General features: G+C 72.2%; 51 protein-coding genes (1 of these 51 cut by a window edge). 15 read left to right on the top strand and 36 right to left on the bottom strand.

Going from position 1 to position 56,562, the window contains the following annotated elements; translation table 11 throughout:
- The 3 genes from AQI88_RS45730 to AQI88_RS02945 form a co-directional block, all read right to left on the bottom strand.
- Window positions 1–806: hypothetical protein (locus tag AQI88_RS45730; protein ID WP_425264544.1), on the bottom strand; the 806-nt coding region annotated here is incomplete at its 3' end.
- Between the two features lie 17 nt (window positions 807–823).
- Window positions 824–2,413 carry a serine/threonine protein kinase gene (locus AQI88_RS02940; protein ID WP_066991179.1) on the bottom strand — a complete coding sequence of 530 codons (1,590 nt, stop codon included), beginning with the start codon at window positions 2,411–2,413 and terminating at the stop codon, window positions 824–826.
- Window positions 2,410–4,170, bottom strand: coding sequence for an FHA domain-containing protein (locus AQI88_RS02945; RefSeq protein WP_066991183.1), 1,761 nt, complete (start codon window positions 4,168–4,170; stop codon window positions 2,410–2,412). Before AQI88_RS02945 ends, AQI88_RS02940 begins: the two co-directional genes overlap by 4 nt.
- A gap of 83 nt (window positions 4,171–4,253) precedes the next feature.
- Here AQI88_RS02945 and AQI88_RS48425 point away from each other — a divergent pair, with 83 nt between their 5' ends.
- A complete protein-coding gene (locus tag AQI88_RS48425; protein ID WP_066991185.1) occupies window positions 4,254–5,915 on the top strand; it encodes a hypothetical protein in 1,662 nt (553 codons plus the stop codon).
- A 113-nt stretch (window positions 5,916–6,028) separates the two neighbouring features.
- On the opposite strand, the gene AQI88_RS02955 is transcribed toward AQI88_RS48425, so the two are convergent.
- From AQI88_RS02955 to AQI88_RS02965, 3 genes are all read right to left on the bottom strand, one after another.
- Window positions 6,029–6,463, bottom strand: coding sequence for a DUF7144 family membrane protein (locus AQI88_RS02955; RefSeq protein WP_066991188.1), 435 nt, complete (start codon window positions 6,461–6,463; stop codon window positions 6,029–6,031).
- Between the two features lie 33 nt (window positions 6,464–6,496).
- Window positions 6,497–6,946, bottom strand: a complete 450-nt coding sequence (locus AQI88_RS02960; RefSeq protein WP_066991191.1) for an SHOCT domain-containing protein — start codon at window positions 6,944–6,946, stop codon at window positions 6,497–6,499.
- A 77-nt stretch (window positions 6,947–7,023) separates the two neighbouring features.
- Window positions 7,024–7,665, bottom strand: coding sequence for an HdeD family acid-resistance protein (locus AQI88_RS02965; protein ID WP_066991193.1), 642 nt, complete (start codon window positions 7,663–7,665; stop codon window positions 7,024–7,026).
- A gap of 281 nt (window positions 7,666–7,946) precedes the next feature.
- On the opposite strand from AQI88_RS02965, the gene AQI88_RS02970 reads away from it, so the two are divergent.
- Together AQI88_RS02970 and AQI88_RS02975 are read left to right on the top strand one after the other, a co-directional pair.
- Entirely contained in the window at window positions 7,947–8,603 is a 657-nt protein-coding gene (locus AQI88_RS02970) for a potassium channel family protein (RefSeq protein ID WP_066991196.1), read from the top strand.
- On the top strand, window positions 8,600–10,009 hold the full coding sequence (locus AQI88_RS02975; RefSeq protein WP_066991199.1) for a DUF2252 domain-containing protein: 1,410 nt from the start codon (window positions 8,600–8,602) through the stop codon (window positions 10,007–10,009). Before AQI88_RS02970 ends, AQI88_RS02975 begins: the two co-directional genes overlap by 4 nt.
- 32 nt (window positions 10,010–10,041) lie before the next feature.
- On the opposite strand, the gene AQI88_RS02980 is transcribed toward AQI88_RS02975, so the two are convergent.
- From AQI88_RS02980 to AQI88_RS03020, 9 genes are all read right to left on the bottom strand, one after another.
- Window positions 10,042–10,242 (bottom strand): hypothetical protein, encoded by a 201-nt coding sequence (locus tag AQI88_RS02980; protein ID WP_066991202.1) that lies wholly within the window; start codon window positions 10,240–10,242, stop codon window positions 10,042–10,044.
- A gap of 140 nt (window positions 10,243–10,382) precedes the next feature.
- Entirely contained in the window at window positions 10,383–11,999 is a 1,617-nt protein-coding gene (locus AQI88_RS02985) for an MFS transporter (RefSeq protein ID WP_066991645.1), read from the bottom strand.
- A 176-nt stretch (window positions 12,000–12,175) separates the two neighbouring features.
- Window positions 12,176–14,854, bottom strand: a complete 2,679-nt coding sequence (locus AQI88_RS02990; protein ID WP_066991205.1) for a winged helix-turn-helix domain-containing protein — start codon at window positions 14,852–14,854, stop codon at window positions 12,176–12,178.
- 336 nt (window positions 14,855–15,190) lie between these two features.
- A complete protein-coding gene (locus AQI88_RS02995) occupies window positions 15,191–16,549 on the bottom strand; it encodes a hypothetical protein (RefSeq protein ID WP_244184014.1) in 1,359 nt (452 codons plus the stop codon).
- A 100-nt stretch (window positions 16,550–16,649) separates the two neighbouring features.
- Window positions 16,650–17,459, bottom strand: a complete 810-nt coding sequence (locus AQI88_RS03000) for a methylenetetrahydrofolate reductase (RefSeq protein ID WP_066991651.1) — start codon at window positions 17,457–17,459, stop codon at window positions 16,650–16,652.
- A gap of 232 nt (window positions 17,460–17,691) precedes the next feature.
- Window positions 17,692–18,111 carry a CBS domain-containing protein gene (locus AQI88_RS03005; RefSeq protein ID WP_066991208.1) on the bottom strand — a complete coding sequence of 140 codons (420 nt, stop codon included), beginning with the start codon at window positions 18,109–18,111 and terminating at the stop codon, window positions 17,692–17,694.
- 118 nt (window positions 18,112–18,229) lie between these two features.
- Complete coding sequence (locus AQI88_RS03010) at window positions 18,230–18,967, bottom strand: flavodoxin family protein (RefSeq protein WP_066991211.1); 738 nt, start codon at window positions 18,965–18,967, stop codon at window positions 18,230–18,232.
- Between the two features lie 287 nt (window positions 18,968–19,254).
- The gene (locus AQI88_RS03015) at window positions 19,255–20,388 is read right to left on the bottom strand and encodes an MFS transporter (RefSeq protein WP_066991654.1); all 1,134 of its coding nucleotides are present in this window, start codon (window positions 20,386–20,388) and stop codon (window positions 19,255–19,257) included.
- A gap of 41 nt (window positions 20,389–20,429) precedes the next feature.
- Entirely contained in the window at window positions 20,430–20,993 is a 564-nt protein-coding gene (locus AQI88_RS03020) for a Chromate resistance protein ChrB (RefSeq protein ID WP_066991214.1), read from the bottom strand.
- Between the two features lie 159 nt (window positions 20,994–21,152).
- On the opposite strand from AQI88_RS03020, the gene AQI88_RS03025 reads away from it, so the two are divergent.
- Together AQI88_RS03025 and AQI88_RS03030 are read left to right on the top strand one after the other, a co-directional pair.
- A complete protein-coding gene (locus tag AQI88_RS03025) occupies window positions 21,153–21,596 on the top strand; it encodes a hypothetical protein (protein ID WP_066991217.1) in 444 nt (147 codons plus the stop codon).
- A gap of 106 nt (window positions 21,597–21,702) precedes the next feature.
- Entirely contained in the window at window positions 21,703–22,623 is a 921-nt protein-coding gene (locus AQI88_RS03030) for a hypothetical protein (RefSeq protein ID WP_066991220.1), read from the top strand.
- Window positions 22,624–22,714: 91 nt separating this feature from the next.
- Here the strand turns inward: AQI88_RS03030 and AQI88_RS03035 are convergent, their stop codons facing one another.
- The 4 genes from AQI88_RS03035 to AQI88_RS03050 all read right to left on the bottom strand — a co-directional run bounded on the left by AQI88_RS03035 (window position 22,715) and on the right by AQI88_RS03050 (window position 27,569).
- Window positions 22,715–23,224, bottom strand: a complete 510-nt coding sequence (locus tag AQI88_RS03035) for an O-acetyl-ADP-ribose deacetylase (protein ID WP_066991223.1) — start codon at window positions 23,222–23,224, stop codon at window positions 22,715–22,717.
- On the bottom strand, window positions 23,221–24,630 hold the full coding sequence (locus tag AQI88_RS03040) for a phytoene desaturase family protein (protein ID WP_066991226.1): 1,410 nt from the start codon (window positions 24,628–24,630) through the stop codon (window positions 23,221–23,223). The genes AQI88_RS03035 and AQI88_RS03040 overlap by 4 nt, the downstream gene beginning before the upstream one ends.
- Before the next feature lie 87 nt (window positions 24,631–24,717).
- On the bottom strand, window positions 24,718–25,563 hold the full coding sequence (locus tag AQI88_RS03045; protein ID WP_066991657.1) for an inositol monophosphatase family protein: 846 nt from the start codon (window positions 25,561–25,563) through the stop codon (window positions 24,718–24,720).
- A 188-nt stretch (window positions 25,564–25,751) separates the two neighbouring features.
- Window positions 25,752–27,569 (bottom strand): gamma-glutamyltransferase family protein, encoded by a 1,818-nt coding sequence (locus AQI88_RS03050; protein ID WP_066991229.1) that lies wholly within the window; start codon window positions 27,567–27,569, stop codon window positions 25,752–25,754.
- Between the two features lie 482 nt (window positions 27,570–28,051).
- On the opposite strand from AQI88_RS03050, the gene AQI88_RS47400 reads away from it, so the two are divergent.
- From AQI88_RS47400 to AQI88_RS03075, 5 genes are all read left to right on the top strand, one after another.
- Entirely contained in the window at window positions 28,052–28,552 is a 501-nt protein-coding gene (locus AQI88_RS47400) for an SAV_915 family protein (protein WP_244184015.1), read from the top strand.
- Window positions 28,549–28,848, top strand: coding sequence for a DUF6317 family protein (locus tag AQI88_RS03060; RefSeq protein WP_244184016.1), 300 nt, complete (start codon window positions 28,549–28,551; stop codon window positions 28,846–28,848). The genes AQI88_RS47400 and AQI88_RS03060 overlap by 4 nt, the downstream gene beginning before the upstream one ends.
- Complete coding sequence (locus AQI88_RS03065) at window positions 28,848–30,131, top strand: WXG100 family type VII secretion target (protein WP_066991232.1); 1,284 nt, start codon at window positions 28,848–28,850, stop codon at window positions 30,129–30,131. Before AQI88_RS03060 ends, AQI88_RS03065 begins: the two co-directional genes overlap by 1 nt.
- A 124-nt stretch (window positions 30,132–30,255) precedes the next feature.
- Window positions 30,256–30,645, top strand: a complete 390-nt coding sequence (locus AQI88_RS03070; protein ID WP_244184017.1) for a hypothetical protein — start codon at window positions 30,256–30,258, stop codon at window positions 30,643–30,645.
- A 246-nt stretch (window positions 30,646–30,891) separates the two neighbouring features.
- Complete coding sequence (locus AQI88_RS03075; protein ID WP_066991238.1) at window positions 30,892–31,557, top strand: hypothetical protein; 666 nt, start codon at window positions 30,892–30,894, stop codon at window positions 31,555–31,557.
- Between the two features lie 7 nt (window positions 31,558–31,564).
- Here AQI88_RS03075 and AQI88_RS03080 read toward each other — a convergent pair whose 3' ends face one another.
- Window positions 31,565–32,107 carry a TlpA family protein disulfide reductase gene (locus AQI88_RS03080; RefSeq protein WP_066991241.1) on the bottom strand — a complete coding sequence of 181 codons (543 nt, stop codon included), beginning with the start codon at window positions 32,105–32,107 and terminating at the stop codon, window positions 31,565–31,567.
- Window positions 32,108–32,284: 177 nt separating this feature from the next.
- Here AQI88_RS03080 and AQI88_RS48980 point away from each other — a divergent pair, with 177 nt between their 5' ends.
- Window positions 32,285–32,737, top strand: a complete 453-nt coding sequence (locus tag AQI88_RS48980) for a DUF3515 family protein (RefSeq protein WP_425264546.1) — start codon at window positions 32,285–32,287, stop codon at window positions 32,735–32,737.
- Here the strand turns inward: AQI88_RS48980 and AQI88_RS03090 are convergent.
- The 9 genes from AQI88_RS03090 to AQI88_RS03130 form a co-directional block, all read right to left on the bottom strand.
- Entirely contained in the window at window positions 32,638–34,176 is a 1,539-nt protein-coding gene (locus AQI88_RS03090; protein ID WP_066991246.1) for an NCS1 family nucleobase:cation symporter-1, read from the bottom strand. The two genes, AQI88_RS48980 and AQI88_RS03090, sit on opposite strands and share 100 nt — an antisense overlap.
- A 132-nt stretch (window positions 34,177–34,308) precedes the next feature.
- Entirely contained in the window at window positions 34,309–35,328 is a 1,020-nt protein-coding gene (locus AQI88_RS03095) for a TIGR03842 family LLM class F420-dependent oxidoreductase (protein WP_066991249.1), read from the bottom strand.
- An 11-nt stretch (window positions 35,329–35,339) separates the two neighbouring features.
- Window positions 35,340–36,743 (bottom strand): dihydropyrimidinase, encoded by a 1,404-nt coding sequence (gene hydA, locus AQI88_RS03100; protein ID WP_066991252.1) that lies wholly within the window; start codon window positions 36,741–36,743, stop codon window positions 35,340–35,342.
- Between the two features lie 31 nt (window positions 36,744–36,774).
- Window positions 36,775–37,617, bottom strand: coding sequence for a nitrilase-related carbon-nitrogen hydrolase (locus tag AQI88_RS03105; protein ID WP_066991255.1), 843 nt, complete (start codon window positions 37,615–37,617; stop codon window positions 36,775–36,777).
- Window positions 37,618–37,772: 155 nt separating this feature from the next.
- Window positions 37,773–39,359 carry a PucR family transcriptional regulator gene (locus tag AQI88_RS03110; protein WP_066991258.1) on the bottom strand — a complete coding sequence of 529 codons (1,587 nt, stop codon included), beginning with the start codon at window positions 39,357–39,359 and terminating at the stop codon, window positions 37,773–37,775.
- A 17-nt stretch (window positions 39,360–39,376) separates the two neighbouring features.
- The gene (locus AQI88_RS03115; RefSeq protein WP_066991260.1) at window positions 39,377–40,660 is read right to left on the bottom strand and encodes an aspartate aminotransferase family protein; all 1,284 of its coding nucleotides are present in this window, start codon (window positions 40,658–40,660) and stop codon (window positions 39,377–39,379) included.
- Window positions 40,657–41,499: a nitrilase-related carbon-nitrogen hydrolase gene (locus AQI88_RS03120; RefSeq protein WP_066991263.1), complete on the bottom strand. Its 843-nt coding sequence runs from the start codon at window positions 41,497–41,499 to the stop codon at window positions 40,657–40,659. The genes AQI88_RS03115 and AQI88_RS03120 overlap by 4 nt, the downstream gene beginning before the upstream one ends.
- A 157-nt stretch (window positions 41,500–41,656) precedes the next feature.
- Window positions 41,657–43,792: a hypothetical protein gene (locus AQI88_RS03125; protein WP_079057365.1), complete on the bottom strand. Its 2,136-nt coding sequence runs from the start codon at window positions 43,790–43,792 to the stop codon at window positions 41,657–41,659.
- 147 nt (window positions 43,793–43,939) lie between these two features.
- Window positions 43,940–44,191, bottom strand: coding sequence for a helix-turn-helix domain-containing protein (locus tag AQI88_RS03130; RefSeq protein WP_066991266.1), 252 nt, complete (start codon window positions 44,189–44,191; stop codon window positions 43,940–43,942).
- A gap of 62 nt (window positions 44,192–44,253) precedes the next feature.
- Between AQI88_RS03130 and map the strand changes: the two genes are divergently transcribed.
- Together map and AQI88_RS03140 are read left to right on the top strand one after the other, a co-directional pair.
- Window positions 44,254–45,030 carry a type I methionyl aminopeptidase gene (gene map / locus AQI88_RS03135; protein WP_066991269.1) on the top strand — a complete coding sequence of 259 codons (777 nt, stop codon included), beginning with the start codon at window positions 44,254–44,256 and terminating at the stop codon, window positions 45,028–45,030.
- A gap of 149 nt (window positions 45,031–45,179) precedes the next feature.
- Window positions 45,180–47,717 carry an ATP-dependent Clp protease ATP-binding subunit gene (locus AQI88_RS03140; RefSeq protein ID WP_066991271.1) on the top strand — a complete coding sequence of 846 codons (2,538 nt, stop codon included), beginning with the start codon at window positions 45,180–45,182 and terminating at the stop codon, window positions 47,715–47,717.
- Between the two features lie 3 nt (window positions 47,718–47,720).
- Here AQI88_RS03140 and ggt read toward each other — a convergent pair whose 3' ends face one another.
- Window positions 47,721–49,523 (bottom strand): gamma-glutamyltransferase, encoded by a 1,803-nt coding sequence (ggt, locus tag AQI88_RS03145; RefSeq protein WP_208615700.1) that lies wholly within the window; start codon window positions 49,521–49,523, stop codon window positions 47,721–47,723.
- A 142-nt stretch (window positions 49,524–49,665) separates the two neighbouring features.
- On the opposite strand from ggt, the gene AQI88_RS03150 reads away from it, so the two are divergent.
- Together AQI88_RS03150 and AQI88_RS03155 are read left to right on the top strand one after the other, a co-directional pair.
- Window positions 49,666–50,412: a hypothetical protein gene (locus tag AQI88_RS03150; protein ID WP_066991274.1), complete on the top strand. Its 747-nt coding sequence runs from the start codon at window positions 49,666–49,668 to the stop codon at window positions 50,410–50,412.
- Window positions 50,413–50,518: 106 nt separating this feature from the next.
- Window positions 50,519–52,084, top strand: coding sequence for an alpha/beta fold hydrolase (locus AQI88_RS03155; RefSeq protein WP_066991277.1), 1,566 nt, complete (start codon window positions 50,519–50,521; stop codon window positions 52,082–52,084).
- A gap of 49 nt (window positions 52,085–52,133) precedes the next feature.
- On the opposite strand, the gene AQI88_RS03160 is transcribed toward AQI88_RS03155, so the two are convergent.
- The 6 genes from AQI88_RS03160 to AQI88_RS03185 all read right to left on the bottom strand — a co-directional run.
- Window positions 52,134–53,012: an amino acid ABC transporter permease gene (locus tag AQI88_RS03160; RefSeq protein ID WP_066991280.1), complete on the bottom strand. Its 879-nt coding sequence runs from the start codon at window positions 53,010–53,012 to the stop codon at window positions 52,134–52,136.
- Window positions 53,009–53,653, bottom strand: coding sequence for an amino acid ABC transporter permease (locus AQI88_RS03165; protein WP_066991284.1), 645 nt, complete (start codon window positions 53,651–53,653; stop codon window positions 53,009–53,011). Before AQI88_RS03165 ends, AQI88_RS03160 begins: the two co-directional genes overlap by 4 nt.
- An 11-nt stretch (window positions 53,654–53,664) precedes the next feature.
- The gene (locus AQI88_RS03170) at window positions 53,665–54,585 is read right to left on the bottom strand and encodes a glutamate ABC transporter substrate-binding protein (protein WP_066991288.1); all 921 of its coding nucleotides are present in this window, start codon (window positions 54,583–54,585) and stop codon (window positions 53,665–53,667) included.
- 17 nt (window positions 54,586–54,602) lie between these two features.
- A complete protein-coding gene (locus AQI88_RS03175) occupies window positions 54,603–55,346 on the bottom strand; it encodes an amino acid ABC transporter ATP-binding protein (RefSeq protein WP_066991291.1) in 744 nt (247 codons plus the stop codon).
- Between the two features lie 125 nt (window positions 55,347–55,471).
- A complete protein-coding gene (locus AQI88_RS03180) occupies window positions 55,472–55,891 on the bottom strand; it encodes a DUF6278 family protein (protein WP_066991294.1) in 420 nt (139 codons plus the stop codon).
- 15 nt (window positions 55,892–55,906) lie between these two features.
- A protein-coding gene (locus AQI88_RS03185) for an exodeoxyribonuclease III (RefSeq protein WP_066991296.1) crosses the window boundary here: on the bottom strand, window positions 55,907–56,562 show its 3' portion. Its footprint extends 124 nt past the window's final position; only the last 656 of its 780 coding nucleotides appear in the window; the start codon falls outside the window, past its right edge; it ends in the stop codon at window positions 55,907–55,909.

Consider the following 56,562-nt stretch of genomic DNA (forward strand, 5'->3'; position numbering starts at 1 on the left):
GGCGACGCCTCTGTGAACTGCGGGCTCGGCGACGCCTCTGTGAGCTCCCGGCTCTCCGACGTCCCTGTGACCTCCGGCATCACCGCAGCCACCGCCGCCCGCAGCGCCGTGCGGTGCAGGAAGTCCGCCGGCAGGGCCCCGCGGCCGGACACCAGTGCGGCTCGGGCCGCCGCCAGGCCGTCGGACTCGGCCGTGGCCGCGCAGTGGGCGAACAGCTCCGCCGCAGGGGTCCGGGAGCCGGCCCAGGCGGCGCCCAGGGCGCGGGCCAGGCCGGCCCAGGCACGCACATCGTGCGCCTGCAGGTCGGTGTCCGCGCTGTCGCCCAGCACCGAGCCCAGTGCCGCCTCGGCCAGCAGGGCGACGCCGTCGGGAGCGAGGGTCACCGTGTCCGGGCCGGGCGAACCGTGCGCGAGGCCCGCCGCGTGCAGGGCGAGCAGGGTCTGCGCGGTCTCGTTGAGCACGCTCGCCGCGCTGCCCGCGTCCGGACGGGAGTCCTCGGCGGCCAGGAGTCCGGCCACCGTCGGGACCGGCGGCCGGGCGGTGATCAGCCACGCCTCCCCCGCCTGAGCGACCAGGTCGACCGTGCCGAGCAACCCGGGCAGCCGGAGCTTCGCGGCGGCGAGCACCGCACCGGCCAGGCGCTCCCGCGTGCCCTCCGGCGCGAGCAGGGCGCGGTCGATGTGCAGTGCGCCGAGGACCGGTTCGCCCGGCCGCCCCGGGAGCAGTGCGTGCCAGGTGCCGAAGCGCGCGTCCCGTGACCAGCCGGACAGGGGCCGGCCGGCCACCGTGGTGGCTGTCGTGGTCATGTCGCTCCGTTCGGAGTTCAGCACGGCGGTGCGTCCAGGGAGGCCGTCTGTGCGCCGTTCGCGGCCGCCGGGTCACTGCTGAGCGTGACCTCCCAGGCGCCGCGGCAGGGGTGGTTGGAGAAGTCCGCCTCGAAGGTCAGGTCGTAGCGGGTGCTGCCGGACAGGGGCTGGGTCCGGGCGCCGTACGGGTCGGCGGGTGTGTCGACGTAGTACTGCGCGGTGACGCTCAGCGGCCCGGTGCCCGTGGTCTGGACCGTCACAGCGGCGACGAGCGTGCCGGGCTTCTGCCCGCGCTGCCAGGAGCCGATGGTGATGGTGACCGTGCCGGCGGTTGCCGCGCTGGGAGACGCGGTGGTCGGAGTCGGCGCGGGCACACTCTCACTCACGCTCGTACTCGGGGTCGGCGCCGGCGAGGACGACGGGCTGTCCGAGGGCGTGACGGACGGCGAGCCGTCGGCCGTGGGCGGTGCGGTGCTCGGCGCGACGGAAGGTGAAGTACCGGGCGTGGTAGGTGAGTTGACGGCCGAAGGCACCGAACTCGCCGCCGTCGTGGACGTCTCGTGCGGGCGCTGCGTCGCATAGGTCGCGCCGCCCGCCACGAGCACCAGTGCGGCCGCCGCGCCGGTCGCGGCCTTCCAGCCGCCGCGCTTCAGCCGGCCCAGCAGAGTCAGGGCACGGGCCGCTCCGTCGACCGTCGCGGTCGTGGTGAACGGGAACAACAGGGCCAGCAGCGCGGCGAGTTCGGCGAGCCGACGCCGTCCCCGCTGCTCCCAGCCGGCGCCGTACCCCTCGGTGGCGGACCGCTCCAGGTGGGCGAGGAACTCCTCGACGCCGGGCCGGTGAGCCGGGTCCTTCGCCAGGCCGGTGCGCAGCAGTCCGCGCACCGGCTCGGGTACGTCGTCCAGCGGGACGGGTGCGCGCAGGTGCTGGAGGCGCAGCGCGCTCACGTCGGCGGCGGCGAACGGCCGCCGTCCGGTCAGGCACTCGAAGAACACCACCGACGCCGCGTAGACGTCGGCGGCCGGGCCGGCCGGTTCGCCGTGCCACTGTTCGGGCGCCATGTAGGCGGGCGTGCCCGCGGCCTCCGTCTCGCGTCCGCTGCGGACGGCGATGCCGAAGTCGGCGAGCGCGCTGGTGCCGTCGGCGCGCACGAGCACGTTCTCCGGCTTGTAGTCGCGGTGCACCACGCCGGCCGCGTGGGCCGCGCCGAGCCCGAGCAGGGAGCCCTTGAGCAGGACGAGCGCGGCCTCGGGTCCGGTCGCCCCGTGCCGGCGCAGGAGCCGGCGGAGGCTGACGCCGTCCACGGCCTCCATCACGATGGCGGCGCCGGCGCGTGCCTCGACGTACTCGTACAGCCGCACCACGCACGGGTGCCGCAGGTCGCCGAGCAGCCGTGCCTCGGCGCGGAAGCGGGCGAGGAACTCCCGGTCGCCGCACAGGCTCCGGCTCAGGTACTTGATGGCCACGGGCACGCCGGTCGCGGTGTGCCGGGCCAGTACGACCCGGCCGCCGGCGCCCTCGCCGAGCGTGCGTACGGCCTCGTAGCCGGGGACGGACCAGTCGCCGCCGTCGGGGACGGCCGCACCGTGCGCGTCGTCGCGTGTCATGCCGCCTCCTCCACAGCCGTGCCGACGCTCGTGCCCGCCGACGGGAGGCGCCTCGCCTCCCGGCTGCGCCGGACCCGGCGTGCCAGCAGGCGCACGGGCGCGGCCCACACCGGGAACGCCACGAGCGCGACCACGGCCGCCTCGACGACGGTGGTCCACGGCTCGGCCAGCCGGCCGTGCAGCAGGTCGCCGATCCGGGAGCGCCAGGCCAGCAGGGCGAGGCCCAGGAAGCCGTAGGTGCCGACGACGACGGCCAGGCCGTAGGCGGCCATGCCCGCCTGGCGCGGGCCGGGCCGCCGGCCGGCGCGCAGATCGCGCCACAGGCCCGTGCGGAAGTAGGCACCGGCCTCCTCGCGCAGCCTGGGCACGCGCAGCGCGTCGGTCAGCGCCTGGTAACCGTCCAGCGGCATCAGGGGGTTGAAGTTGTAGAGGGTGTTCAGGTAGAGGCCGAAGGCCAGGTGGTAGAGGACGGCGGAGGCCGGTCCGGCGGGCAGCAGGGCCGTGCCGGTCGCGCACCAGCCGGCCAGGGCCGCCGTGGACAGCGGCCCGGACAGGGCCACCACGACACGGGACCAGCGCGTGCCGAACCACATGTCGCTGGTGTCCACGAACGCGAACGGCATGCCCATCATCAGCAGGAACCCGCCGCGCCGGACCGTGCGGCCGTACGACTTCACGGCCAGCGCGTGGGTCAGCTCGTGGACGAGCAGCGCGGTGACGTACCCGGCGGCCAGCAGCACCGGGCCCCACACGCCTGCTCCGCCGAAGTCCAGCAGGTGGTGGCGGCCCTGTGCGGCGAAGAACGCGACGAGGCCGCCGGCGACCGACAGCCAGGCCAGCAGCACCCCGGTCCGGGTGAACAGGCGCCAGCCGAAGGCCTGGTAGAGCCGGGTGACCAGCCGGTCGAGGCCGGGGACGGAGATCTCCAGTTTCAGCAGCGCCCGGTACAGCGCACGCGCCGCCCGGCGCCAGCCGGGCGGCCGCTCCTCTTCCGTCCGGCCGGGCAGGCCGCGCAGCAGCCCGGCGTCGGCGAACGCGGACAGTGCGGACTCGATGCGGGGCAGGGCGAGTTCGCCGTAGCGGTCGGCGTAGGCGAACAGCAGGTCCCGTACGGTGTTCTCGCCGTCGACGGCGTGCCAGAGGAAGACCTGGCGCTCGTCCAGCTCCAGATAGCGGCCGGTGCGGGTGCTGCTGAGCACCCAGCGGGGTGTGCCGCGTTCGGTGGGGATCTGCTTGAGGGCCCAGCCGGAACGGCGGCGGGGGCGCGCGGTGAGCGGGCCGTTCGCCTCCGGTGCCTCCTCCTGCCCGGCGACGGGCAGCTGGGTCAGCTGGGTGCCGACGAGCATCGTGCGGGAGCCGATCCGGGCGTCGCGGGGCTGCTCGAAGACCAGGCGTACGTCGCCGACGGACAGCTCGGTGCCGTCGGCGAGCGGGGCGGCGCCGCCGTGCAGGTCGACGCCGCCGACCGCCGTGCCGTTGAAGGAGTCCAGGTCCTCGACCCGGAAGCCCTCACCGGTGCGGACGATACGGGCGTGGCGGCGCGAGACGCTGGCGTCGGGCAGGACGACGTCGTTGTCCGCGCCCCGGCCCAGCGTGGTGACCGGGCCGGTCAGCGCAACGAGCAGCGCCGGGTCGTCGAGGCCTCGCAGCTGCGGCGCGGCGTACGACGTCGGTGCGGCACCGCGGCGCAGGGTGCCGCAGTGCAGGCAGTACGGGAAGTCGCGCCGCACGTGGACGCGGCAGACGTGGCAGAGCATGGAGTGGCTCAGCCTCCGCCGGAACCGCTGAGGAAGGTGCCGCCGTTGAAGCCGCCGTCCGCCTCGGGCGCGGAGGGCGACAGGTGGGTGGCGATGTCGCCGGTGCCGGGCAGATCGATGCCGCCGCGCACGGTCGTCCCGGCGCGGCCGAGGGTGCCTTCGCGGCCACCGCCGCCACTGGGACGGTTACCGTTCTCCGGGTCGCCGCCCCCATCACCGCCACCACCACCGTGGCCGCCACCGCCACTGGGGCGATTGCTGTTCTCCGAATCGCCGCCCCCATCACCGCCACCACCACCGTGGCCACCGCCCCCACTGGGGCGATTGCTGTTCTCCGGGTCACCGCCCCCATCACCGCCACCACCACCGTGGCCGCCACCGCCACTGGGGCGATTGCTGTTCTCCGGATCGCCGCCCCCATCACCGCCACCACCCTCGCCACCACCACCGTGGCCACCACCGCCACTGGGGCGATTGCTGTTCTCCGGATCGCCGCCCCCATCACCGCCACCACCCTCGCCACCACCACCGTGGCCACCGCCCCCACTGGGGCGATTGCTGTTCTCCGAGTCACCGCCGCCCTCGCCGCCGCCCGAGGAGCCACCGTGCCCGGAGCCGCCGTCACCGGCTCCGCCACCGGCCTCACCGCCGCCACCGCCCTCACCGCCGCCTTCGCCGCCACCGCCGCCTTCTCCACCGTCACGGTCGTAGATACCGCCGTGGCCGAAGTGGCCGGCATCCCCGCCGCCCTCGCCACCGGCACCACCGAACCCGCCGTGTCCCCCGAGATCGCCGAACCCGCCGGAACCGAGACCGCCCTCACCGAAGCCGCCGGAACCCGCACCGCCGTCACCGAAGCCACCCGCACCGCCGTCGCCGAAGCCACCCTCGGCCCCGCCGAAGCCACCGTCCGCGCCGCCAAAGCCACCCTCGGCCCCGCCGAAGCCACCCTCCGCGCCGCCGAAGCCACCCTCCGCGCCGCCGAAGCCACCCTCCGCGCCGCCGAAGCCGCCCTCCGCGCCGCCGAAGCCGCCGAAGCCTCCTTCGGAGCCGTCTCCGGCATGCATGCCGAAGTCCGCGCCGCCGCTCTGGTGCCCGAAGTCACCGAACCCGCCGAAGTCCCCGAATGTGCCGAACTCGCCGGCCCCCGCCTCCGCCGGGGACACCCCCGCCAGCCCGCCGCCGAGCAGGCTGTGGGTGCCGGCCGAGGACACGTCGATGCCGTCGGTGGGACGGGTCAGGTCGGTCGCGTGGTCGGCGGAGTCCGGGCCACCGGAATCGTGGCCGTCGGACCCATGGTCGTACGAGAGGCCCTGTTCGGACGAGACGGCGTGGTCCGCCGGTATGTCGTGGTGTGCCGGAACGTCGTGATGCGTGAGCGCATGCGCCGCGCTGCCGAAGAACAGGGACGACTTGGACAGTCGCGGGTCGAGTGCGGCCGGTCCCCCGTCCGCGCCGGACTCGACCCGGAGGGAGCGAAGTTCGGCCACCTGCGCGGGTGTCAGGCCGAGTCTTCGGGCCACCTCGGTGTCGTCGCCGTCGAGTTCGGCTCTGAAGGCCGGGTCGAGGGCCAGGCGGGTCATGGCAGCGCGGAATGCGTCGTCGGTCATGGTTCGGTCTCCGTCGAGGGGGCACTGGGATGCCGATCGCGGCGGAGCCGAGGATCCCCCCTGGTCGGCGGCAACCTGCCCTTTCCGGCCATCCCCGCCGATACCTGCGGGGACGTTATAGAGCGGATGGCATGACCTGCGCAAGAGCGGACGCAACGCGCCCTGTGTCGCCGCCGTACGACGGACAGGCAGAATGCGGGGCGCGGCGCCGCAGAGCAGGAGCACCGCGCCCCGGGGCCGTCAGGCGGTCAGGCGGCCTGTGACCCTGGTGGAGAGTCCTCGCGCCGGACCACGCACAGGGCCCAGATGATGAAGCCGGAGATCGCGATCATCACAACCGACCAGACCGGGGAGTACGGCAGGGAGAGGAAGTTGGCGATGATGATCAGCCCGGCGATGGTCACACCGGCGGCCCGTGCCCACAGCGACGGCTGGAGCAGTCCGACGCCGACGATCATGGCGAGCACACCCAGGGCCAGGTGGATCCAGCCCCAGCCGGTGAGATTGAACTTGAAGACGTAGTTCGCCGTGCTGACGAAGACGTCGTCCTGGGCGATCCCCATGATGCCCCGGAAGAGGTCGAGCACTCCGGTGATCATGAGCATCACGGCCGCGAAGGTCGTCAGCCCGCCGGCCCACATCTGCCGGGTCGTTTGCGTGTGTGTACGGTGTGTCGCGGTCATCCCGTTTCCTCGTTTCGATCTCGTCGGATGTGCTCAGCGAGGGACGGAGCCCGTTCCGCCGGCAGAACCGTGGCCGCTCAGGACCAGTTCCTTCGCCCTGCGGAACTCCTCCTCGGAGATGTCGCCGCGGGCCTTGATCTCGGACAGCTTGGCCAGCTCGTCGACACTGCTGGTCCCGCCCTTGGCGGTTTCCCGGACGTAGCTGTCGAACGCCTTCTGCTGTGCCCGGGCCTGCTCCACCTCGCGGCGGCCCATGTCCTTGCCGCGGGCGATCACGTAGACGAGGACACCGAGGAACGGCACCACGAGGACGAACAGCAGCCATCCCGCCTTGGCCCAGCCGCTCATGCCGTCGTCACGGAAGATGTCGACGATGATCCGGAACAGCAGGACGAACCACATGATCCACAGGAAGAAGACCAGCATGGTCCAGAAGGCGCTCAGCAGCGGATAGTCGTACGCGAGGTACGTCTGGGCGGTCATGTCACTCCTCCGTTCCGGGCTGGGCCCGGCAGACGATCTCTGCCGTTTCAGCGTGGGCACGGCAAGAAGCGCGCGCCTCACCCGGGAGGGGTGAGCGTCCGGCGGACCGCGTGCCGCCAGGCGAGGGCGACCGCCAGCTCGCCCAGCCCCAGCAGGACGAGCCACAGGCCGAGCAGCCGGGTCAGCGCAACCGCCGACTCGGCCGGCAGGGCCAGGACCACGATGCCGGCGACGATGCCCAGCACCGCCAGTCCGAGCACGACGCCGCGGTGCGGCAGGTCCTTGGCGCCGAGGGCCGAGTAGAGCGTGAGGATGCCGGACACCAGCCAGACGATCCCCACGATCAGCGACAGCGCCGTGATGGTCTGCAAGGGATGGCGCAGGCAGAGCACGCCCGCCAGGACGCAGACGACCGCGAGCAGCAGTACGGAAAGCCGGTCCCCGGCCTCCCGGCGGCCGAAGGCCGTGACGAACCGGAAGGCGCCGGTCACGAGCAGGTACAGGCCGATGAGGACGGCCAGGACGTGCAGCGTCTCGTCCGGCCACACCAGCACCAGGATGCCCGGCACCAGGGTGGCGATCGCCGTCCCCAGGATCCAGGTCCAGGAGCGCCCGAGCAGGGCCAGCGCCTCGGTGGGGTCCCCGGCCCCGCCGAGAGCCCTCCCACTGCCGAAGGGGTCCGTTCCGGTCGGGGATGCCGGATCGCGAGGCACGCTCATGATTCCTCCTCAGGTGGCCGGACGCGCCGCCGCCCGATGGCCGGTCCCGCCCCCGACGGTCGACCGTCGACCGCAGACGGAGCAGCGCGCTGCGACCTGACCGCCAGCCTCCCGCGCCCGTCCGGGCACCGGATCACCCACGACGGGTGATCCCCGCGCGGCACCGGGGCGATGGGCTGAGGTGGTCGGCAGGCGCCGGACCGGATGTAGCGACACGTAGCGACAGGTAGCGACCCGTAGCGACGTGGCTCCGAGAGCCGACAGGAGCGAAGAGAGCCGAGATGAGCGATCCCGTGACTGCCCGCCCGGAGCACCCCCGCAGCGGCCGGGCGAACCGGCCGCGCCCCCCGGCCCCCCGGCCGACCGTGAGGGCTACGGCGCAGGCCGTGATCCGGCCGCTGCTCATCACGGCCGGGCTGGTCAGCGCCTACTACCTGGTGCCCCTCAACAACCGGGGCGCGGGCGCCACCTCGGCGCTGCTGGTGTGCGGACTGCTCGGAGTGGGGCTGGTGTTCGCCTGGGAGGTCTGGGCCATCATGCGCTCGCCCTATCCCCGGCTGCGGGCCGTCGAGGCGCTGGCCGCCACGCTGGTGCTGTTCCTGATGCTCTTCGCCGGCACCTACTACGTCCTGGACAGCACCACCCCGGGCTCCTTCAGCGAACCGCTGACCAGGACCGACGCCCTGTACTTCACCCTCACTACATTCAGCACCGTCGGCTACGGCGACATCACCGCCCGCTCGCAGGCGGCCCGCCTGGTGACCATGCTCCAGATGAGCACCGGTCTGCTCCTGGCCGGATTCGCGCTGCGGGTGCTCACCGGCGCGATCGAGACGGGGCTGCAACGGAAGCGGTCGGCGCAGCCGGGGCCGCCGGACGGAACGGACGACGCCGGATCCGGCAGATCCAGCGGATCGGAGCAGGAGGTCCAACCGTGACCGCACCCCTTGCTGTGACCGTCTCCTCGTCACCGGCCGAGCGGGCGGCGTACGGGAGAGAAGCCCGCTCGCGCGTCCCGCGTGCGCGCCACGGCTGGTTCGAGGCACCGCCGGACCGGCAGGACCCGGTCGACGTGATAGAGCGTCAGTCCGCCACCCGGGTGCCCGAACTGGTGCCCATCCGCTACGGCCGGATGCTCGAATCGGCGTTCCGGTTCTACCGGGGGGCCGCGGCCATCATGGCGGCGGACCTGGGAGCCCTGCCCCACAGCGGCTTGCAGGTGCAGCTGTGCGGAGACGCCCACCTGCTGAACTTCCGGCTGCTGGCGTCTCCGGAACGGCATCTGGTCTTCGACATCAACGACTTCGACGAGACCCTGCCGGGCCCGTTCGAGTGGGACGTCAAGCGGTTGGCCGCCAGCTTCGCCATCGCCGGCCGGGCGAACGGCTTCCCCGTCGAGGTGCAGGACGGCGTGGTGCGCACGTGTGTCGGGGCGTACCGGCAACGGATACGGGAGTTCGCCGGCATGCGCGCCCTGGACGTCTGGTACGCCCAGGACGACATCGAGCAGTTGCAGGCGCTGCTGGCCTCGTCCATGGACCGGCAGGCCCGGCGCCGTACGGCACATGCGGCGGCGCAGGCCCGTACCCGCACCCATCTCCAGGCCTTCGCCAGGCTCACGCACGTCACGGCCGACGGCCGACGGATCGCCCCGGACCCGCCGCTGATCACCCCGCTCGCCGACCTGCGGACGGACCCCTCCGAGCAAGGGCGGGACAGGGAACTCTCGGCGCTGCTCGAGGAGTACGCCCGCAGTCTGTCGTCCGAGCGCCGGCACCTGCTGCGCCACTACCGCCTGGTGGACATCGCACGCAAGGTGGTGGGCGTGGGCAGCGTCGGCACCCGGTGCTGGATCCTGCTCCTGCTCGGCCGGGACGACGACGATCCCCTGCTGCTCCAGGCCAAGGAGGCCGAGGAGTCGGTGCTCGCCGCGCACACGGAGGGCGCCTCCTTCGCCAACCACGGCCACAGGGTGGTGGCCGGGCAGCGGCTCATCCAGACGACCAGCGACATCTTCCTGGGCTGGACGCACGTCACGGGCCTCGACGGGCAGGGCCGGGACTTCTACGTACGGCAGCTGCGGGACTGGAAGGGCATCGCCCGGCCGGACACCATGGACCCGGCCCTTCTCGACCTGTTCGCCCGGATCTGCGGGGCCTCGCTGGCCCGGGCCCACGCCCGCTCGGGCGATCCCGTGGCCATCGCCGCATACCTGGGCGGCAGCGACCGCTTCGAGCGGGCCCTGACCGGTTTCGCCCAGGCGTACGCCGACCAGAACGAGCGGGACTTCGCGGCGCTCGGCGCGGCGGTCCGCTCCGGCCGGGTCACCGCCACCTCGCTGTGACACCCGCCCGTCCCTCAGGTCTCGGGCGTCCCTCAGGTCTCGGGCAGCTGGCGCATCTCCACGACCCGCAGCCCGAGGGACCGGAACCGGGCCAGCAGCCCGTACAGCTGCGCCTCGTCCACGACGGGTCCGAACAGGAGCGTCTGCCCGGACATCAGGACGTGGTCCAGCTCGGGAAAGGCCTTGGCCAGCGTCTCCGACATGCGGCCGTCGACGCGGATCTCGTAGCGCATGGGCTGTTCTCCCGCCACGGGCGTGCTGGCGCCTTGGTGGCGATCCTCCGCCTCCCCGGGGCCCCGGACCTCACCCGGTGCAGGTGATACCAGGCGAACGAGCGGGCCGCGCACGCCCCGCCACCGGGACTCCCGCGCGCTCACCCCGTCCTCCCGGGGACACCGTCCGGTACCGGTCGCGAGCGGGGGCTCGACCGGGTCGGCAGATCGCGGGTGACCAGCAGGCTGGCCAGGGTGATCCCTCCGGTGGCGAGGATCGCTGCCCTGAGGCCGGCGAGCTGGGCCGAGGCGTAGGAGTCCGTCACGGCGTCGACCTCCCGGCGCCGCAGCCCCGCCTGCTCGGCCGCGGTGCGGACCTGGTCGGTGGGCACGAACGTGATGCCGGCCTCCAGGGCGATGCCGGTCTGCTTCCGTGTCGCCTCCGACAGCCGGGCGTTGTTCTCCACCTCGGTGGCGAAGGCGTGGGCCAGGGCACCGATGAGCAGCGACCCGATGAGCGCGGTACCCAGGGCGGAGCCGAGGTTCTGGGCCGTGAACTGGAGTCCGCCGGCCTCGCTGCGGTCCTTCTCCTGGACGCTGGACTGCACGACGTTGCCCAGCTGGGAGGCGAGCAGGCCCATGCCGATGCCGAGCAGGGCCATGGCCGCGGCGAACTGCGCGTCGTCGATCTTCGGGTCGATGGCGGCGAGCAGCCACACGATGGCCACCGCCAGGATCACCAGGCCCAGCCGGACCACCCGGCGCGGCCCGGCGCGCTGCCCGAGCCGGGCGGCGCCCAGGGAGGTCACGAGCATGGTGACGGACACCGGAAGCAGCCTGAGCCCGGTCTGGAAGGCGTCGAGCCCCTGCACCACCTGGAGGTAGAGCGGGATGGCGAAGAAGAGTCCCAGCAGGATCAGGTTCTGGCTCACCAGGGTGAGCAGCCCGGATCTCAGGGGCGGTATGCCGAACAGGGACAGGTGCGTCAGCGGGTCGGCCCGGTGCTCCTCGCGCCGGTGCTCCCAGCGCACGAAGGCGTACAGGACGGCCACCCCGGCGCCGACGACGAACAGCGTCGGCGCGAAGCCGAGGACGGTGAAGGGCGGGTTCCGCGGCTGTACCCACCCCCAGGTGCTGCTCTGCAGCACACCCAGCACGCCCAGCCCCAGTCCGGCCGCCGACAGCACGGCGCCCATCCCGTCCAGCCGGGGCCGTTCTCCGGTGGCCGGGGGCTCGGCGATCACCCGGCGGCAGAGCAGGATCGCGACGACCACCACGACCTCGCCGGCGAAGACCAGCCGCCAGGTCAGGTACGTCGTCACCCACCCGCCGAGCAGGGGGCCGACGGCGATGCCGGCTCCGGCCAGCCCGCCGATGACGCCGTAGGCGACGGCCCGCTCCCGGCCCCGGTACGACTCGGCGACCAGGGCCGCCATGGACGGCAGCACCATGGCGGCGCCGAGTCCCTCGATCACCGACCAGCCCACGGCGAGGACCCACAGCACCGGAGCGAGGGCGGTCAGGGCCGAGCCCACGGCGTAGACGGCCAGGCCCAGCAGGAACAGCCGGCGGCGTCCGTAGATGTCGCCGAGCCGGCCACCGATGATCATGAAGGCGGCCATGACCAGCGCGTACAGCGTGATGACGGCCTGGATGGCGGTGACCTCGGTGTCGAAGTCCTCGACCAGCCGGCTGATGGAGACATTCATGACGGAGGTGTCCAGGACCATGAGGAACTGGGCCGTCCCGAGGACGATCAGAGCCCGCCAGTGCTTCACGGCCGTCACCTCGCCGGGTCGCCGGATGCCGGCGCGGTGCGCCGGACAGCGGCCGGAGGTGCCCGCCGCCTCCCCCATCCCACACGCGGCGGCCGCCGGGCGCCTCACCCATCACGGGCGAGACAGCCGGGACAGCCGTATCGGACCGGACAGCCGTTTCGGACCGGACGGCCGTATCAGAGCAGGTGCAGCTCGCGGGCCCGGCGCACCGCGTCGCTGCGGCGGTTGACGGCCAGCTTCCGGTAGACGCTCTTGAGGTGCGTCTTGACCGTGTTCACGGACAGGATCAGGTCGGCGGCGATCTCCTCCGTGGACATCATCCGGGACAGCCGCAGCAGCACGTCCCGCTCGCGTCCGCTCAGCTCCTCCACGACCAGCGGCGGCACCTGCTGCGACACGTCACCGGGCGTGCCCTGCCCGCCGGGCGGGAGGATCAGCCAGCCCGCGGCCAGCTCGTCCAGCGGGGGTGTCTCCAGCAGCCGCCGCACCTGTGGTCCGGCGTCCAGGAAGGGGCGCCGCAACTGGTCCCGCCGGGCCTGTAGCAGGGCCCGGGCGAGCAGTCGGCGGGCGGTGTCGGTGTCGCCCGCCTCGTGCGCGGCCCGGGCGCGCACCAGTGCCGTGCGGACGGCGATCGCCGGGCCCGTCCCGTTGTGGCCGTGCAGGGCCTCCAGGACGTGCAGGGCCGCGTCGCGGTGTCCGGCGGCCAGATGCGCCCACGCCAGCTCGGCCGCGTACGGCTGCCCGTCGCAGGGGATGTCGTCCAGCACCTTCGAGGCGCTGTCCGGCCTGCCCTCGGCGAGATGGGCGGCCGAGGCGGTGAGGGCCGTGTACGCCTGAGCCCAGGGGCAGGCCACCTCGGCCGCCACCGAGAGCTCGGCGGCCGTGGCGGCGGCCTGCGGCTCGCCCCGGGCCAGCAGCAGGCGCGCGCTCGCGAGGGCCCGGCCCGCCGTGGCCACCGGGTCGCGTCCGGCCGGGCAGGTCTCGGCGGCCTCGTCCAGGAGCGCCTGCGCCTGTGCCAGTTCGTCCCGGTCCACCGCTACGGCGGCCAGGACCGTGTGGCCGAGACCGGAGCCGCAGGGCCGGGGCAGCAGCCCGCGCTCCCCGTCGCCGAGCGCCGCCCGCGCCTTGCGTTCCGCCCGGCCCGGCCAGCCGTTGAGGTAGTCGATGAGCGCCAGATGCGCCAGGGACTCCTCCCGGAGCAGAACGGTCGAAGGGGCGCCCGGGCCGTCAACCACGGCGGACAGCACGGCGCGCGCCTCGTCCAGGCGTCCGGCCCACAGGCGGGTCGAGCCCAGGTGGGTGAGCAGCAGGGCTATGAGTTCGGGGTGTTTGCGCAGCACGTGCTCGGGGACCTCGCCGCGTAGTTCCTCCGCCGTCCGTGCGGCCTGTTCCGCTCCGCCGGGCGAGCCGGACAGGCGGGCCGCCAGGACGTCGAGCAGCGCACAGCTCAGCCGGCCCGCCGCATCCATGCGGCCGTCCCGCGCCGCGTCGGCCAGCGTCTGCTCGGCGCGGCGCAGGTGGGCGAGGCCGTGGTCGAGTTCGCAGCGGCACAGGTCGCGCGCGGCCCGCACCAGGTCCGCCGCCGCGCTGGTGGCCTCGGGTCCCATCGAGCGGAAGAGTTCGTCCAGGTCGTCGCGGCGCAGCCCGGTGAAGAGCTGCCCGATCGCCAGGTCGTCGACGAGCGCGCCGGCGGTCAGGTCCCAGTCCCCGGCCGCGGCACCGTGGGCCAGCGTCTCGGGCAGGGCGCCCGAGACGCGCAGCCACCGGGCGGCGCGCCGGTGCAATTCCGGTTCCAGTTCGGGGGAGCGCTCGCGCAGATGGGCGCGGAGGATCTCCGCGAACAGCGGGTGCAGCCGGTACCACGGGTGTCCCAGGTCCTCGACAAAGGCGTTCTGGCGGTGGAGCCCGGCGAGGACGGGCTCGCTTCCGCTCCGGCCGGTGAGTGCGTCGGCCAGCTCGGGACGGAACCGTTCCAGGACACTGACGCGCAGCAGCAGGTCCTGGGTCGGGGCGGGCTGTCGTTTGAGCACCTCGGCCAGGAGGTAGTCGGCGACCGTGCTGCGGGCCGCCTCGAACTCCTTCAGGTACGTCTGCGGGTCCGCGGTCTCCTGCGCGGCCAGGGCGCACAGCCGCAGTCCGGCGGCCCAGCCCCGGGTGCGGGTCACCAGGGCTCGGGTGGCCTCGGCCGGCAGGTGCAGGCCGTGCAGGTCCAGGAGGGCTGCCGCCTCCTTGGGGGTGAAGGCCAGTTCGGCGTCGCGGATCTCGGTGACGGCGCCCGCCACCCGGTAGCGGTGCAGCGGCAGCAGCGGCTCGGTACGGGTGACCAGCACCAGCCGCATGCCGTCATCGGCGTGGTGCAGGACGAACTCCAGTTCCTCCGCGATCTGCGGGGCGGTGACGCGGTCGAACTCGTCCAGCACGACCAGCAGGGGCCGGGTGCCTTCGCTCAGTGCCGCGGCCAGGCGCGCCAGCAGCCCGTGGTCCACCCGGTCGGCGTCCGCCGGGCAGCCGATGGCGTCGGGCAGCGGTGCGCCGGTGACGTGCAGCGCCTGGAGCAGATGGGCCCAGAACACGCCGGAGCTGTCGTCCTCGGCCTCGGTGGTCATCCAGGCGACCGGGCGGCGCAGCCCGGCGGCCCAGTCGGCGACCAGCAGGGTCTTGCCGGCCCCGGCCGAGCCGTTGACCATCGTGAGCGGCGTTTGCAGTGCCTGGTCCAGGTGCTCCACCAGACGGTCGCGGCGCAGGAAGGTGGCCGGCCTGGCCGGCGGGGCGAAGCGGGTGTGGAGGAACGGCTCCCCCAGCGGATCTGCGTACGCGGCCTGCGTTCCCCGCCGGTTGTCTCCCGTCGCAGCCATGGCTCTCACCGCCTGTCCGTCGGATCACGGGCAGCGCTTCCTGTCACCAGGATCCCAGCCTTCCGCCTTCGGCACAGATCGAGCAGGGCACACCGGCCCAGCCGAAGGGCACGGGCGGGATCGGCCGCCGGACTCGGCCGTCGCCATCCGCCGGTCTCAGCTGTCACCGACGGGCGGACTCGGCCACCACCCGAGGACACACCCGGCCGCCGTCGGCAGGCGGACCCGGCCACCACCCACGGACACACCCGGCCACCGACGGCACACGAACCCCAGCCACCACCCACGAACACACCCAGCCACCGACGGCACACGAACCCCGGCCACCGTAGGCCGTCAGGCTCGGCTGTCGTCGGCCGACGGGCCGGAACCGGGTGGGGACGGGGGCGTGGGCGTGGCCGCCCGTCCGCTTGCCGCCATGAGCGCCAGCGCCGCGAGGACGGCGAGGAGTACGAGGACCAGCAGGAGGATCGTGAGGACCGTCGGGTGGTTCCACAGGGCGAAGACGAGGACCACGACGAGCAGCGCGGCAAGGGTGAGCGAGCGCCGGTAGGTGTGTGCCCAGGTGCCCGCCCGGCCGGTGGTGATGTGGCGCGCGGCCGCCCACCGGGCCGCCGAGTCGGCGGTGTGGTCGGAGGCGCCGCGCACGGCGACGGGCAGCCGTCCCGGCCCGACGAGGTAGGCGCCGAGGGCGACGACGACGCCGAGGACGACGGCCGTGCGCAGGCTGACCTTCAGGAAGCGCAGCAGGGTGTCGAAGACGGCCGCGGCGGCCGCCCGGGACTGCACCTGGGGTGGCAGGTGGTCCAGGTAGTAACGGCGAGCAACGACGAGGCCGATGGCCACGACCAGGCAGGCGAAGGCGGCACCGAGTGCGGTGCGCGCCAGGGCCCGCCGCCGGTGCCGGGCGAGCAGTACTCCGGCGGCGCCGAGGACGACGACGAGGACGGGGAACCAGTTGCCGACCACGTCGAGCAGGTGTGCACCCTTGCGGGCCTTGGCGAGCTGGTCGGACTGGAAGAGCACCATCTGCTTGTCGACGTCCGGGATCTTCGCGGCCGGGCTGATACCGGCGTCGACCAGCTCCTTCTTGACCCGCTCCACGGCGGTGCCGACGTCGAGGGTGACGGTGCCGTCCTGCACCTCGAAGGCTCCGCGGCCCTCGCCGGTCAGGGCGTGCACCACGGCCTGGTGGGCGGCGCGGTTGGCGGTGGTCCACACCGTCTCGAAGACGTTGCTGCGCACGACCCGGGTGGCGGCCCTGGTGACGGCCTGGTCCACGGCGGAGTCGATCTGCGGCCCCAGTGCCTTGACGGCGCCCGCGGCGCGCGGCGGAAGTCCCTGGGACTGAAGCCAGTCGGCGATGTCGGCGGCCGCCTGGGGGCCGTTCACCTTGGCGCCGACCGCCTCGGTGATCCGGTGGACGGCCGCGTCCTGGATCGCGGGATCGCTCGCCAGCGGGGAGACCGTGGACACGTACCGGTCGGTGTCGAGCGCGATGTCGTGCACCCAGGTGGCGAGCAGGGCGACGGGCACGAGGATGCAGGTCAGCACGATGAGTACGGCCGAGCCCGTGACGCGTGCCGCCCGCCCTGCGGCGCCGGCGGCCCGTCCCCCGCCGTGCCGGGCCTCGCTCGGGGAAGGCGGCTCCGCACCGCCAGGTCCGCCGGGCGTCGCGGCTGGCGGCTCGGTCATGGGGCCTCCGGGGCGGTGAACTCCTGGACACCCCCATTGCCTCAGCCTGCGCGCCGTCCGGCATCTCCTGCGACCCGTCCGGGCGACGCAGGGCCTGGGCCTACCGCTGGTGGTCCCCCTGCCGGAACCGGGCGATCCACTCCGAGGTCGCCCGCAGACCGCCGAAGGTGTAGAAGTGCACCTTCACCGCGCCGTGCCGCGCGGGGTCGTACTCCTTGGCCAGCGCGTGCAGGAAGCGGTCCGGGCCGGTCGTCCCCATGAGGTTGGTCAGCGAGAAGCCGTACTTGCGGGCGACGGAGGCGCTGGTGGCGACGCCGAACCGGGCGGCGTAGCCCAGCAGTCGGCGCACGCCCGCGGGGCCGGGGACGCCGATGCGGACCGGCAGGTGCACTCCGCGGGCGCGGGCGGCCTCCAGCCAGCCGAGGACCGGGGCGACGTCGAAGCCGAACTGGGTGATGACGTCGCCCCTGAGCCGCTCGGTCCCGAGGGCCGCCGTCTTGTCGGTGAGCGCCGACCACAGCGTGCGGTCGGTGATGGCCGGGTGGCCGTCCGGGTAACCGCTGATGCCGATGTGCCGTGCGCCGTACCGCTGGAGCAGCCCGGTGCGGATGACGGACAGGGCGTCCTCGTAGGGGCCCTCTGGGCGGGCGGGGTCGCCGCCGACCACGAACACGTTCTCGGCGGTGCCGTCCGCCGCCAGACCGGCCAGGAACTCCTCCAGGTGGGCCTGCGAGGGCAGACGGCGGGCGGAGATGTGCGGTACGGGGACAAAGCCGAGCCGCTTGACCGCGCGGGCTGCCGCCAGCCGCACAGCGAGGTCCTCGCCCGCCAGGAAGGTGACGTTGATCCGGGTGCCCCGCGGGATGCTGTCGCGGGCCTCCTCCAGCTTCGGGATGTCCTTGCCGGTCATCTCCAGGGAGAAGTCGTCCAGCAGGGAGGTGTCCTCCCGCAGGCTCTCCCCTCCGTTCGAGCGGGGGGCACCCCCGTCGGGCGGGGCGGTGAGAGCGGGGTTCATCGTGCTCCTTGTGCGACGGCGTACGGCTGACCCCGCCCGATGATGCCACGCAGGCCACGAGCCCCTCGGACCGGCCGGCTCGGCATCACCGCGCTCACCGCTTCTCCAGGCACCGGAGCCGTTGCTCTCAGCGCGACGCGTAGACCTTCTCGACGAAGGCGTGGATCTGCTGGTCCGTCAGGTGGGTGGCGAGATCGGCCTCGCTGATCATGCCGACGAGCTTCTTGTTCTTGATGACCGGCAGCCGGCGTATCTGGTTCCGCTCCATCTCGTCCAGCACCTGGTCCACGCTCGCGTCCGCGTCGATCCAGCGCGGCGTGCCCTCTGCCAGATCGGCGCACGTGATCTTCGACGGGTCGCGGCCCTTGGCCACACACTTCACGACGATGTCGCGGTCCGTGATGATGCCGCACAGCCGCTCGTTGGCGTCGCTGACGGGCAGCGCACCCACGTTCAGTTGCGCCATCAGCTGCGCGGCCCGGTCGAGGGTCTCGGTCGCCGGGATCCACTGGGCCCCGGCATGCATGATCTCTGCGGCGGTGGTCATGGATTCAACCTCCTTGCGCACACGCCCGTACGGGTGAGAAGGGCGTCCTTCATTCACCGTACGAGCATGTCCGCTCCCCCGCGCGAGGTCGGCCGTGGGCGAGCCGCCGTGCGCCGTCCTACCGGTGCTCGGGGTTCTCGTAGTCGCGGCGGCAGCCGGCGTCCCAGACGGTGCGCTGGTTGCCGTAGGCGGGGATGCCGCCGAGATCCTTCAGCGCCCGGGCCAGATGCAGCAGGTTCCAGGTCATGAAGGTGGTGTTGCGGTTGGTGAATTCGTTCTCCGGGCCGCCCGAGCCGGGATCGAGGTACGAGGGGCCGGGGCCTGCCTCGCCGATCCATCCGGCGTCCGCCTGGGGCGGGATGGTGTAGCCCAGGTGCTGGAGGCTGTAGAGCACGTTCATGGCGCAGTGCTTGACGCCGTCCTCGTTGCCGGTGATCAGGCAGCCGCCGACGCGGCCGTAATAGGCGTACTGTCCCGCGTCGTTGAGCAGGCTGGAGCAGGCGTAGAGGCGTTCGATCACCTGCTTCATGACGGAGCTGTTGTCGCCCAGCCAGATGGGGCCGGCCAGCACGAGGATGTCGGCCGCCATGACCTGCTGGTACAGGTCCGGCCAGGCGTCCGTCTCCCAGCCGTGCTCCGTCATGTCGGGCCACACACCGGTGGCGATGTCGTGGTCCACGGCCCGGACGACGTCGACGTGCACGCCCTGTGCGTCCATGACGGCGGTGCTCCGGTCGATCAGCCCCTGGGTGTTGCTCGTCCTCGGCGAGCGTTTGAGCGTGCAGTTGATCACCAGGGCCCGCAGATCGTCGTACCGGGCCGGCGGTGCATCGGTGGCGGGCGACGAAGCGGTCACACGGTCCTCCCAGAGCCCGGCGCCGCGCGGTGCGCGGCGGCACGTCCACAACCGGCTCCAGCGTGGAGGCGGACCGTGGCGGGCGCCACCGCTGGCGGCTGTCCGGCGGATCAGGCCGACTCCGGACAACGTGCCTCATCAGCACAGGTGAGCGGGGCCATGGGGGTGCCCCCGCGCCCTCAAGGCAGTGGGGAGGGCGTGCCTGGCCCCGCGCTTCCGGCAGGATCCGCCGGACAGGCCCGCCGTAGACCCCGGGGGCTCCACGGGTGCCGTCGCGGCCCTCGGCATCACGTGCGGCGGCGGTGTCGCAGGAGTCCGAGGAGGGGACCGGCGGCGAGCAGGACGGCGAGGGCCGCGTAGCCGTAGGTGAGGGTGGCGAGTGTCGCGACACCGGCGACGAGCAACGGACCGCCCGCATCGCCGAGTTCGCGGCCGAGTTCGGCGGCGCCCATGGTCTGGCCGAGGCGTTCCGGAGGGGTCGAGGAGGCGAGGGCGGCGAAGCCGAGCGGGGTGATCAGGCCGGTTCCGGCGCCGGTCAGGGCAGCCCCCGCGAGCACGCCGGTCAGGCCGGGGAGCATCGCGCAGGCCAGACCGGCGGCGGCGAGCAGCAGGCCCGCCGCGATCCCGCCGCGTGTGGTCAGCCGCCCCTCGTCCAGCGCGCGCCCCGCCTTCGGCTGGACCACCGCGGCGCAGGCGGCGAGCACCGAGACGGCGGCCCCGGTGGCGATGGTGCCCAGCCCGGCCGCCCGGCCGGAGACCGGCAGGAAGCCCACCCCGACCGACAGCGCCGCGGTGGCGGCGGCCAGCGCGGCCGTCGGCGCGAGAAAGGCCGGGTCGGCCAGTCGGCGGGCCAGGTCGAGTACGGTCTGCCGGGCCTTGGGCAGCGGCGCTACGACGGGCACGGCGAGCGCGGCCCAGACGGCCACCGCAGCGCCCAGCACCGCGAGCACCGTGAACAGCAGCCGCAGGCCACCGGCCCACGCCAGGACGCCGCCGAGCAGCGGGCCGAGGGTGTAGCCGATGGACTTGCAGAAGCCGTAACTGCCGAACGCACGGCCGTGTCCGGCGGCCGGATTGAGCCGGGCGACCAGGGCGGACGCGGACGGCGAGAAGGCGGAGGCCGCCGCGCCCTGGCCCAGCCGGGCCGCCCACAGCCAGCCCGGGCTGTCCGCCACCGCGTACAGCCCGGAGGCGGCGGCGAAGGCGATGAGCCCGCCGAGCAGCACCGGGCGGGCTCCGATCCGGTCGGCGAGGGTGCCGAACACCGGCTTGAGGAACACCTCGGCGCCGTCGTACAGCGCGAGCAGCCCGCCCAGCACCATCAGCGAGGTGACCGCGTCCTTGGAGAAAGCGCCCAGGTTCGCGGCGATGCCGTGCGCGCCGAAGGCCGTGGTGAACCCGGCCGCGTACAGCGGCCACATCTGGCGGGCCGGGGCCGAGGGCAGCGGCTGCGTCCGGCTCATCAGTCGCCCGCCGGTGTCTCGTGCAGGGCGGCGAACACCCGCTCCGCGTAGTCCTCGCAGGCGGCTGCGCACTCCTTCAGCCGCCGGCCGGCCTCGGCCGCCTCCGGAGCGCCGAACACATCGCGGGCCGTCAGATCCCGATGCCGGCGGCGCAGGCGCTCCAACGACTGCTCCTCTTCCTCCAGTTCGGCCAGGGTGAACCTGGCGATACGGATCTCCTTCGCCAGTTCCCGCTCGAACTTCCCGCAATCGGCGAGGAATTCGGCCCAGTCCTCGGAGCGGGCTGCGGTGAACAGCGCCTGGAAGCGGGTGCCGTCCTCGGTGCTGCGCCCGGCCGCACTGAGCGTCACGGCCTGCCCGCCGGCGCCTTCGGTCAGCGTGACCGCCCGGCCGACACCATCGGCGAAGACCGGCACGTCCGGTACGGCCCACACGCCCTGCCCGAGGGAGAGCGCACCGATCCTGCGCAGCTCGCGCCAGACGGCCACCCGGTGCCGGGACGGCTCCGCGGGCACTTTGAGCACGAGGACGAGCCAGCGGCCTGCCGATTCACCGTTCACCACGCCAGGCAATGTAGCAGGCGTTACATTTACTGATGTGCGGGCTGGACGGCGCCGACTGGGGAGCCCCGTCAACTTCGGGGTGCTTGCGGCCCCCGGTACCCCTACCCGGTATCGTCATGCGGCAGACAACGAACCGAGCCGCCGGAAGGAGGACAGGCCATGAGGGGCGTCGACCGCGCGAACGGCCCGGGTATCTCCCGGCTGCTCACTCTGTGCGCGGTCCTGCTCGGCCTGTTCCTCATGCACGGCTCGCCGACCGCGGCCACCGGCGGCTGCCACGGCGAGATGAGCACGGCCCCGTCCGCGCCGTCCCTGCACGACGGCCATGCCGACGCCATGGCAGGGGCGGAGCCCGCGCAGCCCCGCCCCGACGCCGTCCAGGTCCAGGCCATGGACGGCATGGCCGCGCACGGGGCGCTGTGCGTCGCCGCCCCGGCCCAGAAGCAGATCCCGCTGCCCCTGGCTCCGCTCATCGGCATCCTCGCCATCGCCGCGCTGGCGGCCTGGGCCGTGCACCACGCCGGGAGTGCCGGCGGGACCCGGCGGCGTGGGCCGCCGGGCGGACGTGACCTTCTCCTCCAGGTGTGCATCGCGCGGACGTGACAGGAACCGCGCCGGAACCGCCCTGCACCGGGCTGTCCGGCCGCAGCGTCCTGCTCACCCCGCGCGCCACCCGGTGTGGTGCGCCACCCGGAAAGACATCCGATCGATGTTCGCTTTCACCCGTTTCACCGTCCGCCGTCGTGCCCTCGCGGCGACCGGCACCGCAGCCGTCCTCGCCCTGACCCTGGCCGCCTGCGGCTCCGACGGCGACTCCGGCATGTCCGGCATGCACCACAGCACCACGCCCACGGCGACCGCGTCGGCCGGCGCCGGCGCGATGGGCGACATGCCCGGCATGCACCGAGCTGCGGGCGGCAACGGCCTGGCCGACGCCAAGGACGGTTACCGCCTGACCAGCTCCGACAGCACCTTGGCGGCAGGCAAGCAGACCGCCTACGGGTTCACGATCACCGGCCCGGACGACAAGCCGGTCACCGGATTCGCACTCGACCAGACCAAGCGGATGCACTTCTACGCCATCCGCTCCGACCTGACCGGCTTCCAGCACGTTCACCCCACGATGGCGTCCGACGGCACCTGGACGGCCGGCCTGTCCTCCCTCGCGTCCGGCTCATGGCGCATGTTCGCCTCCTTCACGCCCGACAGCGGCGGCGGCAAGGGCAAGGACTTCGTCCTCAGCCGGACCGTCACCGTCCCCGGCAAGGCCACCAGGACGCCGCTGCCCGCCGCGACGGCCAGCACCGAGGCCGACGGGTACACGGTCACGGTGGAGGGTGAGCCGATGGCCGGCATGGCGCACCCGCTGACCGTACGGATCACCAAGGACGGCAAGCCGGTCACCGATCTGCAGCCCTACCTCGACACCTACGCCCACCTGACCGCCTTCCACGAAGGCGACGCCGCCTTCGCCCACCTCCACCCCACCACCAAGGTCAACGGCGATCACGGCGGACCTGAGCTGTCGTTCCACGCGGAACTGCCCACCTCGGGCAACTGGCGGCTCTTCCTGCAGTTCCAGACCGGCGGCAAGCTCCACACCGCCGCCCTGACGCTGCGCGTCGGCTGATCCCACCCCACCCGGCCCGTCGGCGCACGCGTCGGCGGGCCGGGTGACTACGGCCTACGGGAAGCGCCGGCCCTCCGTACCCTGGCCGCCCTCAGCCGACTTGCCGGGCGAACGCCTCGTACGCCCGCTCGTCGAAGAGGACGAACCGCACTTCTTCGACCACTGTCCGCGCGCTGCGCACCGTCTCCACGGCGATGCGAGCCGCATCCTCCATCGGCCACCGGTACACGCCGGTGGAGATCGCCGGGAACGCGACCGTCCGCGCACCCAGCTCATCGGCCACCCGGAGTGACTCGCGGTAGCAGGAGGCGAGCAGGTCGGAGCGGTCCTCGGTGGTGGAAAAGACGGGGCCGACGGTGTGGATGACCCAGCGGGCGTCCAGATCGCCGGCCGTGGTGGCGATCGCCCGGCCCGTGGGCAGGCCCTTGCCGTAGTGGGAGGCGCGCAGCTTGCGGCACTCCTCGAGGATCGCGGGGCCGCCGCGGCGGTGGATCGCGCCGTCGACGCCTCCGCCGCCGAGCAGGGAGGAGTTGGCCGCGTTGACGATCGCGTCGGCGCTCTGCCGGGTGATGTCGCCCTGGACGAGGGAGATAGTGGTCATGTCTGCCTCAGTCTCCTCCATACGGCCTTGGCCGCGTTGTGCCCCGACATGCCGTGCACGCCGGGTCCCGGCGGGGTGGCCGAGGAGCAGATGAAGACGGCAGGGTGCGGGGTCCGGTACGGGAACAGGGACAGCCTGGGGCGCAGCAGGAGCTGGAGTCCGGAGGCCGCGCCGCAGGCGATGTCGCCGCCGACGTAGTTGGCGTTGCGGGCGGCCATCTCGGCCGGGCCCGCGGTCGCGCGGGCCAGGACGCGGTCGCGGAAGCCGGGCGCGAAACGCTCCAGCTGGCGTTCTATCGCGTCCGTGAGGTCGCCCTGCCAGCCGTTGGGGACATGGCCGTACGCCCAGAAGACGTGCTTGCCCTCGGGGGCGCGGGTGGGGTCGGCCACGCTGGGCTGCACAGTGATCAGGAACGGCGTTTCGGGGGCGCGGCCCTCACGGGACGCGGCGCGCAGGGCGGTCTCGATCTCGGCCTTGCTCGCGCCGATCTGCACGGTGCCGGCGACCCGGGCCTCGGGGGCGGTCCAGGGCACCGGGCCGTCCAGCGCGTAGTCGATCTTGAAGACGCTGGGGCCGTAGCGGTAGCTGTCGTAGTAGCCGCCGAAGCCGGCGATGCGGGCGAGCGCGGCGGGCGAGGTGTCGAAGACGTACGCGCGCGCGGGCGGCAGGTCGTCCAGGCGCTTGACCTCGTAGTCCGTGTGGACGGCGCCGCCGAGGTCGGTGAGGTAGGCGGCGAGGGCGTCGGAGATCGCCTGGGAGCCGCCGCGGGCCACCGGCCAGCCGCGGGCGTGCGCGGCCAGCGCGAAGACCAGGCCGATGGCGCCGGTGGCGAGGCCGCCCAGCGGGGCCATGACGTGGGCGACAAGGCCGGAGAAGAGGGCCTTGAACCGCTCGTCGTGGAAGCGGCGCATCAGCCAGGTGGAGGGCGGCAGTCCGGCCAGGCCGAAGCGGGCGAGGGTGACCGGGTCGCGGGGCAGCGCGGTCAGCGGCAGGGACATGAAGTCCCGGGCGAGCGTGTCCCAGTGGGGCAGGAACGGTCCGACCAGCCTGCGGTAGGCACCCGCGTCGCGCGGTCCGAAGGAGGCGGCCGTCTCGGCGACGGACCGGGACAGTACGGCCGCGGTGCCGTCCGGGAAGGGGTGCGCCATGGGCAGGTCGGCGTGCAGCCACTGAAGGCCGTAGCGATCGAGCGGCAGGGCACGGAACGCGGGCGAGTTGATGCCGAGGGGGTGGGCGGCCGAGCACGGGTCGTGCCGGAAGCCGGGCAGGGTCAGCTCCTCGGTGCGGGCGCCGCCGCCCACGGTGGGCTGCGCCTCGAAGAGGGCGACGGAGAAGCCCCGGCGGGCCAGCTCCACGGCAGCGGTCAGTCCGTTCGGTCCCGCACCCACCACGACCGCATCGAGCATCGACGGCACCTCCGGACCCCTTCGTCAGCCGATGGCCACTCGGGATCAGGATATGCCGGAGGACCGACACTCCCCGGGCCGGGTGACTCAGGCGGCCGTGCGCAGCAGCTCGGCGACCCGGCGAGCGGTGGCGGCGTCCCGGGCGGCGGTGAACGGCAGCGCGTTGGCACCGGTCACGCGGAACGGCTCGCCGGTGCGGGTCAGGTGGGCGCCACCCGCCTCCTCGACCAGGAGCAGGCCCGCCGCGTGGTCCCAGGCGGCCTCCCAGGAGAACGCGACCGCGTCCAACTCGCCCCGGGCTATGGCGAGATACTCCAGGCCCGCCGAGCCGCAGGGGCGCGGGGCGACACCGTCGGTCCACAGGGCGCGCAGCGCGTGCTTCTGCTCGTCGGTGGTGAAGTCCGGGTGGGAGGTGGCGACGCGCAGGTCACGTCCGGGTGCGGGCGAGCCCGCGAGCAGCCGCTCACCGTCGAGGAAGGCGCCCCGGCCGCGGACGGCCGTGGCGAGCTGGTCGCGCGCGGGGGCGTAGGTCCAGGAGGCCAGGACGGTCCCCCGGTGGGCGAGCGCGATCAGGGTGCAGAAGCCGTCGTCGCCGTGCACGAACTGGCGTGTGCCGTCGACCGGGTCGATGATCCAGACCGGCGCGTCGCCCTGGATCGCCTCGTACGTCGCCGGGTTGGCGTGCACCGCCTCCTCGCCGACGACCACCGAGCCCGGCAGCAGCGCCCCGAGGACTTCGGTGAGCCGGCGCTCGGCGAGGCGGTCGGCGTCGGTCACCAGGTCGTGCGGTCCGCTCTTCTGGTCCACCTCGTGCTCGGCGAGGCGGCAAAAGCGGGGCAGGATCTCGGCCGCGGCCGCCTTGCGGACCGCTTCCTCCACGTCGGCCGAGCAGCGGGTGAGAAACTCGTCGATGGTTTCCGTGTCTTGGATCATGCCCTCCATGAGAACACGCGCCACTGACAATCCCCGCCCGGGTGGTGGATGTGAGGTGGAATCGGGATGAAAAGCGGGTGCGGGCGAGTTCGGTGGGCAGGGGCGGTTGCCGAGGCCGCCCGAGAGGCGCCGGTCACCCGGGCCGGTGGGTCGGCCGGGCCGCCGGGCGCCCCACGTCAGCCGCGCCGTCAGCGGCCCACCGCGTAGCCCTGCATCCCGCGCGGATTCGCGGCGGCCGACAGGATCCCCGTCCCGGGGTCGCGGGCCACCGCGCACAGGCGGCCCTCCGACCAGGCCGGGCCGAGCGTGACGTCGTGGCCGCGCCGGCGCAGCTCCTCGACCACGTCCGCGTCCATGCGGGACTCCACGGTCACGCTGCCGGGGCGGTGCCCGCGCGGGTAGAAGGAGCTGGGGAAGCCGTCGTTGTGCCAGTTCGGGGCGTCGATGGCGCCCTGCAGGTCGAGGCCGCCGCGGACCGGGGCGCGGAGGGTGGCGGCGAGGAAGAAGTGCAGCTGCCACTGGTCCTGCTGGTCGCCGCCGGGCGTGCCGAACGCCAGCACCGGGACGCCGTCGCGCAGCGCGAGGGACGGGGTGAGGGTGGTGCGGGGGCGGCGGCCCGGGGTGAGGGAGTTCGGCAGTCCCTCCTCGAGCCAGGTCATCTGCAGCCGGGTGCCGAGCGGGAAGCCCAGCTCGGGTACGACCGGGTTGGACTGGAGCCAGCCGCCGCTGGGCGTGGCCGCGATCATGTTGCCCCAGCGGTCGACGACATCCAGGTGGCAGGTGTCGCCGCGGGTGCCGCCGTCGGCGGCCACGCGGGGCTCGCCGGGCAGCTGCGCGACGGTCGGCTCGCCCGCGCCCAGCGGATCGAAGCCCGGGTCGTCGCCGGTCTGCACGCGCGCGTGCGCGGGAACGGGAAGGCGCGGGGTGGTTCCGCCGGGGCTGCCGGGGCGCAGCTCGTAGGAGGCGTTGGCGCCGACGAGGGCCCGGCGGGCGGCGTTGTAGCCGTCCGACAGCAGCTCGGGGAGCGGCACGTCGGCGGCGTCCCCGTACCAGGCCTCGCGGTCGGCCATGGCGAGCTTGCAGCCCTCGATGAGCAGGTGGACGTAGTCGGCCGAGCCGTGGGCGGGCAGCTCGGGCGGGAGCAGGGCGAGCTGCTGGAGGAAGGCGGGGCCCTGGCTCCAGGGGCCCGCCTTGCACACGGTCCAGCCGTTCCAGTCGTACGTCGCGGGCGCCTCGTAGGCGGCCGACCAGCCGGCCAGGTCGGCCTCGGTGAGGGTGCCGGTGTGCCGTTCGCCGCTGGTGTCCCGGGTGGGTCGCCGGGACTGCCGTACCAGGGCCTCGGCGATGAAGCCGGAGCGCCACACCTCGCGCGCGGCGTCGATCCGGGCCTCCCGGCCGCCGGCCCGGGCGGTCCCGGCGAGCAGCCGCTTCCAGGTGGCGGCGAGGGCGGGATTGCGCAGCAGCTCGCCGGGCCGGGGCGCCCTGCCGCCCGGCAGGTACACCTGCGCCGAGGAGGTCCACTCGGTCTCGAACAGCTGCCGGACGCTCTCCACGGTCGCGCCGACGTTCTCCACGGGCGCGTGCCCGTGCTCGGCGTACCCGATGGCGTACTTCAGGACGTCGTCGAGGGACTTGGTGCCGTGGTCGCGCAGGAGCAGCAGCCAGGCGTCGAAGGCGCCGGGCACGGCGGCCGCGAGCGGTCCCGTACCGGGTACGAGATCCAGACCGAGTCCCCTGTAGTGCGCGACCGTGGCGCCCGCCGGGGCCACGCCCTGCCCGCACAGCACGCGTACCTCGCCGTCGGCCGGGGCGAGCAGGACCGGCACCTCGCCGGCCGGCCCGTTCAGGTGCGGCTCCACCACGTGCAGCACGAACGCGCCCGCCACGGCCGCGTCGAAGGCGTTGCCGCCGTCCTCCAGGACCGCCATCGCCGACTGGGAGGCCAGCCAGTGGGTGGAGGACACCATCCCGAAGGTGCCCTGGAGGGTGGGCCGGGTCGTGAACACGGGCGCGCTCCTCGGCTCGGGTACGTCTCCCGGGTGATCGTACGGACGTGATCGCCGACCGGGAACACCATGGTCACCTGCGGCGTTGATCTCGTGCGCCACGCGCGCGTGGCGGGCGCCGCGCCGGCAGACGGGGCCGGCGCGTGAGGCGGTCGTCGAGGGGATGATCGAGTCGTTCCGGGGGGCGGTACGGCCTCGTGGACGGCAAGGTCACCGACGGGGAGCGGGCGCGCGCCGGGGAGCCGGCCCGCACCGAGTTCATGTCCCCCGAGTGGACGGCCCGGGTGCCGTAGCCGCCGACCGTCCGGAAGGCACCGGTTCAGCAACAGGTCAAGGGCTGCCCTGCCGTGAGCCAAAGGGACGTATGAGTTCCGTGTACGCCCGGACCGCCACCCCGACATAGCCGGATTTGCCCCGTTGACCGGTGGCTACCGTGGGCGAGCCCGATCAGCCACAGCAACCACGGGGAAGAGGTGACGGCGGTGGGGGCGCCGATACGTTCACGCCTGCTCGATTTCGTCGAGCAGGATCCACCAGGACGAGAGGTCCCGGAACAGGGACCGCGTCGTTCGCAGCTGCTGGACCTCGTGGAGGCGGCTCCGCCTCCGGGCGCGGCCACGGACGACCGGCCCCGTCCCAAGCCCGGCGTACCCGCGTACCACACGCCGGTGTTCGTACCGGCACATCCGAGGTCCGTCGCGACGACGGGGTCGGACGGCCGCCCCGCGCGCGTGCCCTTCGTCGTCTTCGAGCTGTTCGAGCATCCCGCGCGCGGCACTGTGGCCTTCGCGTTCACGACGCCGGAGAAGCTGGTGGAGGCGCTCGGCGAGGCACAGCCGTGGGTCGCCACCTCGATCGGTCCGCTGGCGGAGGGCGTGGCCGAGCAGGACGTCACCGTGCTGCTCGACCCACGAGTTGCGCCCGGAGAACCCAACTGGCGGCCGGCGGACCTGGCCGCCTACGCGCAGGAGGTACGCCGGTGAGCGACTTCAAGGCGGTCTACGACGACCTCGCCACCATGGCGAAGACCTTCCACGACGAGGCCGGCGACTACCGCAAGCTGCACCCCGACGTGGCACCGCCCGTCGTCAGCGGCGGCGACGCGGGGCTGGATTCGGCCGTCAAGGAGGTCGCCGACCTCATCATCTCCCTGCACATCGGCATGGCCGACCGGATGGACGACCACGGGGACAAGGTCGCGTACGCGCGGGACTCCTTCCACCGGCACGACGTGGACGTCCACGGTGTCTTCGAGGATCTGATGGCGGGTGAGAGCTGATGGGTGACAGCTGGGTCGGCGGCGACATCGGCGGACTGCGCACGATGGCCGAGACGTACAAGAACGCCAAGGACAAGCTCGACGGCGTGGTCAAGCCGCTCAGCGGCGCCGTCGACAAACTGGTCGGCGACGCGAGCTGGAAGGGCGACGCGGCCGAGACCTTCCGCGCGAAGTGGAGCGAGGACGCGCTGGCCGCCGGCGGCTTCGCCGAACTGGTGCACGCGGCGGGCGAGATCCTCGAGACACTGGCCAACGCGCTGTCCACGTGCGAGACGTCGCTGCAGAACGCGGAGCACATCGCGGCCCGCCAGGGCGTGGCGACGGACCCCAAGGGCGCGCCGCAGCCCATCATGACGGCGAATCCACCGAGCGCGGACGACCAGAAGACCATCTCCGCGATGAACGAGTACGCCAAGGCACGCAACGAGATCCTGCACACCGCCCAGCACGCGCGGCTGGTGGCGGCGCAGCAGTTGCAGGGGCTGTACGACAAGGTGACGTCGAAGGACGACTCGGTGTCCAAGGGGGACAAGGTCACCCTGTACGACGCGCTGCGCGGCCTGTACGCGTATGACGCCGAGGACGCCCGGGCGGGCGGTATCGAGGCCCGCAAGCACATCGACGCGGCCAAGGCCGAGGCCCAGGACGCCAAGAAGCAGCTCAGCTCCGAGCGCAAGGTGTTCCAGCAGCAGGGCCGCACGATGCCCGACGACCTGCCCGCCAAGAGCGCCTACCGCGACGCGGTCACCAAGGTGGACGCGCTGGAGGAGGACATCGCGCGCGCCGACAACGGCAGCACCAAACTGCCGTACGACCGTGCCCTGAACGTCAAGCTGGCCGATGCCGCCGACGCGCTGCGCCTGGGCAAGGGGCTGGAGGCGCTGCCGGACGTCCTCAAGGAGCTTCCGGTCCTGGACGTCGCCGCAGCGGCCGCCTGCGGTCTGATCGAGGCGAAGGACGACCACGACAAGGGCTGGTCCTGGCAGCACTCCGTTGCCGTCGACGGCGGGGTCGCCCTCGGTGGCCTGGCCGCCGGTGCGGCGATCACGGCGGCCCTGCCCGTCGAGGGTGCCGCCGCCGTCGCCGCGGTCGGTGTCGGCACGGTGATCGTCGCGACGTCCGTCCTCGATCACACCTTCCACGAGCACTGGAGCGAGGACATTCACGACCACGGGGTGGTCGGTGGCGTGTGGACCGGGACGAAGCACGTCGCCACGGAGACTGTCGACGACGGAAAGCGACTGGTGAAGGATGTCTGGCATGGCGTCACGAGCATCTTCTGAGGCCGCCGCCCCCGGATTCTCCGTCCCCATCCCTGCCTTGCCGAAGCTGGGACGGACGTGGTATCGGCGCGGCGCACTCTACTGGCTGTGCCGCGCCCGTACGACGGTCTTCATCGTTCTCGTCATGGCCATGTTCTCCCTCTTCGCGCTGAGCCTGTACGCGGGGGTCCGCGACCTTCTGCCGTCCACCGTGCGTGTCATGTGTGACGGCGTGCAGGTGGCCGCATCCGTCGTGACCTTGGTGTGGGGTTGGGTGGCGCAGCGCAGGGGCCACCGCGTGGCGCTTCTGAATCCCCCCACTCCCAGCCAGACCCTCCAGGCCAAACGCGACCACAACAGGCGCGTCCCGGGGCGGATCGCCATGGGTCGCGGGCTCGTGCTGCTCGCCGCTCCTGTCATGCCGGCGTTCGCCGCATGGATCGTCGGCTGGTTGGCCGCCTGGCTCACCGTCCGCGAATACCCCAGCGAAGTCGGCGCCCGCCGCTGGCTCGAGGAGCACGCCACCGGAACATGACACCGACCGCAACACCCGTCTGCATCCCGTCCCTCCCGGGCCTCGGCACCACCGGCGAAGTCGGCGCCCGCCGCCGGCTCGAGGTACATAACAGACAGATCAGTACGTCGTGAACACGCTGTCGTGACCGTTCGAGCACGCACCGAGTTGGCACTTCCGCCCCACACGCAGTCGTGTGACACTGTCGTCCCCGTCCACCATGCGGACCCCTTCCACACCCCACCCCTCCCCCACGAGAAGTGCGCCGTGCGTTCTCTTCCTCTGCCGCTCGCCCTCACCGCGCGTCTGACGCCGGTCGCCGTGCTGGCCTGTGCCGGCTGGGCGCTGTCGTCGGGCCCGGCCGCACCGTCCGCCGACGGCCATCGCACGGCCCGGGAGACGCCCACCGGGCCGGCCTCGGCGCCGTCCTCCACCCAGGTCTCGAAGACGTACGCCGCCGCGCCCGCCCCCTGCACCAGCGTGCCCGTGGCGACGCTCAAGTCCCTGGTACCCGGGGCCAAGGCGGCGGGCAAGGAGATCCCCTCGACGGACACCAAGCTGCGCCGCACCTGCTCCTGGAACGCCCTCAAGGGCTACGCCTACCGCTGGCTCGACGTCTCCTTCGAGATCACCGGCTCGGACCAGGAGGCGAAGAAGGAGTACGAGCAGCGCGTCACCGAGAAGAGCGGCGGCGGGGCCGTTCCGGGGCTCGGGGACACCGGCTACTCCGTCGTGAACCTCACCACCGAGGACAAGCAGCAGACCCGCGAGGGCGTGGTGATGGCCCAGGTCTCCAACGCCCTGGTGATCGTCACCTACAACGGCAGCGACTTCGACACGAAGAAGGCCCCGGACACGGACGAGATCAACAAGGGGGCCATCCAGGCCGCCAAGGCCGCTGTCGCCGCCTTGCAGGGCAGCGCATCCGGCTGACGCCCCGTCAGGAGCTGGCCAGCGGCACGGCCAGGTCGCGCAGTTCCTTCTCCGTGATCGTGCCGGAGCGGACGGCCGCCATCCTGCCCCGGGTGTCGATGACGACCGTGAAGGGCACGCCCCGCGGCACCGAGCCCCTGGGGAACTTCAGCATCCGGCGGCCGGAGGGGTCGCTGAAGCTGGGGTAGGCGAGCCGGTGGTCCTGCTGGAAGGAACGGCCGCTCGCGGTGTCCGTGTCGGTGTTGAGCCCGAGGACCTGGACACCCTTGGCCGCGAGGTGCTTCTGGGCCGCGTTGAGTTCGGGCGCCTCGGCCCGGCAGGGCCCGCAATAGGAGGCCCAGGCGTTGAGTACGACGACCTTGCCGCGGTAGTCGGACAGCCGCAGGGGCTTGCCGTCCAGGCTGTCTCCGGTGAAGTCGGGCGCGGCCCTGCGGTCTTCGGCGGGAACGGGCCCGCTCTTCTCCTCGGCGGGGCCGGCGGTGGCCATCCCCGCATGGCAGGAGGCCAGCAGCAGGCAGGCCGCGGTCCACAGCAACGGTCGCGTCTTCACAAGGCACGAGTATCGCAACAGCCGGGCGGGGGAGAGATCTTGGGGTGCTGTAGGTTCCGGCGGGGATGACCAGCGGCGGGCGCCGGAGCCACCAGATGCGGGGGCTGTAGTGCGGGTGCGGTACGCGGTCGGGGCCGGAGCGCCGGCGGTCGTGGTGGCGGCGTCCGGCTGGGCGTGGTGGCGGCGTCCGGCTGGGCGTGGTGGGCCGGGCACGACAGCGGCCCGCGGTACGGGCTGCAGGCCGCCGGGCGGGCGCCCGGACCCGCGTGTGCGGGCCTGGCCGGGCGCCGGCCCGGGCGGCTCGACGGCCACGGGCGCGAACAGGTGGGCGTGACCGGCGCCCAGGCGTGGGGATCGGGCGCCGTCACGGCCCGGTGCGGCGTGACCTCGCCCGGCCCGTCGGCCGACCCGTGCGTGAGCGTGAACGGCGTGGACCGGCTGCTGGAACAGGCCCGCTCCCGGCAGGCGGGTCGCCCCCCTCGCGCAGCGGTCGCACTGTATGCAGCGAGGGCCGCCGGGGCGGCCCGCGCTCAGGCGGCCTGCACCTCCTCCTCGTCCTTCCGGCCGGTCAGCAGGGTCAGCGCCAGGTACAGCACCAGCGAGGTGCCGAGGCCCACCGCCCAGCCGTAGTCGGCGAGAGGCTTGAGGGCGGGGACGGGGCGGCCGTCGATCAGCGGATGGAAGTCCGCGCCGCCGACCGCCAGGACACCGCCGGCCACGAAGGCGACGACCGCCCGCCAGTTCCAGCCGCCGGCGTACCAGTAGCGGCCGCCCGTGCGGTACAGGTCGGCGAGGGCGAGGCGGGTGCGGCGCAGGATCCAGTAGTCGGCGACGAGGATGCCCGCGACCGTGCCGAGCAGTCCGCCGACCAGGCCGAGCCAGGTGAAGATGTACCCCTGCGGGTCGGAGTACAGCTTCCAGGGGAAGATCAGCACGGCGAGGACCGAGGTGATCAGGGCGCCGGTGCGGAAACTGATCCTGCGCGGCGCGAGGTTGGAGAAGTCGAAGGCCGGGGAGACCAGGTTGGCCGCGATGTTCACGGACAGGGTCGCGACCAGCACGGTGACCAGGGCGTAGAGCAGGCCGACCACGTTGTCCGTCTTGGCGGCGAGCTGGACCGGGTCCCAGACCGGCTTGCCGTAGACCGCCTGCGAACCGGAGGTGACGAGCACGGAGAGGAACGCGAACAGGGTCATCGTGGTCGGCAGCCCGAGGGCCTGGCCCCAGGTCTGCGCCTTCTGGCTCTTGCCGTAGCGGGTGAAGTCCGGGATGTTCAACGACAGCGTGGACCAGAAGCCGATCATTCCCATCAGTGAGGGCCAGAACAGCTTCCAGAAGTCGCCGCCCCAGCCCAGCTTCGAGGGCTGGTCGAACAGCGGGCCGAAGCCGCCGGCCTTGCTGCGCATCCACCACAGCATCACGAAGGCGCCGACGAGGACGAAGGGCGCCGCCCAGTTCTCGAAGCGGCGGATGGTCTCCATGCCCCGGTAGATGATCGCGACCTGGATGGCCCAGAAGACCGCGAACGACAGCCACATGGTCCAGGCGTAGCCGCCGATGTGCGCGGCGTTCGCCCAGCTGTCACCGATGAGCTTGCCGGCGAGGAAGAAGATGGCCTCGCCGCCGATCCAGGTCTGGATGCCGAACCAACCGCACGCCACCAACGCTCTGACGACGGCGGGGAGGTTGGCGCCGCGCACTCCGAAGGAGGCGCGGGCGAAGACCGGGAAGGGGATGCCGTACTTGGGTCCCGCGTGCCCGGTGAGCAGCATCGGCACCAGCACGATCAGGTTGGCGAGGGCGATGGTGAAGACGGCCTGCTTCCAGTCCATGCCCACCGCGATCAGCCCGGACGCGAGGGTCCAGGAGGCCGTGTTGTGGGCCATGCCGACCCACAGCGCGGAGAAGTTGTACGTCGTCCAGGTGCGCTTCGCCGCGGGGACCGGGAGCAGGTCCTCGTTGGCGTAGGGGCCGCTGGGCTGCGGCGAACCAGGGGCGATCTCCACCCGGCCGTCGGCGAGGGTGACTTGAGCGGTCGGCGGTATGGCGGCGGGAGCGGTGTCGGTCATGGGCAGGCCAATCAAAATGAGGGGTGGGACGGGGAGAGGCCGTGCGGTGGCTCCAATGGGGGGTGCGCGGAGAGCGCCCTGGGCCCCCTTCCCGGGACGGCGGGAAGAGGGAGATCAACGTGCCGGGGACGGTCAGGCGTTGACGGCCGGGATCACCGTCGTGCCGTAGGCGTCGATGGTGGCTTCCTGGGCGTCGTGCATGTCGTACACCGCGAACTGGTCGACGCCCAGCTCGCGCAGCGCGTGCAGCTTCTCGATGTGTTTGTCGGCCGGCCCGATGATGCAGAACCGGTCCACGATGTCGTCGGGCACGAACTCGGTGTCGGGGTTGTCACTGCGGCCGTGGTGGGAGTAGTCGTAACCCTCGCGGGCCTTGATGTAGTCGGTGAGTTCCTCGGGGACCTGGGAGGAGTGCTCGCCGTACTTGGCGACCAGGTCGGCGACGTGGTTGCCGACCATGCCGCCGAACCAACGGCACTGATCGCGCGCGTGGGCGAGTGCCTCGGGCGAGTCGTCCTCGGTGACGTAGGCCGGGGCGGCCACGCAGATCTTCACCTCGGACGGGTCCCGCCCGGCGGCCACGGCCGCGTCCTTCACGGCCTTGACCATGTACTCGGTGAGGTACAGGTCCGACAGCTGGAGGATGAACCCGTCGGCCTCCTCGCCGGTCATCTTCAGTGCCTTGGGGCCGTACGCGGCCATCCACACGGGGAGTTCGGCGCCCGGCTTGATCCACGGGAACCTGACGACCGTACCGCCGAGGTCGGCCTCGTCCCCGCGGCCGAGGGCGCGGATGACCTTCATGGCCTCGCTGATCCGGGCCAGGGTGTTCGGTTTGCGGCCCGCGACGCGCATCGCGGAGTCGCCGCGGCCGATGCCGCAGACGGTGCGGTTGCCGAACATGTCGTTGAGGGTGGCGAAGGTGGAGGCGGTGACCTCCCAGGTGCGGGTGCCGGGGTTGGTGACCATCGGGCCGACCGTCATCTTCGTGGTGTTGGAGAGGATCTGGCTGTAGATGACGAACGGCTCCTGCCACAGTACGGCGGAGTCGAAGGTCCAGCCGTACGTGAAGCCGTTGCGCTCGGCGCGCTTCATCAGGCTGATGACGCGGGAGGCCGGCGGATCGGTCTGCAGGACGAGTCCGAAGTCCATGGGCGCCACTCCTAGTTGAGGTACTGACAGGTGGAGCGCGGGGTGTAGACGCCGTGTCCGGCGTGTCCGGTGTACTCCCGCTCGGTGATGACCATCTCGCCGCGCGAGAGCACGGTCTCGACCCGGCCGGTGGTCCGCCTGCCCTCGTACGCCGAGTAGTCGACGTTCATGTGGTGCGTGGCGGCGGACATGACCTGCTCGGCGTGCGGGTCGTAGATGACGACGTCGGCGTCGGCGCCCGGGGCGATGGTGCCCTTCTTCGGGTACATGCCGAACATGCGGGCCGGGGTGGCGCAGGCGATCTCGATCCAGCGGCGGCGGGAGATGTGTCCGTCGACGACGGCCTGGTGGAGCAGGTCCATGCGGTTCTCGACGCCGGGCAGGCCGTTGGGGATCTTGGAGAAGTCGCCGCGGCCCAGCTCCTTCTGGCCCGCGAAGCAGAAGGGGCAGTGGTCCGTCGACACCACCTGAAGGTCGTTCGTCCTGAGTCCCTTCCAGAGCTGGGCCTGGTGCTCCTTGGGGCGAAGAGGCGTGCTGCACACGTACTTGGCGCCCTCGAAGTCCGGCTCGGCGAGGTTGTCGGTGGACAGGAACAGGTACTGCGGACAGGTCTCGCCGAAGACGTTCAGCCCCTCGTCGCGTGCCCGCGCCAGCTCGGCCACTGCCTCCATGGCCGAGACGTGCACGACGTACAACGGGGCGCCCGCGACCTGGGCGAGCCTGATGGCGCGATGGGTGGCCTCCGCCTCCAGCAGCGCCCTGCGCACTTCCCCGTGAGAGCGCGGATCCGTCTCCCCCCGGGCCAGGGCCTGTTCGACCAGTACGTCGATCGCGATGCCGTTCTCGGCGTGCATCATGATCAGGCCGCCGTTCTCGGCGGAGCGCTGCATGGCGCGCAGGATCTGGCCGTCGTCGGAGTAGAAGACGCCCGGGTAGGCCATGAACTGCTTGAACGAGGTCACGCCCTCCTCGACCAGCAGGTCCATCTCCTTGAGCGTCTCCTGGTTCACATCGGAGACGATCATGTGGAAGGCGTAGTCGATCGCGCAGTTGCCCTCGGCCTTGGCGTGCCAGGTGTCCAGGCCCTCGCGCAGGGTGTGGCCGACGCTCTGCACCGCGAAGTCCACGATCGTGGTCGTCCCGCCCCAGGCGGCGGCCCTGGTGCCGGTCTCGAAGGTGTCGGAGGCGAAGGTGCCGCCGAACGGCAGCTCCATGTGGGTGTGGGCGTCGACGCCGCCCGGGATGACGTACTTCCCGGTGGCGTCGATGATCCGCTCGGCGGTGAACGCCTCGGCTGCGGGGGTGCCGGAGGCGGCGAGGGCGGCGATGCGGCCGTCCTCGATCAGCACGTCGGCGTGGATCTCGTCGGACGCGGTGATGACGAGACCACCGCGGATGACGGTACGGCTGCTCATGATCCCTCTCCTCCCAGGGTGGACGGTGCGGTCAGGGTGCGGTCAGCGGCGTGTACGCCCCCGGTGCCCGGTCGCGGTAGAACTGCCAGCGGTCGCGGACCTCGCGGAGTTTGGCCAGGTCCAGGTCGCGGACGACGAGTTCGGTCTCCTTGTCGCTCGCCACCTCGCCGACGAACTGGGCCTCCGGGTCCACGAAGTACGTGGTGCCGTAGAAGTCGTTGTCGCCCAGGTCCTCCACGCCGACCCGGTTGATCGCGCCCACGAAGTACTCGTTGGCGACGGCCGCCGCCGGCTGCTCCAGCTGCCACAGGTAGCGGGACAGGCCGCGCGAGGTGGCCGACGGGTTGAAGACGATCTCGGCACCGGCGAGGCCGAGGGCCCGCCAGCCCTCCGGGAAGTGGCGGTCGTAGCAGATGTAGACGCCGATCTTCCCGACGGCCGTCTCGAAGACGGGCCAGCCGCCGTTCCCCGGACGGAAGTAGAACTTCTCCCAGAATCCCTGCACCTGGGGGATGTGGGTCTTGCGGTACTTGCCCAGGTAGGAGCCGTCCGCGTCGATCACGGCGGCGGTGTTGTACAGGACGCCCGGCTGCTCCTCCTCGTACATGGGCAGCACGAGGACGATGCCGAGTTCCTTCGCGAGCGCCTGGAAACGCCTGACGGTGGGGCCGTTCGGGATCTGCTCGGCGTACTCGTAGAAGGCCTTGTCCTGGACCTGGCAGAAGTAGGGGCCGTAGAACAGCTCCTGGAAGCACAGGACCTGGGCGCCCTGTGCGGCCGCGTCGCGGGCCGCCTGCTCGTGGACCTGGATCATGGATTCCTTGTCGCCGGTCCAGGCGGTCTGGAACAGGGCGGCACGGATCACTCGGCTCATCGGGACCTCCGGTAGCTCGATGTCCGGTGAGCCTAGAAAGACCGGAGAGCCGGATTGAGTGGCAGCGTGTCACGTCTGCGGACGGTCGGCGTGCCACCGTGTCACGCGTTCGTGGACCCATGTTTCACCGCCGTTTTCCCAGGTCGTGGCATGTTTCACCCCTGTTGCGCATCGTGCGCGAGGAGCGCGATGTGTACGGAGGCCGCCTGCTCGAAGTCGTCGAGGTCGACACCCAGCCGCGTCTGTATCGCCTCCAGGCGCCGGTAGAGGGCGGGCCGGGAGACGTGGTGGAGCTGGGCAGTACGGGACTTGTTGCGCCCGGTCGCCAGGTAGGTGCGCAGCACATTCAGCAGCTCCTGACCGGCCCCGCACAGCAGCCCGTCCAACTCGCGCTCGGCGAAGGACTGCACATGCGGATCGTCCCGCAGCAGCCGGACCAGGCCGCGCAGATGGACGTCCCTGAGGCGTACGACGGCCGGCAGGTCGAGGACGGCCGACGAGTCGGCCACCGCGTCGGCGACATGCCGGGCCTCGCGCAGCCCGGCGGGCACGTCGTCCCAGTCGGTGCGCGGATCGGCGGCGGCGACCACGGCGTTCGGCTCCCCGGTCTCGGTCCGCAGCCGGGCCGCGAAGTGCGCGGTCAGCGCCTCGGCCTGCTGGTCGCGGGCGAGGCTGAGCAGGACGGCGGTGGCGTCGTCGGCCAGCTCGGCGACGAGGCCGGACAGCCCCAACACCCGTAGCACCCGCTCGAGTTGGCCCAGCTCCCCGCCCGGTACGACGAGGGGCACGAAGGTCCGCCGGTTCACCGGCAACCCGGCCGCCCGCGCCCGGGGCAGCAGTTGCCTGGCGGGTACGACTCCGGAGACGAGGTCGGTCACCAGGCTCTGCGCGGACTGCTCCTCCCAGGTGTGGGCGGAGCCGCCGCCGAGCATGCGGTGCAGCACCAGCGCCTCGGCGGCCCGGTCCGCGAGCAGCTGCCCGGTGGCCGTGTCGCCCCGGTACCCGCACAGCAGCAGCCGGCCCCACCGCTCCCCGCGTCCGCCCAGTTCGGCGCTGATCCAGCCGTCGCCCACGCTGCCGCCCGCCTGCCGGGCGATGCGCTCCCAGTCGCGCAGCACGTCGTCCACCGCCGGCCGCTCCCCCGCCGTGGCGAGGACGCGGTGGGCGAGGTTGGTGACGACGACCGGGCAGCCGCCGTGCTGGGCGACCTCGTCCAGCAGCCGCCCGAGCGGAGCGCCCGCGGTGATCAGCCCGGTCAGCGCGGTCCGTACGGTCTCCGACAGGCTCACGGCGGCGAACTTCCGCCGGACCAGCCGGGACTGGACCTCCTCCGTCAGCTCGGCGAAAGGGAACGGCCGGTGCAGGACGACCAGGGGCAGCCCGCACCGCTCGGCGGCCCGGCGCATCACCTCGGGCGGCGCGGGGAACGCCCGCCCGAGGCCGAGGACCACGGCCGCGGCCTCGGCCCGGTGCAGGGACTGGATGTACTCGGCCTGCTTGGCCTCGTCACCGGCGAGGAGCACGCCGGTGGTGAGCACCATCTCGCCGCCGCTCAGCATCACGCCGACGTCGGGAGCCTCGGCGACATGCACCCAGCGCACCGGCCGGTCCAGCTGCCCGGCCCCGGCCACCACCTCGGGCTCCCCGGCCTGCACCCGCTCCAGGGTGAGCACCTGGCGGACCGAGAGGGCGGGTTCGAGCGGCTGCCAACCCGTGTGACGGAACTCCGAGGTGGTGGTCATGACCTTGCACCCGTTCTCTAGTACGTGCTCCGCAGCGCGCGTTCGAGGATCGCCGCGCCCTCCTCGGCCTCCGCGACGGTCAGCGACAGCGGCGGGGCGATGCGCAGGGCGCTGGTGCTGTGGCCGCCGCCCTTGCCGATGAGCAGGCCGCCCTCGCGGGCCGCCTCCAGGACCGCGGCGGCCGCCTGCGGATCGGCCTCGTCCGTCCCCGGCCTGACCAGCTCGATGCCGATCATCAGTCCGCGGCCGCGCACCTCGCGTACGCCGGGCAGCTGGGCGGCGACGGACCGCAGCCGCTCGATGAGCAGGCCGCCGACGCGCCGGGCGTTGCCCTGGAGGTCGTGTTCGACGAGGTAGGTGAGGTTGGCGAGTCCCGCGGCCATGGTGATCTGGGTGCCGCCGAACGTCGAAATGCTGTTGGCGTCCAGGCAGTTCATGATGTCCGCGCGGGCGATCACCCCGCCGATGGACATGCCGTTGCCGATGCCCTTGGCGAAGGTGACGATGTCCGGCGGGCCGCTCTGGGCGTGCGCCTGCCAGCCCCAGAAGTGCTCGCCGGTGCGGCCCCAGCCGGTCTGTACCTCGTCGGCGATCCACAGGATCCCGTATGCGTTCAGCACGTCACGGAATGCTGCATACAGTCCGTCCGGCGGGGAGGTGAAGCCGCCGACGCCCTGGATGGGTTCGGCGATGAGCGCGGCCGGCGGACGGGTGTGCCCGAGGATGTCCTTCAGATCCTCCACACACGCGTCGATGAACGCCTCGTCGTCCAGCGCGGCGAACGGGCCGCGGGTGCGGACACCGCCGTGGACGTACAGGGTCTGCAGCGGGGACAGCGAGGTCGGGGACCAGCCGCGGTTGCCGGTGATGCCGACGGTGCTGAAGGAGCGGCCGTGGTAGCTGTTGCGCATGGCCAGGACCGTGTTGCTGCGCCGGTAGGCGGTGGCGAGCAGCAGGGCGGTGTCGTTGGCCTCGGTGCCGGAGGTGGTGAAGAAGACCCGGGCGTCCGGGATGCCGCTCAACTGGGCGACGCGCTCGGCCATGTCGACCATCGGCCGGTTGAGGTAGAGGGTCGAGGAGTGGATGATCCGCCCGGCCTGCTCGCTGACCGCCTTGGTCACCTCGGGCAGGGCGTGCGCGGTCATCGTGGTGAGGATGCCGCCGAAGAAGTCCAGGTACTTGTTGCCGGCGGAGTCCCAGACGTGGCGGCCCTCGCCGTGGGTGATCTCCAGCGGCTCGTCGTAGTAGAGGGCGAGCCAGTCGGGCAGGACACCGCGGTGGCGGGAGTAGAGGTCGTTCACGGCTGCACCAGCCCTTCGTAGGCGTCGGGACGGCGGTCGCGGTAGAAGGCCCACTGCTGCCGCACTTCCTCGATGAGGTCGAAGTCCAGGTCGCGGACGAGGAGTTCCTCGTCCTTGTCGCTGGCGACGTCACCGACGAACTGCCCGCGCGGATTGACGAAGTACGAGGTCCCGTAGAAGTCGTTGTCCCCGTACTCCTCTTGTCCCACCCGGTTGATGGCGGCGACGAAGTACTCGTTGGCGACCGCCGCGGCGGGCTGCTCCAGCTGCCACAGGTAGGAGGACAGCCCGCGGTGGGTGGCGGAGGGGTTGTAGACCAACTGGGCTCCGTTCAGCCCCAGTTGGCGCCAGCCCTCCGGGAAGTGCCGGTCGTAGCAGATATAGACGCCGACCTTGCCGACGGCCGTGTCGAAGACCGGCCAGCCCAGATTGCCGGGCTTGAAGTAGTACTTCTCCCAGAAGCCCTTGACCTGCGGGATGTGGTGCTTGCGGTACTTGCCGAGGTAGGTGCCGTCGGCGTCGATCACGGCGGCGGTGTTGTAGTAGAAACCGGACTGCTCGATCTCGAAGACCGGTACGACGATCACCATGCCGGTCTCGCGGGCGAGTTCCTGCATCCGGCGGACGGTCGGGCCGTCGGGCACCGGCTCGGCCCAGCGGTAGTGCTCCGGCTCCTGGACCTGGCAGAAATAGGGGGCGTTGAAGACTTCCTGGAATCCGATGACCCGTGCGCCCCGTCGGGCCGCCTCGCGGGCGTGCTCCTCGTGTTTCGCCACCATGGACTCGGTGTCGCCGGTCCAGGTGGCCTGGACCAGTGCGGCACGTACGACGTTGGCCATGAGCTGCTCCTTCGACGTGACGTCCGAGCCTCTACGCCCGTAGAAACGGCCGTAGAGGGACGAACGTAAGCCTCATGAAGGTCCTTGCCAAGACCATCGTCGTTAACCCGCGGAGTCGATCACGTTTCGCACTCCTTAGGGTGAGCCGCGCGGCCGGTCAGGGGGTGAATCCGGCGACCCTGAGGGCGTGCACCAGGTCCCAGTGGCGCTCCTCGGAGACGCCCTGGGCGGCCTCCAGCAGGAGCGGCACGAGGCGGCCGGGGTCGGCGGCGGCGCTGCGGGCGGCCTCCTCGGGGGTGCGGACCCGGACGTAGGCGTCCAGCAGGGCCCGTACCTCCCTCGGGCGGCCCTCGGCGGCCAGCCCGAGCACGGCGGCGCCGATCTCCGCGGCCGGGCGGGCGACCCCCTGCCGCAGCATCTGCAGCCCGTCCTCGGTCCTCCCGGCGGCCTCCAGGGCGTCGGCGGCGGCGACCAGCCGCTCGGCGGGCAGCGAGGCGGCCTCCCACAGCAGCGTGGCCCAGTCGGCGCCGAGCCCGGCGCGGTGCAGGCCGTCCGCGAGCAGCGGGAACCGGGCGGCGGGCCAGTGCGCGATCTCGACCAGCAGCACATGCGCCTCTCCGCTGCGCCCCTGCGCCCGCAATTCCGCCAGCTTCTCCACGGCACCGACGACGGCAGGCCCCGCCTCGGCGTCCACCGCCTCCACGGACGCCTGCACCGGCGCAACGGCCTCGGCCGCCCCGGCGAACCGGGCCCCTCGCGGCGCCCGCCGCCCGACGGGCGCCTCCGGCACGGCGACGGCACCGTCCTGCGGTACGACGACCGGATCCCCCTCGCCCTCGGCCATCCCGGCGAACCGCGCACTACCGCGACGACGCTTGCGGGGTTTACCGGGGTCCGGGGCGGCGCCGTGCCCGGCAGGCTGCTGGACGGGACTCCCACCGGACACGGCGGGGCGGGACACACCACCGGCATCCGACCCCACGAACGAGGAATCCCGACCACCACCCGGCCCAGCGAACCACACGTCCTGGCCAGCAGAAGCCGAAGCAGGCCGCGCGTGCCCATCGCCCACGGGGGCCGCACCGTACCCGGCGGGCCCAAGGGCGGGACTCCCACCGGACACGGTGGAGCGGGACACACCACCGGCATCCGACCCCGCGAACGAGGAATCCTGACCGACACCCGGCCCGGCGAACCACACGTCCTGGCCAGCAGAGGCCGAAGCAGGCCGCGCGTGCCCATCGCCCACGGGGACCGTGCCGTGCCCGGCAGACCGGAGGGAGGGACTCCCACCCGACCCAGCGAACCACACGTCCTGGCCAGCAGAAGCCGAAGCAGGCCGCGCGTGCCCATCGCCCACGGGGGCCGCACCGTACCCGGCGGGCCCAAGGGCGGGACTCCCACCGGACACGGTGGAGCGGGACACACCACCGGCATCCGACCCCGCGAACGAGGAATCCCGACCGACCCCCGGCCCAGCGAACCACACGTCCTGGCCAGCAGAAGCCGAAGCAGGCCGCGGGTTCCGGTTGCCTACGGGGGCCTCGGAGGGGCGGGACGACACCGGCCCGGAACCATGGCCGGGGGCGAACGGACTCCCGGCGCCCCGGGGCGCGACCGGCCCAGCCCCTTCGGGGGCAGCCTCGGTCCGCGCGGGGACGTCCGGCCCGCTGCTGTCGAGTGCGTCCGCACCGGTGGTCAGGCCCTCCCCCGCCCCACGGGGACCTTCGAAGGCCTGCTCGGCGCGCCAGGCAACCGGCGCGTCCCGGATCGGCACCTCCGCCGCCCTGCGGTCCGACTCCGCCATCCGCCACCGGAGTTCGGCGCATCGGGCGCCGGCCCTTTCGTGGTCGTCACGGGCCCAGGCCAGGTCGAGGCGGAGGGCGTCGGCCTCCTCGCGGGAGGTCGCCGCGGTGAGCAGACGGCCCAGTTCGGCCTGGCGCTCGGCGGCGTAGCGCTGCTCGCGGAGCATGACGTCGAGGCGGTCACCGAGGGTGTCCCGGGCGCCGGGCAGGGCATCGTACGCCGAGACGGCGGCCGTGTGCAGGGGGCGGGCCCGTTCCTTCTCCGCTCCGGCCGTGGCAGGGCCGTACGCCGCGGCGAGGTCCTGCAACAGCGCCTCCAGCACATCCCACGGCGGCACCTCACGCCCGTCGACACAGGCCTGCATCCCGTCCGGGTCACGCTGCCAGAAGACCCCGCACCAGCCCCCGCGCTGATCCAGGCGCCCCAGCAGGCCGTCCAGGTAGTTCGCGAACTCCCGGACCGGACCAGGGAGTTGATCCACCGCCATCGCCCGACTCCCGCCCGACCGCCAGCACTCCGGTCGGTAGGCAACACCAGCTGTGTTACGGGCCTGCTACGCACAGTTTTCAGGGAGAGTGCGAGGGCCTCATTGCGGGATCTTGACCCTTGCGCGCAGCCCCGCCCCGGGCGTACGTCAGACGACCACCAGCGCACACCGCGCGACCAGCTCGTCCATGGACAGCCCGAGCACCCCGGCCAGCGCGGCCACGGTGAAGAAGGCCGGCGTCGGCGCCCGCCCGGTCTCGATCTTGCGGAGCGTCTCGGCCGAGATGCCCGCCTCGGCCGCGATCTCGGCCATGCTCCGGCCGCCGCGGGCGTCGCGCAGCAGCTGCCCGAGCCGTTCACCGCGTTCGCGCTCTTCAGGGGTGAGAGGGGTCCGCACCATGGCGCCATTCTAATACCGCCCACCCGCCGGATCCCCATTTAAATACCGGTATAGTAATTGGCATGGTTGAGTTGAAGACGGACACATCGATCGACGCGATGCACAGGGCGGGCCAGGTCGTCGGGCGGGCTCTGACGGCCGTACGGCAGGCCGCGGACGTCGGCGTCTCCCTGCTGGAACTGGACGAGGTCGCCCGGGAGGTGCTGCGCGAGGCCGGGGCGTCCTCGCCGTTCCTCGGCTACCGCCCCTCCTTCGCCCCGACCCCCTTCCCCGCGGTGATCTGCGCCTCGGTCAACGACGCGATCGTGCACGGCATCCCCACCCAATACCGCCTGCGCGACGGCGACCTGGTCTCCATCGACTGCGGCGCCACCCTGGACGGCTGGGCCGGCGACTCGGCGATCAGCTTCACGGTGGGCCGCGCACACCCGGCGGACCTGCGCCTGATCGACACCGCCGAGCGCGCCCTGGCGGCGGGCATCGAGGCGGCCGTCGTAGGCAACCGCATCGGCGACATCGCCCACGCCGTCGGCCGGGTCTGCCGCACGGCCGGCTACGGCATCCCGTCCGGCTTCGGCGGCCACGGCGTGGGCCGTCGCATGCACGAGGACCCGGAGGTCCCCAACGAGGGCCGCCCCGGCCGGGGTCTTGCGTTGCGCCACGGCATGGTCCTGGCGATCGAGCCGATGCTGATCGCCGGCGGCAAGGACGGCTACTACGAGGACGACGACGGCTGGACCCTGCGCACGAGCGACAGCTCCCGCGCAGCACATGCCGAACACACGGTGGCGATCACGGAGAACGGCCCCCGGATCCTCACAGCACGAGAAACCCCCTAGAAGGGGCGCGGGGAACTGCGCGACCAGCCACAACGCACCCGCAGTCGCGCAAGGACAGTGGCCCCCCGATGAAGTAGGCGCCCCGCACATGCCAGCCGCAGGCATCCGTGCCAAGGTGTTATGAACCCGCACCAAAGGAACGGAACGCCATGACCAACGGCTACCCTCCCGACCCCTTCGGTGATTTCCTGGGCCGCTTCCTCGGCGGACCCCAAGGCGGAGCCCAAGGCCCCCGCCACATCGACATCGGCCGCCTGCTCAGCCAGCCGGCCCGGGAGATGGTGCGAGGGGCCGCCCAGTACGCCGCCGAGCACGGCAGCCGGGACCTGGACACCCAGCATCTGCTGCGCGCGGCCCTGTCGGCCGAGCCCACCCGGACCCTGCTGAGCAGGGCCGGCGCGGATCCCGACTCGCTCGCCACGGAGATCGACGACCGCGCGGGCCCCGTCCAGCACCCGCCGGGCGAGGCGCCCCCGCCGACTTCGCTCTCGCTCACCCCGGCCGTCAAGCGCGCCCTGCTGGACGCGCACGACCTGGCCCGGTCGGTGGGGGCCGGGTACATCGGCCCGGAGCACGTGCTCAGCGCGCTGGCCGCCAACCCGGACTCGGCGGCCGGGCACATCCTGCACGCGGCCCGCTTCTCGGCGGGCCCGCCCCCCGAGGCCCCGGAGGCCACCCAGGTCCGTACCGAGCGCCAGCGGCCCACCTCCACGCCGACGCTCGACAAGTACGGCCGCGATCTGACCGACCTGGCCCGGCAGGGCCGTGTCGACCCGGTGATCGGCCGCGACGAGGAGATCGAGCAGACCATCGAGGTGCTGTCCCGGCGCGGCAAGAACAACCCCGTGCTGATCGGCGACGCTGGCGTCGGCAAGACGGCCATCGTCGAGGGGCTGGCGCAGCGCATCGCGGACGGGGACGTACCGGACGTGCTGGCCGGGCGCCGGGTGGTCGCCCTGGACCTGACCGGGGTCGTCGCGGGCACCCGCTACCGGGGCGACTTCGAGGAGCGCATGAACAACATCGTGGAGGAGATCCGCGCCCACTCCGACCGCCTGATCGTCTTCATCGACGAGCTGCACACCGTCGTCGGCGCCGGTACGGGCGGCGAGGGCGGCGCGATGGACGCGGGCAACATCCTCAAGCCCGCGCTGGCCCGGGGCGAGCTGCACATCGTGGGCGCGACCACGCTGGGGGAGTTCCGCAGGATCGAGAAGGACGCGGCGCTGGCCCGCCGCTTCCAGCCGATCCTGGTGCCCGAGCCGACCGTCGAGGACGCGATCGAGATCCTGCACGGCCTGCGGGACCGGTACGAGGCCCACCACCAGGTCCGCTACACGGACGAGGCGCTGGTGGCCGCCGTGGCGCTGTCGGACCGCTATCTCACCGACCGGCACCTGCCCGACAAGGCGATCGACCTGATCGACCAGGCCGGCGCCCGGGTGCGCCTCGGCGCCCGGACGAAGGGCACCGACGTGCGCACGATGGAGCGCGAGGTGGAGCAGCTCGTCTGTGACAAGGACCAGGCGGTCGCCGACGAGCAGTACGAGCGGGCCACCCAGCTGCGGGACAAGATCGGCGCGCTGAAGCAGCGGATCACCGAGGCCAGCGGCGAGGACGAGGCCGACGAGGGGCAGAACCTTGAGGTGACGGCGGAGGCGGTCGCCGAGGTGGTGTCCCGGCAGACCGGCATCCCGGTCAGCCGCCTGACCCAGGAGGAGAAGGAGCGGCTGCTGGGCCTGGAGGAGCACCTGCACCAGCGGGTGGTCGGTCAGGAGGAGGCGGTCGGCGTGGTCGCCGAGGCCGTGCTGCGCTCCCGCGCCGGGCTCGCGAGCCCCGACCGGCCCATCGGCAGCTTCCTCTTCCTCGGCCCGACCGGCGTCGGCAAGACCGAGCTGGCCCGCGCGCTCGCCGAGGCCCTGTTCGGCAGCGAGGACCGCATGGTCCGCCTCGACATGAGCGAGTACCAGGAGCGGCACACCGTCTCCCGGCTGGTGGGCGCTCCGCCCGGGTACGTCGGCCACGAGGAGGCCGGACAGCTCACCGAGGTGGTGCGCAGGTACCCGTACTCGCTGCTCCTGCTCGACGAGGTGGAGAAGGCCCACCCGGACGTCTTCAACATCCTGCTGCAGGTCCTGGACGACGGCCGGCTGACCGACTCCCAGGGCCGCACGGTGGACTTCACCAACACCGTCATCGTGATGACCAGCAACCTGGGCTCCGACGTGATCATCCGGCGCGGATCCGGGATCGGCTTCGGGCCGGGTGGCGCCGACGCCGACGAGGAGGCGCGGCGCGAGCAGGTCCTGCGCCCGCTGCGCGAGCACTTCCGGCCGGAGTTCCTGAACCGGATCGACGAGATCGTGGTCTTCCGGCAACTCACGAGCGAGCAACTGCGGCAGATCACCGACCTGCTGCTGGAGCACACCCGCCGGCTGCTGGACGGCCAGGGCGTCACGGTCGAGTTCACGGACGCGGCCGTCGACTGGCTCGCCGAGCGCGGCTACCAGCCCGAGTACGGCGCCCGCCCGCTGCGCCGCACCATCCAGCGGGAGGTCGACAATCAGCTCTCCCGGCTGCTGCTGGACGGCACGGTCACCCCGGGCAGCCGGGTCACCGTGGACGTCAGGGACGGACGGCTGGACTTCCGTGCCGAGCAGGCGCAGCCGTCCGCTCCCGAGGTGTGACGGTCACGGCGCCGCCGGATACACCACCATCGCCGAGCCGCCGCCCCGTCGTACCTTCTCGGCGGCGGCCAGCCACCTGCCGTCCGGCAGCCGCTGGACGCCGGTGGCCGCGCCGATCTCGGGGTTCGTCTTGAAGCTGTGCCCGATGGCTTCCAGCCGGGCCCTCAAGTCGCTGTTGTACAGGCCTGGTTCGAGTTCGGTCTGGGCCGCGTTGCGCTGGCTGGCGCGCGGTGCGGCGATGGCGTCGACCAGCGGCAGATGCCGGTCGAGGAACTCGGTCAGCGTCTGCAGCACGGTGGTGATGATGGTCGCGCCGCCGGGCGAACCGAGCGCCACCACGGGCCTGTCGTGCCGGTCGAGGACGATGGTCGGCGAGATGGACGAGCGCGGCCGCTTGCCCGGCCCGGGCAGGTTCGGGTCGTGCACGGCCGGGTTGGCCGGGGCGAAGGAGAAGTCGGTCAGCTCGTTGTTGAGCAGGAAGCCCCGGCCGGGCACGGTGATGCCGCTGCCGCCGGTCTGCTCGATGGTGAGCGTGTAGGAGACGACGTTGCCCCACTTGTCGGCCACGGTGAGGTGGGTGGTGTTCTCGCCCTCGTACGTCGTCGGGGCCGCCGTACCGCCGGTGGCGCAGGCGGCGGGGTGGCGCGGGTCGCCGGGCGCGAGCGGGCTCGTGAGGACCGCGTCGTCCTTGATCAGGCAGGCGCGCGAGTCGGCGTACTTCTGCGACAGCAGTTCCTTCGCCGGTACGTCCTCGAAGGCGGGGTCGCCGACCCAGCGCCCGCGGTCGGCGAAGGCGATGCGGCTGGCCTCGATGTAGTGGTGCAGGTACTGCACCTCGCTCGCCTTCGAAAGGTCGGTCTTCTCCAGGATGTTGAGCGCCTCGCCGACCGTGGTGCCGCCCGAGGAGGAGGGCGCGATGGAGTACACCTTCAGACCGCGGTACGAGGTCTTCGTGGGCCTCTGGAGCTTGGCGCGGTAGGCGGCCAGGTCCTTGTCGGACAGCTTGCCGGGGCGGGCGTTCCAGCCGGAGGACGGGTCCACCGGCGGCTTGTCGACCGTGGCGACGATGTCCTTGCCGAGGTCGCCCTGGTAGACGGCACCGACGCCCTTCTTCGCCAGTACGTCGTAGGTCCGGGCGAGATCGGGGTTCTTGAAGGTGGAGCCGACCACCGGGAGCTGTCCGCCGGGCAGGAACAGCTTGGCGGTGTCGGGGAAGTAGCGGAACCGGGTCTCGTTGGACGCGGTCTGCGAGCGGAAGGTGTCGTCCACGGTGAAGCCGTCGCGGGCGATCCGCTCGGCCGGCTTCAGGACCGTACCGAGATCCCGCCTGCCCCATTCGTCCAGCGCCGTCTGCCAGGTGGCGGGCGTGCCCGGGGTGCCGACGCTCAGGCCGCTGCTGACGGCGTCGGCGAAGGCGAGCGGCTTGCCGTTCTCCGTGAACAGCTGGGAGTCGGCACTCAGCGGCGCGGTCTCGCGGCCGTCGATGGTGTGCACCGTGCGGGACTTGGCGTCGTAGTAGACGAAGTAGCCGCCTCCGCCGATGCCGGCCGAGTAGGGCTCGGTGACGCCGAGCGCGGCTGCGGTGGCGACGGCCGCGTCGACCGCGTTGCCGCCCTTCTTGAGTACCTCGATGCCGGCGGCGGAGGCGTCCGCGTCGACGCTCGCCACGGCGCCGCCGTAGCCGACGGCCACCGGAACCTTCGTGGGCGTCTCGCTCGTTGCGGCGGGGGGCGCCGCCGCACCCACCGACACCACGGCGGCCGAGACCGCCAGAACCGCCAGTTTCCGCGTGCCAGGGCGACCCATCCGTACCTCCCGTCGGGACAGTCCGCGCAGCGTAACCAGATTGCCGTGGTACCGACAGTACGCCTCGGTCATCCGCCATACGAACGTCACACATCGAACACCGGTACGTACCCGTTCCCCGGGCCCGCTAGCATGCGCGGCCATGAACGACGACGTGCGCAACATCGTCCTGGGCGTCGTGGCGGCCGGCATCAGTGCCGCGCTCGGCTGGCTCGCCCGTACCTACCTGTGGCGGCGCAGGCTGCGGCGCAAGCAGGCGTTCTTCGGGCTGCCGGACCATTCCGAATCACTGCTGGTGGTCAACCGCAACGCGGGCGGACCGGACCTGTCGGTGATGCGGCACGACGTGTTCGCCCTCCTGGAACTCGCCGCCCTCATCAAGGACTGCAACGCGCACGCCCAGGTCGTGGCACACGACGCCACACAGCAGGGATTCGGTGAGCGCACGGAGTTCTGCCTCGGCGGACCGGTGTCCAACCGCCGGATGGAGGCCCACCTCTCCTCCCTGTTGCCCGGCGTGCAGATGAACGTCGACGCCGAAGCCGGGCCGGAACTGGGCGCCCTCCGGATCGGCGGGGAGGCCTATCGCATGGAGGGCGGCCGAAGCGAGTACGTCCTGCTCGCCCGGCTCACCGCGGGCGGACGGCACGATGCCCGCCCGGTGTTCCTCTTCTGCGGACAGCGCGCAATCACCAACCAGGCCGCGACCCGCTATCTGGCCCGGGAGCACGAGCGGTTGGCCCGGAAGTACGGCAGCGGCTCCTTCGTGCTGCTGCTGAAGGTGGTCAACTCCCAGGCCTACGGACCGGACGTGGTCGAGCTGGTGGCGGACGTGACGCGGACGGCACGGACGCCTTCGCCGGACTCGGCTTCTGCGGTCGCGTCGTAGCGTTCAACAATCTTTACCGGCACGTAACTTACCGACGGGTTACTTACGGTAAGAGCGGCCGGTTACCGTCGGGTCACTTTGTACTGACACGAGTGAGGAGTGACCCATGGGACACGGTCGCACCACCTTGCGCACCTCGGCGGTCGGAGCCGTCTGCGCGGCGCTGATCGCCGGAACGGTCGTCGGCCTGGCTCCGGCGGCCCAGGCTGCGCCGTCCGTCCGGTTCGTGGACATCACCGGCGACGGCGGCACCGTACTGAAGGCGAACGTCGTCACGCCCGCGGACGCCGACGGCTCGCACAGCTACCCGCTCATCGTGCTGCCCACGAGCTGGGGCCTGCCCCAGGTGGAGTACCTCGCCCAGGCGCAGAAGCTCGCCGACTCCGGCTATGTGGTGCTCACCTACAACGTGCGCGGCTTCTGGCAGTCCGGCGGCCAGATAGAAGTGGCGGGTCCGCCCGACATAGCGGACGCCTCCAAGGTGATCGACTGGGCGCTCGCGAACACCCCCGCGGACCCTGGCCGCATCGGCATGGCGGGCGTCTCCTACGGCGCCGGGATCAGCCTGCTCGCCGCCGCCCACGACAAGCGCATCAAGGCGGTCGCCGCACTGAGCGGCTGGGCCGACCTGATCTCCTCGATCTACTCGGGCCGCACCCAGCACGTCCAGGCGGGCGCCCTGCTGGACGGCGCGGGCATCCTCACCGGCCGCGAGAGCCCCGAACTGAGGCAGATCTTCGACAACTTCTACGCCTCCGACCTGACCCACGAGCAGGAGATGATCGACTGGGGGCGGAAACGTTCTGCCGCGACCTACCTCGACCAGCTGAACAAGAACGGCGCCGCGGTCCTGATGGCCAACGCCTGGGGCGACACGATCTTCCCGGCGAACCAGTACACCGACTTCTACGAGAAGCTGACCGTCCCGAAGCGCCTTGAACTGCGCCCCGGCGACCACGCTACGGCCGAAATGACCGGCCTGTTCGGGCTGCCGAACGACGTGTGGACGGACACCGGGCGCTGGTTCGACCACTACCTCAAGGGCGCCGACAACGGCATCGACCGCGAGCAGCCCGTCCAGCTGAAGTCCCGTAGCGCGGGGGGATACGAGGGCTACCCGGACTGGAAGTCGGTCGGCGCGACCCGCCGGAAGCTCGAGCTGGCGGGCTCCACCACCATCCACGCGAACGTCGACTCGGGCGCGGACGGCGGGATCGTCTTCCTCTCCAGCATCCTGGACCAGATCGCCCAGCTGCCGCCCGTCGCCTCGATCCCGCTGCTGCCGCGCCGCTGGGCGGCCGTGTGGCAGTCGGAGCGGTACGGCACGGCCCAGCAGGTGCGCGGCACGGCCTCGCTGCACACCACACTCACTCCGACCAAGGAGAGCGGCACCCTCGTCGCCTACCTGTACGACGTGGGACCGCTCGGCTTCGGCAAACTGGTCACCAACGCGCCCTACACCTGGCACGGGCGGACGCCCGGCGAGCCGTTCGACGTGGACCTGGACCTGTTCTCCACGGCCTACGACGTCCCCGCCGGGCACCGCCTCGCACTGGTGATCGACACGGTCGACCCGCTCTACATCGAGCACAACCCGTCCGGCGCGCAGCTGACCTTCTCCTCGCCCCCGGACGACCCGTCGTACGTGTCCGTCCCCGTGCGCGAGCAGTGATCTCCGGCTGCCGCCGGACGAGCCTGGCCCGTGTGAACTGCCGCACCCCTCACGGTCTCGGGGCCGTGGGGGGTTCCCCACCCGGCAGCAGCGTCCCAGGTTCCGCCGCGGCGATGGCCACGGCCTCGGTCTTGGGACTGCGCTGCTCACGGCGGGACACCCAGCCGGCGAACCACGAGAGCAGCATGCACATCCCGATGTAGATCGGCGAGATCACCATCACCACGGGGATGAACGGCAAATCGTAGTCGAGGTTCGAGGCGATGAGCTTCCCGGCGTGGAGGAACTCCTCGTAGGTGATGAGATAGCCGAGGGAGGTGTCCTTCAGGGCCACCACCAACTGGCTGATGATGGCGGGCAGCATGGCGCGTACGGCCTGCGGCACGAGGACGTGCGCCATGACCTGGCTCTTACGCATGCCGAGAGCGAACGCGGCCTCCTTCTGGCCGCGTTCGACGGCGTTCACGCCGGAGCGGAAGACCTCGGCGAGCACCGAGCCGTTGTAGAGCGTGAGCCCGGCGACGAGTGCGGGCAGCGGCTGCACCTTCAGCGCCACGAAGATGAAGAAGATCATCACCAGCACGGGCATGGCACGGAAGAACTCCACGACGAGTGTGGCCGCCCAGCGCACCGGCCGGTGGTCCGACAGCCGCCCGGTGGCCAGCAGTCCGCCGAGGGCCAGCGAGAGGACGGCCGCGATCCCGAACGCCTTGAGCGTGTTGCCAAGGCCGCGCAGGAGCAGTTCCTGGATGCCCTGGTAGGCGAACGGCATCCACTTGGTGGAGGTGAACTGGCTGGTGTCGAAGAGGAGATACAGGATCCAGGCGACCAGAGCGAGCAGGACGACGGTGGACAGGACACCGTATGCGGTATGCCGTCGCCGGGTGACGGGACCCGGAATGTCGTAAAGCGCGGTGGCCCCGGTCATCGGGCGACTCCCCACGTCCGCTCCAGCAGGTTGAACAGGGCGCTGATGGTGAGCGTGATGACCAGGTAGCCGACGGCGATCCAGACGAAGGTCCACACGATGTTGTAGCCGAGTTCGTTGATGGTCTTGTAGGTGCCGAGCAGCTCGGTGACGCTGAAGGCGCCCGCGATCGCGGAGTTCTTGGCCAGCGCGATCAGCGTGGAGCCGACCGGCGGGATCACGGACCGGAACGCCTGGGGCAGCACCACCAGGGAGAGGGTCTGGCGGAAGCTCATGCCGAGGCTGCGGGCCGCCTCGCCCTGCCCGGTGGGCACGGTGTTGATGCCGGAGCGCAGCGCCTCGCAGATGAACGCGGAGGTGTAGCAGCCGAGGGCGAGGACCGCGAACACCTCGAAGGGCAGCACGAGTCCGAACCGGGGCAGTCCCAGCAGCACCGCGAAGAAGAGCAGGGTGAGCGGGGTGTTGCGCAGGAGGGTGACCCAGACCGTGCCGAAGATCCGCAGGGAGCCGACGGGCGCGACCCGGAAGGAGGCCATCACGAAGCCGAGCACCAGCGCCAGCAGGGAGGAGTAGACGGTCAGTTGGACCGTGCCGAGGAAGCCCTCCCAGTAGGTGGAGAAGTTGTCTGTCAGTACGTTCATGCCGTCCTCGCTCAGCTCGCCGGGTAGCGGTCGATGGCGGGCGGGTGGGGTGCGGGCACGCCGGACAGGCCGAGCGTGGCCTCGTAGGCCTTCTTCCAGTCGCCGTTCCTCTCCCGTGCCTCCAGGGCGTCGTCGAGGGCGAAGCGCAGGGCGGTGTCGCCGTGCGGGACGCCGATGCCGTACGGCTCCTCGGAGAAGGGCCTGCCGACGACCTTGAGTTCGCCGGGGGCCTTCGCCGCGTAGCCGATGAGGATGGCGTCGTCGGTGGTGACCGCGTCGACCTGGTAGGTGAGCAGGTTGTCGACGCAGACCGAGTAGGTGTCGTAGGCCACCGGGATCGCCTTCGGGTAGTCGGCCTTGATGCGCTGGTACGGTGTCGAACCGGCCGCCGAGCAGACGCGTTTGCCGTCGAGGTCATGGGGGCCGTGGATGTCGTTCTCGTTCCGGCGGACGAGCAGGGACTGGCCGGCCAGGTAGTAGGGGCCGGCGAAGCCGACGAGCTTCTTGCGGTTGGCGTTGATGGTGTAGGTGCCGACGTAGTAGTCGATCTGGCCGTTCTGCAGGGCGGTTTCGCGGTTGGCCGAGGCGATCGTCCGGAAGCGGATCGACTTCGGCGGGAAGCCGAGCGAGGCGGACATCATCCTGGCGATCTCGATGTCGAAGCCGGAGTAGGTGCCGGTCGCCGGGTCCTTCTCGCCGAGGTAGGGCTGGTCCTCCTTGGCGCCGACGAGGAAGTAGCCGCGCTTCTTCGCGCGGGTCCAGGTCCTGGAGGCGGGCAGGGCGAAGCCCTGCGCCACCTGATAGACGGGGAGCTTGTCGGCGGCCGGGCCCTTGCCGGGCGGGCTGCCCTCCTTGCCGCAGGCGGCGGCGAGCAGCGCGAGGGCGCCGGAGAGGACGCAGAGGGCGCGGGGCACACGGGTGGTACGGAACATGGGTCGCGCTCCCCCGGTCAGTGCTTGAGGATCTTGGAGAGGAAGTCCTTGGCGCGTTCGCTGCGCGGGTTGGTGAAGAACTCCTCCGGGCTGCGGTCCTCGACGATCCGGCCGTCGGCCATGAAGACGACCCGGTTGGCGGCGGAGCGGGCGAAGCCCATCTCATGGGTGACGACGACCATGGTCATGCCGTCGCGGGCCAGCTGCCGCATGACCTCCAGCACCTCGTTGATCATCTCGGGGTCGAGGGCGGAGGTGGGCTCGTCGAACAGCAGGGCCTTGGGCTCCATGGCAAGGGCGCGGGCGATGGCCACGCGCTGCTGCTGGCCGCCGGAGAGCTGGGCCGGGTACTTGGCGGCCTGGTTCAGCAGGCCGACCCGGTCGAGGAGTTCCCGGGAGCGGCGGTCGGCGTCTTCCCTCTTGCGTCTGCGGACCTTGATCTGTGCCAGCGAGACGTTCTGCAGGACCGTCTTGTGGGCGAAGAGGTTGAAGGACTGGAAGACCATACCGACCTCGGCGCGGAGCCGGGCGAGGGCCTTTCCCTCCTCGGGCAGCGGCTGCCCGTCGAGCCTGATCGTCCCGGACTCGATGGTCTCCAGCCGGTTGATCGTCCTGCACAGCGTCGACTTTCCCGACCCGGACGGGCCGATGACCACGACCACCTCCCCCTTGCCGACGGTGAGGTCGATGTCCTGGAGGACATGCAGTTCCCCGTAGTACTTGTTGACGTCACGCAGCTCGATCAACGGATCGACGGCCATCCGCAGCCCTACTCACTCTCAGCTGTGTCGTGGTTGCCGCAAACTATCCAGACACCGGTGGAGTCGAGGGACGACACGCACTTTTCGGGCAATAGCCGTATTTACGGCGCCGTTATCCGCAAGCGTCAGGCCTCGGCGATCTCCGCGTACAGCTGCGACAGCTCGGGGACGCCGCTCGCGGCCCACGCCCGGCCGGACTCCACGACCTCGACCTCGCGGCCGGAGACGAGCCGCAGCACGGGCTCGCCGTCGGGCCGGATCTCCCAGCCGGCGCCGGGCACGGTGCGCACGACGACCGTGCCCAGGTACAGCCCGGCGTCGTTGCCCAGCCAGGGCTCGGTCTCCGCGTCGTCGCGCCAGCGGGGCACCAACTGGTCCAGGGCCTCCAGGGAGGCCGGTGTGTCATCGAGCCGGACGCCGGCCCGGGCCGCCTGTGAGCGGAGCAGTTCGCACTCGGACAGGAGCGCGGCGATCCCCTCGGGATCGGTGGGGATCGCCGCATCGCCGCTCTTCTTGTGCCGGTGGCCCAGGAACGGAATGTTCATGTCCCCAGCGTGGCATCACACGTCGAGGTCGACCACCACCGGCGCGTGATCGGACGCGCCCTTGCCCTTGCGCTCCTCGCGGTCGACGTAGGCGTCCTTGACGGCCCCCGCGAACGGCTCGTTGCCGTACACCAGGTCGATGCGCATGCCGCGGTTCTTGGGGAAGCAGAGCTGGCGGTAGTCCCAGTACGTGAACGGGTGGTCGTACTTCAGGGGCCGCGGGACGACGTCGGCGAGGCCCGCCTCGCGCAGGGAGGCGAGTGCGGCGCGCTCGGCGGGGGTGACGTGGGTCAGGCCCTCGAAGGCGGCCACGTCGTAGACGTCGTCGTCGGTCGGCGCCACGTTGTAGTCGCCCAGCACCGCGAAGGGGCGGCTGCCGGACGCATCACCGGCGACGGCGGCCTTCAGGGCCTCGAACCACTGGATCTTGTAGGCGTAGTGCGGGTGGTCCACCTCACGGCCGTTGGGCACGTACACCGACCAGACGCGGACCGGGCCGCAGGTCGCCGAGAGGGCGCGCGGCTCGCTCACGCCGTCGTAGCCGGGGTCGCCGGGCAGGCCCTTGACGACATCCTCCAGGCCGACGCGGGAGAGCACCGCCACGCCGTTCCACCGGCCGGTCGCGTGGACCGCCGCCTCGTAGCCCAGCTCGCGCAGCTGGTCGAACGGGA

This window comes from Streptomyces cellostaticus, from assembly GCF_001513965.1.
Taxonomy (GTDB): domain Bacteria; phylum Actinomycetota; class Actinomycetes; order Streptomycetales; family Streptomycetaceae; genus Streptomyces; species Streptomyces cellostaticus.

What these genes read in the sequence shown, in the direction of transcription:
- AQI88_RS02940 (WP_066991179.1), bottom strand. Translation starts at nt 2,413, where the DNA reads ATGACACGCGACGACGCGCACGGTGCGGCCGTCCCCGACGGCGGCGAC.
- AQI88_RS02945 (WP_066991183.1), bottom strand. Translation starts at nt 4,170, where the DNA reads ATGCTCTGCCACGTCTGCCGCGTCCACGTGCGGCGCGACTTCCCGTAC.
- AQI88_RS02955 (WP_066991188.1), bottom strand. Translation starts at nt 6,463, where the DNA reads ATGACCGCGACACACCGTACACACACGCAAACGACCCGGCAGATGTGG.
- AQI88_RS02960 (WP_066991191.1), bottom strand. Translation starts at nt 6,946, where the DNA reads ATGACCGCCCAGACGTACCTCGCGTACGACTATCCGCTGCTGAGCGCC.
- AQI88_RS02965 (WP_066991193.1), bottom strand. Translation starts at nt 7,665, where the DNA reads ATGAGCGTGCCTCGCGATCCGGCATCCCCGACCGGAACGGACCCCTTC.
- AQI88_RS02970 (WP_066991196.1), top strand. Translation starts at nt 7,947, where the DNA reads ATGAGCGATCCCGTGACTGCCCGCCCGGAGCACCCCCGCAGCGGCCGG.
- AQI88_RS02980 (WP_066991202.1), bottom strand. Translation starts at nt 10,242, where the DNA reads ATGCGCTACGAGATCCGCGTCGACGGCCGCATGTCGGAGACGCTGGCC.
- AQI88_RS02990 (WP_066991205.1), bottom strand. Translation starts at nt 14,854, where the DNA reads ATGGCTGCGACGGGAGACAACCGGCGGGGAACGCAGGCCGCGTACGCA.
- AQI88_RS02995 (WP_244184014.1), bottom strand. Translation starts at nt 16,549, where the DNA reads ATGACCGAGCCGCCAGCCGCGACGCCCGGCGGACCTGGCGGTGCGGAG.
- AQI88_RS03000 (WP_066991651.1), bottom strand. Translation starts at nt 17,459, where the DNA reads ATGACCGGCAAGGACATCCCGAAGCTGGAGGAGGCCCGCGACAGCATC.
- AQI88_RS03005 (WP_066991208.1), bottom strand. Translation starts at nt 18,111, where the DNA reads ATGACCACCGCCGCAGAGATCATGCATGCCGGGGCCCAGTGGATCCCG.
- AQI88_RS03015 (WP_066991654.1), bottom strand. Translation starts at nt 20,388, where the DNA reads ATGTGGCCGCTGTACGCGGCCGGGTTCACCACGGCCTTCGGCGCGCAC.
- AQI88_RS03025 (WP_066991217.1), top strand. Translation starts at nt 21,153, where the DNA reads ATGAGGGGCGTCGACCGCGCGAACGGCCCGGGTATCTCCCGGCTGCTC.
- AQI88_RS03030 (WP_066991220.1), top strand. Translation starts at nt 21,703, where the DNA reads ATGTTCGCTTTCACCCGTTTCACCGTCCGCCGTCGTGCCCTCGCGGCG.
- AQI88_RS03035 (WP_066991223.1), bottom strand. Translation starts at nt 23,224, where the DNA reads ATGACCACTATCTCCCTCGTCCAGGGCGACATCACCCGGCAGAGCGCC.
- AQI88_RS03040 (WP_066991226.1), bottom strand. Translation starts at nt 24,630, where the DNA reads ATGCTCGATGCGGTCGTGGTGGGTGCGGGACCGAACGGACTGACCGCT.
- AQI88_RS03045 (WP_066991657.1), bottom strand. Translation starts at nt 25,563, where the DNA reads ATGATCCAAGACACGGAAACCATCGACGAGTTTCTCACCCGCTGCTCG.
- AQI88_RS03065 (WP_066991232.1), top strand. Translation starts at nt 28,848, where the DNA reads ATGGGTGACAGCTGGGTCGGCGGCGACATCGGCGGACTGCGCACGATG.
- AQI88_RS03070 (WP_244184017.1), top strand. Translation starts at nt 30,256, where the DNA reads ATGGCCATGTTCTCCCTCTTCGCGCTGAGCCTGTACGCGGGGGTCCGC.
- AQI88_RS03090 (WP_066991246.1), bottom strand. Translation starts at nt 34,176, where the DNA reads ATGACCGACACCGCTCCCGCCGCCATACCGCCGACCGCTCAAGTCACC.
- AQI88_RS03095 (WP_066991249.1), bottom strand. Translation starts at nt 35,328, where the DNA reads ATGGACTTCGGACTCGTCCTGCAGACCGATCCGCCGGCCTCCCGCGTC.
- hydA (WP_066991252.1), bottom strand. Translation starts at nt 36,743, where the DNA reads ATGAGCAGCCGTACCGTCATCCGCGGTGGTCTCGTCATCACCGCGTCC.
- AQI88_RS03105 (WP_066991255.1), bottom strand. Translation starts at nt 37,617, where the DNA reads ATGAGCCGAGTGATCCGTGCCGCCCTGTTCCAGACCGCCTGGACCGGC.
- AQI88_RS03110 (WP_066991258.1), bottom strand. Translation starts at nt 39,359, where the DNA reads ATGACCACCACCTCGGAGTTCCGTCACACGGGTTGGCAGCCGCTCGAA.
- AQI88_RS03120 (WP_066991263.1), bottom strand. Translation starts at nt 41,499, where the DNA reads ATGGCCAACGTCGTACGTGCCGCACTGGTCCAGGCCACCTGGACCGGC.
- AQI88_RS03125 (WP_079057365.1), bottom strand. Translation starts at nt 43,792, where the DNA reads ATGGCGGTGGATCAACTCCCTGGTCCGGTCCGGGAGTTCGCGAACTAC.
- AQI88_RS03130 (WP_066991266.1), bottom strand. Translation starts at nt 44,191, where the DNA reads ATGGTGCGGACCCCTCTCACCCCTGAAGAGCGCGAACGCGGTGAACGG.
- map (WP_066991269.1), top strand. Translation starts at nt 44,254, where the DNA reads ATGGTTGAGTTGAAGACGGACACATCGATCGACGCGATGCACAGGGCG.
- AQI88_RS03140 (WP_066991271.1), top strand. Translation starts at nt 45,180, where the DNA reads ATGACCAACGGCTACCCTCCCGACCCCTTCGGTGATTTCCTGGGCCGC.
- ggt (WP_208615700.1), bottom strand. Translation starts at nt 49,523, where the DNA reads ATGGGTCGCCCTGGCACGCGGAAACTGGCGGTTCTGGCGGTCTCGGCC.
- AQI88_RS03150 (WP_066991274.1), top strand. Translation starts at nt 49,666, where the DNA reads ATGAACGACGACGTGCGCAACATCGTCCTGGGCGTCGTGGCGGCCGGC.
- AQI88_RS03155 (WP_066991277.1), top strand. Translation starts at nt 50,519, where the DNA reads ATGGGACACGGTCGCACCACCTTGCGCACCTCGGCGGTCGGAGCCGTC.
- AQI88_RS03160 (WP_066991280.1), bottom strand. Translation starts at nt 53,012, where the DNA reads ATGACCGGGGCCACCGCGCTTTACGACATTCCGGGTCCCGTCACCCGG.
- AQI88_RS03165 (WP_066991284.1), bottom strand. Translation starts at nt 53,653, where the DNA reads ATGAACGTACTGACAGACAACTTCTCCACCTACTGGGAGGGCTTCCTC.
- AQI88_RS03170 (WP_066991288.1), bottom strand. Translation starts at nt 54,585, where the DNA reads ATGTTCCGTACCACCCGTGTGCCCCGCGCCCTCTGCGTCCTCTCCGGC.
- AQI88_RS03175 (WP_066991291.1), bottom strand. Translation starts at nt 55,346, where the DNA reads ATGGCCGTCGATCCGTTGATCGAGCTGCGTGACGTCAACAAGTACTAC.
- AQI88_RS03180 (WP_066991294.1), bottom strand. Translation starts at nt 55,891, where the DNA reads ATGAACATTCCGTTCCTGGGCCACCGGCACAAGAAGAGCGGCGATGCG.